The organism is Sabulicella glaciei (genome assembly GCF_026183895.1).
GTDB classification, from domain to species: Bacteria; Pseudomonadota; Alphaproteobacteria; order Acetobacterales; family Acetobacteraceae; genus Roseococcus; species Roseococcus glaciei.
Map to the genome: position 1 here is coordinate 57,672 of NZ_JAPFQI010000016.1, position 41,368 is coordinate 99,039.

The window sequence follows — 41,368 nt, forward strand, 5'->3', positions numbered from 1 at the left end:
TTGACGAAGTTTCGTTTATCGGAATCTAATTGCGTCCCATGAAATCGTATCCGGCCTATGGGCCCGCGCCGCCGCAGGCACGGGCGGTCAAGTGATGGAACATTTCGATGCCAACGGCGGCGGCGCGAGCGATGCTCGGCTGCTTTGCCGTGACTGCCGCCCGAGCCGCCGACGGGCCAGAGTGGTGTCTCAGGTGCCAACAGGATGAGATCCTGCGCGTGCGTGACATGCGCCGAAGAAAACTGCCGCTTCCGACAATCAACCATGGAATGGACCGTGCCATGACCCCACCCGACCGCTTCCGCACGCTTCTTGCCAAGCCTGGCTTCATCGTCATGCCAGCTGTTTGGGATGGGCTGACGGCGAAGCTCACCCTTGAAGCCGGGTTCCAGACGGCGTTCCTGTCCGGATCCTGTGTTGCGGCAAGCCGCCTCGGTGGGCCCGACCTCGACCTGATCTCCTTCGCCGAGATGCTCAACAGCCTGGAGATGGTTCGCGGGGCCGCGCCGGATCTGCTGGTCCTCGCCGATGGCGACCATGGCTACGGCAACGCCATGAACGTGCAGCGCACCGTGCGCGCCTATGGCCGTGCCGGCGCCGCTGCCGTGCTGATCGAGGACAAGATCACGCCGCGTGCCCTGACGTCCGCGGGCAAGCCATGCCTGCCGCGCGAGGAGATGCGGATGAAGGTCCGTGCGGCAGTCGAGGCGGCCAGGGAGAGCGGCATCCTGGTGATGGCGAGGACCGATTGCCGCCCCACCGCCGGCATCGACGAAGCCGTGGCGCGCATCGAGATGTATGTCGAGGAGGGCGCCGACCTCCTGTTCCTCGACAGCCCGAAGGATGAGGAGGAGGTGCGCCGCGCCGTCGCCGCGTCGAAGGGCAAGCCGCATTTCGCCGTGCTGTCCCCGGGCGCCCCGCGCGAGACACCCACCCAGGCGCGCGCGGCAGAACTGGGTCTGAAGATCGGCACCTTCCCGACCGGCACGCTCTCCCCCGCCATGGCGGGCATGAAGGCGGGTTTGGCGGCGCTGGCGGCCGGCCACTCGGAGGCAGGTAGCGCTCTCTCGCCTCAAGAGTTCCGCGCGACACTGGGCTACGGTGCCTACGAAGCTGCCGCGAAGCCCTTTGTCTTGCCAGCTTAAAGTTCACGCCGCGTGCGGCAGCGCCGGGCAACCTACGCTGCCCCCGCGAAGGCGGACCCGCCGTCACTGCCCGCAGGTGGTGGTTCGGCAGGGAGGAGCCGCTTCTTCTGAATTTGCTCCGGGCGCATTCCTCACCCGCGCCCGGTCGCCGGGCCCTTGGCCGAATGATGCAGTTGAAGGGCGCGTCGAGACTTGCAGTGGCCGCACATCAGCAGGCGCGCGCCAACATCCCGTCGTCACCAAACGCGAAAGACGAGACACCCGAGCGGTTTGCCCTCACCAGCCAAGACGGTGGCGGCTGAACACGCGACGTGTCAGGGCACGGAAGCCAAAGTCGGCGGCTATTCCCAGGACCGCGATCCCGAGGATGCCCACGAACATGCCCTCGGTTGAGAGCTGGATGCGGCTGTTCAGGATGAGGTGACCCAGCCCCTCGTTCGACGCGAGCATCTCCGCCACGATCAGCGTCTGGAAGGAGTTCCCCATGCCGATGCGCATCCCGCCGACGATCCAGGGCACCGTCGCGGGAAGCCGCACGTGCCAGAAGGCCCGCCAGGGACCCGCGCCGAACACCCGGGCGGCGCGCATGCGGTCGCGGAGCGGCTCGGCGAAGCCAGCCAGCGTATTCAGCAGCACCATGAAGGTCGTGGTGTAGGTGATGAGCACCCACTTCCCCATCTCCCCGATGCCGAACCAGATCAAGACGGGGGTGAGCCAAGCGATCGGAGGAATGAAGCGGAAGAACTGCACGATGGGCTCGAATGCGCGGCGGACGGGCTCCAGGGCGCCGAACAGGAGGCCCAGGACGGCACCGAGCAGGCTACCCGCCAGGAAGCCGACAAGGATCCGCGAGGCGCTCATCGCGACGTCGAGGACCAGCAGGCCCGACAGCGTGCGTGTCCACGTCTCGCCGAGGATCACGCTGGGGGCCGGCAGGACAGCTGGGATGAAGATCGTCCGCCCAGCGATCTCCCAGGCTGTCAGCAGGGCGATCACGGCGAACGCGCTGCGGAGCAGCGACTGTCGGGAGGCCGTCGTCATGCCGCGGCTGGCCTGAAGCGGCGAAAGAGGAGCGATGTGAGCAGGACCATGAGCACGTCGGCCAAGAGGCCCAGGACGCCAAGCGTGATCATGCCGACGAAGATCGCATCGACCTCCATCCACTGGCGCGAGTTGAAGATCAGAAACCCGAGCCCTTCGCGCGCCGCGACCATCTCGGCGGCGATGATCGTCATGAAGGAGTTCATCATCGCGAGCCGGGCGCCGGCGAGGATGTGGGGCAAGGTGGCAGGCAAGGTCACATGGAGGAACAGGCGCCAGCCCCTGGCGCCAAAGACGCGGGCCGCGCGCAGCTTGTTGGGATGGACGGTCATCACGCCGATCATGGCACTTACGAGCACCACGAAGGTCGTGGTGTAGACGATCAGGACGATTTTCGAGGTCTCGCCGAGCCCAAACCAGATCATCACGGCCGAGATCCACGCGATCGGTCCGATGAAACGGAGTGTGTGGACGAAGGGACCAAGGAAATCGGCGACCGGCCGCGACAAGCCCATCATCAGGCCAAGGACCGTGCCGAGCACGCATCCGACAGCGAAACCCACCCCGATGCGCCAGAGGCTGATGGCGATGTCGCTCTGCAGCTGACCTTCGCCGATCAGCTGCACCGCCTTGTCCCAAGTGGCAAATGGCGTCGGGAAGAGCACCGGCACGTCGTAGGCCCTCGCGGCGGCATCCCAGAGCATGATCAAGCCGATGAAGGGCAGGACACGCAGCGCAAGCCAGGCAAGATGACGGCTGGCGCTGCTCACGCGGCAGCCTCGCGGGTGACAACCTTCCTCACTTCCTCACCGAGGACGCGCTGGATGCGGTCATAGGCCGCCGCGAACTCGACGCTGCCGCGGTTGCGGGGGCGAGGGAGGTCGAGTGCGAACTCGTCTTTCACTGCGCTGCCCGGACCGGCGCGCATCACGCCGATGCGGTCCGCGAGGATGATGGCTTCGGCGATGTCATGGGTGATGAACAGGACGGTCGCACCGGAGCCATTGCAGATCGAGACAAGCTCATCCTGCAGGATCGTCCTTGTCTGCGCGTCCAGCGCGCCGAAGGGCTCGTCCATGAGAAGGACGGGCGCATCGCAGACGAGGGCGCGCGCGATCTGGATGCGCTGCTTCATGCCGCCCGAGAGCTGGTGTGGGAATTTCTGCCCGTGATTCGCGAGGCCGACCCGCGAGAGCCAGGTCGCGGCCCGCCTCCGCCGCTCGGCCGCGCCGACGCCAGTCATGCGCAGCGGGAACTCGACATTCTCCTGCGCCGTCAGCCAGGGATAAAGGCTGTCGTCGCCCTGGAAGATCACGACCCGGTCCATGCCAGGCTCCCCGATGGCATGGCCCTCCATGACGATCGTGCCCGCGCTCGGCCGCTCGAAGCCTGCGAGCAGGTTCAGCGCCGTGGTCTTCCCGCAGCCCGAGGGGCCCAGAAGGACGTAGAACTCGCCCTGTGCGAGTTCTAGTTCGAGGCCCTTCAGGATGGAGACAGCAGAAGACCCGGCAGGGCCGTAGTGGAAGTCGACCCCGGAGAAGCGGATGAAGCCCATGCGGGTCAGAAATCCGTCAGCTGGGGCGCATAGCGCCGTGCGATCTCCGGATAGTAGTAGTCGTCGACCAGCCTGTCCGTGTCCTCGACGTTGAGGAGGCCCCGGCCCTTCGCCCAGGCCGCGACCTGCTTGATCCGCACAGGATGCTCGCGCTTCGTGTCGAGCAGATATGTGTTGCCTGCCATCTGCACGCGCATGTCGTTGAGCGGCGTGCGGAAGGTGCGCGCGGCCAGCTGGGCCGCCTCATCGCGGTTCGCATTCACCCAGGCCATGGCGTCTGCGACCGCACGATAGGTGGCACCCGCGCTGTCGGGGTCCTCCCGCGCCCAATCCTCGCGGAACACCATGGTGTACCAGAGCTGATACAGCCCATCGTCGGACGAGTAGGCATAGACCCGGGCACCGCGCACGATCGTGGGTAAGCGCGTCAGCCATGGCTCCCAGCCGAAGAAGGCGTCTATGTCGCCGCGCTGCAGTGCCGGCACCCACTCAGGGGCCTGGACGGCCAGGACGCGGACATCGTTCGGTCCATTGCCCTCGGTGAGCCCATGGCGCCGGCAGAACAGATGGAACAGGTAATCCGCCGCCGTGCCGCGGATCATGCCCACGCGCTTGCCACGGAAGTCCTGCGGCCCCTGGATGGCTGCACTGACCCCAATCCCAATGTCCTTGTCAGACACGAGTGGCCGTCCGACGCCTAGGATACGAGCACCTGAGGCCCGCGGCCGCAGGGCCGAGAGTTCGCTTCCGAAGGCCACATGGGCGTTGCCGGTGACAACCGCCTCCATCCCGCCGATTGAAGACTCGAAGATGCGGTACTCGGCGTTCAGTCCGTGCCGAGCCGCGATGCCGCGGTCAACTAGGGCAACATAGGGCGCGAAGGGGGCGGACAGGCCGATCCCGAAGACGACCTTGTCGGTACGTCCAGCGCGTCCCTGCCCAGACGCGGGTGTGGCCAGTGCCGCGCCACCCCCAACGAGCAGGGTACGGCGCGCGAGACTCGTGTCGTGCTTCATCGTCCACTCTCTCCCAGCAGCTTGGGGGGCGCTATCGCAAGTAGGCGCCACCGTTGATGTGGTAGGTCTGACCCGTGATCCATTCCGCCCGGTCAGACGCAAGAAAGACAATCAAATTTGCAATGTCGGTGGGATGTCCGATGCGACCCAGGGGGATGGATTTCGCCATGTCGGTCAGCTCCTCCTCGGAGTGACCGTGGCGCGGTTGGGCGGTATCGGTGAGGCCGGGCGCGATGGCGTTCACGCGGATGCCGTGTCGCGCGAGGGCCAGTGCCATGGATCTCGTCGCGCCCACGATACCGGCTTTGGTCGCCGCGTAGTGGACGCCCAGCGGCATGCCACGAAGCGCGGCGGAGCTGAGGTTGATGATCGCGCCGGGTGTCTGCGCCTCGGCCATCGCCTGCGCCGCGGCCTGCGCGCAGAAGACGCTGCCCTTTAGGTTGACGCTGATCACCCGGTCCCATTCGGCTTCCGCCATGTCCAGAAAGGGCACACGGGGAAAGATGCCGGCGTTGTTCACCAGCACGTCGATCCGGCCGAAGGAACGGACGGTCTCGGCCACTAGGCGACGGCAGAAATCGACGGAAGAGACATCGCCACGGAGCAGAACGCTGCGCCGCCCAAGGGCAATGACCTCGTCGGCAACGGAGTGGGCGGCGTCCTCATCGTCAAGCCAGTTGACTACGACGTCGCAGCCGTCGGCGGCGAGGGCGAGCGCTGCGGCACGGCCAATGCCTTGCTGCGCGCCTGTGACCAGCGCCGTCCGCACGGGTCCTGTCATGTGCCCAATCCCCCGAACTTGGAAACTGTGCAGGCAATTGACGGTACCAGCAATGGACTTGTCGCTTCCAGGAGTTGACGAGGCGCGGTGATTTCCCAGACCGGGCTCTCGCCAAGGCTGCGGGCGACCGCTGCTACGCCAGCGTGGACCATGGGTAAGGTCATCGCGCACGGGCTTCAAAAAGTTGGCCGCCCCAATTTCAAGGGCGTTGATGCACGCAGCACTCCGGCGCCTGCCACCATGCAACCAGCGGCGCGAAGAAGGCAGGCCAATAGACCGCAAGGCCTTCGACTGCGCGGGCAGGTGCTGGCTGAGACCTGGCCAGACGCCAGGTACGCTCGCGGCAGAACTCCTGGATGCGACCACAGGCCTCGCGCGGGTATTCGCTCTGAAGCAGGCCCATGTGAGCCATCGAGAAAGGCGCAGATGGCGTCTCGCACGAGCACCAATGACATTCTGAGATGGAACATCCCATTATCTCTATGAGCCGTGCGGGACGGACCGCCGGTATGGGAGACACCCTCACGGGGATGACCATCGGCTACGCCCGCACCTCTACCGTCGAGCAAGAAGCGGGTGGAGTGCACCCCATCAAACCGGACACCCGACTGGGTTGGCTGACTGGTCGGCGATGAACTCACGGGGCGAGCGCATCTGCAAGCCGCCGTGAGGGTGGATGGTGTTGTAGTCGGTGAACCAGGAGGGCAGCTGCCCGAGCACGGTGAGCGCACCCGGACAGGGGTTCACGCGCACGTAGTCGCGCTTGAGCGTCTTCACGAACGCATCGCAGACCCCATTGCTCTCTGGGCTGCGAACCGGCGTGAAACACGCCACCAGCCCGAGAGCCGTGGCGAAATCGATGGTCTCGCCTGCCGTTTAGGGCGAGCCGTTGTCCGCCGAGATGCCGCCGCCGGCTGTGGCGACCCAGGAGATGATCTCCCGATCGTGGGTGTCGATGGCAACGCGACGCGGACCACCTCACCGTTCCAGCACGGGATCTCCAGCCGGTCCGAGGACAAGCGTTGGTTGGAGGCAGGCGCCACGACCGTGCCCTCATGGGTGCGCCCGATGCGGCGTGCCGTGGAGGGCTGCAGGGTGAGGAGCGGAGCAGTATCCGCGAGCGGGTCGTTACTGGCCTCGATGCAGCAAAGCGAAACGGCCAGCCGTTGGGGCACCGGCCGGCGCTGAGGGCGGCGCAGCGCGATCATGCACGCGAGCTGCAGGGGGCAGGCCGGAGCCAGGCTGACGTCGCCAGGATCCTAGGGGTCGGCCGGTCCACCGCGCAGTGGCTGGTGGCCCACGCCGAAGAGGACGACTTCGACAAGAGATTGCTGGCGATGAAGGGGGCAGTCCCAACGGGGGTTCTCGAGGCCTGACGGGCAAGCTCCCTCCGCCTGCTCGTCGGCTATAGGGGGGCATTCGCACTGCCGAATTGCCTCAGAATCGAGGGCGAATGGCTGACATCGGAAGCACACCCCCTCTTGATCCTCTGGATCTCGGAGGGGGAGAAGCAAAAGACATGGGCTGGTCAGCCCGCGCCGCGCGAGGCACCCTCTCATAAGCAGCCTCGTTGTTGCTTTTGCTGCTGGTGACAGGCTGCGCCCCCACAACGGTTCAGGCGGAGAAGTCCGGTATGGCGAGGGCGAGCCTGGATGCCAGCATCGACTATGCGCGGCAGCGCGTGAGCTTCGGGAAGCCGATTGCGGGCCACCAGCTTGTCCAGCAGTTGATCGCCGAAATGGCCATCGAGCTGGAGGCGGCGCGGCTGATGGTCTTCCGCGCGCTGAGCATTCTGGGCTCGGGCTCCCGCTCCAACATCAAGGCGGCGATGGCGAAGGCCTTCGCCACCGAGGCGGCGGTCCGCATCAGTTCAAAGGCGATCCAGGTCCACGGCGCCTTCGGGATCAGTCGGGGGTTTCCTGTGGAACGCCACTTCCGAAGTACCCGCATGCTGACCATCCCGGATGGCACGACGCAGATCAACAACCTCATTATCGGGCGCATCCTGCTCGGCACGAGTGCCTTCTGAGCGCCCTCGAGCGGCCTCCCCCTCGCCGATAAACCTCGGCCATAGGCCGAAGAAGACGCGTGTGAGCAGACCGCGTGCGGTGAGCCTGTGGGCGGCTTATCCGCGCGGCAGGCCGGAGGCCGACCGGCCCGTCAGTCCAGCTTTGCGCCCGAGCGGCGTACCACCTCGGCCCAGCGGGGCAGATCGGCGCGTAGCTGCGCTGCCAGGATCTCCGGCTGGCCGCCCACAGGCTCCGAGCCCTGGGCGGCCAGCCAGCTCCGCAGGTCGTCCGTGGCGAGGGCCGCGTTCACCTCGGCGTTGAGCCGGCCCAGAACGGCGTCGGGCGTGGCCGCGGGAGCCAGCAGACCCTGCCATGACACCACCACCAGATCGGCGAAACCCGCTTCCCGCGCCGTCGGCACGGCAGGCAAGGCCGGCGAGCGCGCCTCCCCGGTGACGAGCAGCGCCCGGAACCGGCCGTCACGCACATGCTCGGTCACCGCAGGCAGGCTGACCCAGAGCGCATCGACCACGCCCGCCAGCAGGTCCGTCGCAGCCGGTGCCGCCCCGCGATAGGGCACATGCTCGAAATCGCGCAGACCCGCCGCGCCGCGGAACATCTCGCCGGTCAGATGGCCGATGCTGCCGTTCCCGGGGGATGCCCAGCTCATCGGGCCACTCCGCGCGGCGGCGAGGAGCGCGGGCAGATCGCGCGGGCCCTCGGCGCGGACCACCAGGGTCTGCGGCGCCGCGATCGTCTGGATCACCGGCACGAAATCCCTCAGGGGGTCGTAGGTGACACGGCCGTAGAGTGCCGGGTTGATCACCAGGGAGTCCCAGCCGACCAGGAGGGTATGGCCGTCCGGCGCGGCACGGGCGACGTGCTCGAAGGCCAGGTTGCCACCCGCGCCGGGCCGGGGCTCCACCATCACCGGCTGGCCCAATGCCGGGGAGATCTTCGCGCCGATGAGCCGGGCCAGCGCGTCCAGGCTGCCGCCGGAGGCAAGCGGAAGCACAAGGCGCACCGGGCGTGTCGGGGCCCAGCTCTGCGCCTGTCCCGATTTCGCGGCTAGGAGGGCAGGGAGGGCCAGCAGCAGGCGGCGCGGGGTCATGCATCCCCCAGTCGTTGGAAGTCGCGCGTGCCCACGCCCTGGATGAGCAGGAAGGTGCAGTCGGCCCCGCCCGCATTGGACAGGCGATGCGGCCGTCCGGGCGGCGTCCGGTGGCTGCCGCCGGGCGCGAGCCGCAGCACCTCCTGGGGCTCACGAAGCTCGACGTTCAATGTGCCCTCGAGAAGCACGCACAGGTCGTCCGTGGCGCCGTGTCGGTGCCAGGGGATCTCCTCCCCTGGCGCGAGGGTGAGGCGGCGGACGGTGATGTCAGTCCCGGTCATCACGGGCTCCACCGATTTCACGTGATAAGGAGCGGCCATGGGTTGAGGTCCCCGCTGTGGTGGCGTCCAGCATGGCAGAGGCCGTGCCGATGTTGTCGCGGGAAAATTGCGAGGCCAGTTGCGGCGCTGCGCCGTGCGGCGGGCTTGGCTCTGGCTTTGGGGGCCGGCCTGTCGCCCTCGGAGAACGAAGCCCCTCGCTGGTGGTGGCTCGAGGGCGGATCACGCATCCAGCTTCGTGTGGTCCATCCAGAGCCGTGCTCGGGGCGCTGGCGCGGGGAGTGGTTTGCGGTTGCGGACCCGTCTTCTTCGCGTTCAAGATCGGCATGAACAAGGCGAAGTGCTCCCCCCATCCTGGTGACTTCTACGCTCGCATGGGGTCTGCGCATCGCGCCCTGTTGCAGGAAATCCCCATTCTCCAGAAGAGCTCAGAGCATGATCGATCCTGACCGCCACCTGCAGATCGGTTCCCTGCTGTTCGAGGGACTCGACCAGATCGACCTCACGGGACCATTCGAGGTGCTGTCGCGTATCCCGAACTCCACCTACCGCATCTTCGGCAAGACTGAGGAGCCAGTCCGCGATGTCCGTGGCTTGCGGCTTTCCCCGGATGCGCAGCTGGCGGATGCACCGCAGTTGGACATCCTCCACGTGCCCGGTGGCTTCGGGCAGGAGGCGCTGATGGAGGATGCGCAGGTCCTTGACTGGCTGCGCGCCCAGGCGGCGGGTGCACTTTGTCTCTTTCCGGTCTGTACGGGGGCCTTGGTCTGCGGTGCCGCTGGCCTGCTGCGCGGTCGGCGTGCCACCACGCATTGGGCCGCGTTCCACCTGCTCCCCTATTTCGGCGCGAACCCGGTGGATGAGCGGGTCGTGGAGGACGGCACCATGATCAGCGCCGCCGGGGTCACCGCCGGCATCGACGGTGCCCTTCGCGTCGCGGCGCGTGTGCGGGGCGACGCGGCGGCCCAGGCGATCCAGCTCTACATGCAGTATGCGCCGGAGCCGCCCTTCTCATCTGGCACGCCGGACACCGCCCCTCGCGAGGTCCTCGCCGCCGCGCGCACGGCGGTTGCCGCTATCACGGAGAAGCGCGAAGCGACAGCCCGGCGGATCGCGGCGCGGCTCGGCGTGAAGACGCCGGCAGTGGCGACGGGTTGACCACCCCGGGCCGTGGAACCGCTGCAAGTGCCGTTGCAGCGATGCAGGTGGCGGCCTTCGCCAGGGCGGCTAAGGTTGCGTGACAGGGAAGTGCCGGCCGGCCTCGGATGGATCGGAGATGCATGCAAGACGTCATCATACTGGCCCTGAACGGGCTCGCCTGGGGACTCATCATTGCGCTGATCGCTCTTGGGCTGTCCGTCATCTTCGGGCTGCTTGACGTCATCAATGTCGCGCATGGCGACTTCTTCATGGTCGGCACGGTGCTGGCCTGGGTCGCCGTCGATGTGACGGGCAGCTTCGCCATCGCGCTGGTCCTGGTGCCACTCTTCGGGTTGTTGCTGGGGGCCGTCACGGAACGCGTCGCCATCCGGCCGGTGCTGTCCACCATCGTCCTCACCGTCGTGTCCACGCACGGCCTTGGCCTCATGCTGCAGGAGGGCGTGCGCGCCACCTTCGGCGCGACGCCACGCCGCCTCCTGGCGCCCGTGGGAGGCACAGTCACGCTGCCGGGTGACCTCCTGTATGACACGTACCGCCTGGTCGCCGCGGCGGCGGCGGCCCTGGCACTGCTGGCCTTCTTCGCCTTCCAGCAGCGGACGCGCTTCGGCACATGGATGCGCGCCGTGCGCCATGACCGGGAAACCGCGATGACGCTCGGCATCCCGGTGGAGCGCGTCCAGCTCCTCACCTTCAGCATCGGGGCCGGCCTGGCCTTGCTGGGCGGTGTCATCGCTGCCCCCATCACGACCGTGGACTTCCGTGCCGGGATCGAGATCCTGCCGACCTGCTTCATGGCGGTCATCATCGGCGGTCTCGGCAACCTGCCCGGCACAGCCGCGGCCGCCATCCTTCTCGCGGTGACCGAGGGCGTGGTCAGCGCGGTGCTCGACCCTTCCGCCGCGCGAATCGTCAGCCTGTGCCTGATGTGCGCCGTCCTGTTCCTGCGCCCGCACGGTCTCTTCGCGGGGGCGCGGGCATGAACGTGCTGTCCGTCAACCGCGCGCTGACGCTGCTCCTGCTGCTCGCGCTCGTAGCCGCCCCGCTGTTTCTCGGCTGGATGGAGGTGGATTTCTGGCTGGCCGTGATGACCGAGATCCTGATCTGGGGGCTTTTCGCATCCTCCGCCAATCTGCTCTTCGGCCAGGTCGGCCTGCTCTCCTTCGGGCAGGCACTGTATTTCGGCTTCGGCATGTATGGCGTGGCGATTGGCATCGACCGCTTCGGCCTTGGCCTGTGGCCCGCGATGGGGCTGGGGGTCGCGGCGTCGCTGGGCATGGCAGCCGTGGCGGGATTGGTCGCGGTGCGGCTCACCTGGCACTACTTCGCGATCATCACGGTGGTGTTCTCCCTGATCTTCTACTTCCTGGCGTTGCGGCTGAAGCCGATCACCGGCGGCGATGACGGCCTGTCCTTCTCGGCCCCGCCCATCCTCGACTGGGGCAGCCTGCGCCTGACCTTGTCGGACGACGCGACGCAGTACTGGTTCGTCCTGCTGATCGTGGTGCTCGCCTTTGCCTTGCAGGCGCGGCTCCGCGCCAGCGCCCTCGGCCGCGCCTTCGCGGCGGTGCGGGAGGGAGAGCGCAAGGCCTCGCTGCTAGGCATCGACGTGCTGCGCGTCCGCTGGATCGCCTTCGTCATCGCCGGCGGCCTCGCCGGGTTGGCCGGGGCGCTCTTCGCGCTGTTCGGCCGCTACGCCTCCGCCACCCACATGTACTACACGGTCTCGGGCGAGGCCGTGGTCTGGACCGTGCTCGGCGGCGCAGGAACGCTCCTGGGGCCGGCGATCGGCGCGGCGCTCCTGATCCTGGTGCGCGAGGAGCTTTCGACCGTTTGGGAGCATTACCCGCTGGCCGTCGGCGCGCTGACCATCGCTGTCGTCGTCTTCGCGCCCAGGGGCATTGCCGGGGGTTGGAACCTCATGCTGGCGCGGGTGCTCGGCCGATGAACGTGCTGGAACTCGAAGGTGTCTCCCGGCAGTTCGGCGGCCTGCGGGCGGTGGATGGCGTGACACTCTCTATCGGCACGGGCATCACAGCCCTGATCGGCCCGAACGGCGCCGGCAAGACCACGCTTTTCAATCTGATGTCGGGCCTGCTCCCTGTCAGCAGCGGCCGCATCCGGTTCCGTGGCCAGGACATCACCGGCCTGCCGGCGCATCGTCGCGCCAAGCTCGGCATGGCGCGCACCCTGCAGATCAAGCAGGTCTTCGCAGGCCTCACAGTGCTAGAGAACACCTGGATCGCGGCTCGCCAGCGTCATCGCCCGCTCGATCCCTTCCGCCGGGCCTCCGATGACCGCGCCACCCGCGCCGCGGCCGAGGCCGCGCTCGAGACGATGGGACTGGAGGCCATGGCGGGTCGCCAGGCCGGCAGCCTGGCCTATGGCGACATCGCGCTGCTTGAGATCGCGATGGCCCTTGCGACGCAGCCCGCCCTGCTGCTGCTGGACGAGCCTGTCTGCGGCATGTCCCCTTCCGAGACCGAGCGCACCGTGGCCCGCATCCGCGCCGTCAGCGCCACCACCGACGTGGTGATCGTGGAGCACGACATGGACGTTGTCTTCGGCCTTGCGGACCGCGTCGTGGTGCTGGCCGAGGGTCGCGTGCTGGCCGATGGGCCACCCGCTGTCATCGCCCGGGAGCCGGCGGTGCGCGAGGCCTATCTGGGCGAGGACGAGGAGGCGGCATGAGCGCGCCCCTGCTCGAAGTCCGTGGCATCTCCGCAAGCATTGGGCGCGTGCCGGTGCTGTCGGATGTCTCGCTCTCCGTGGCCGAGCGCGCCGTCGTGGGGCTGCTGGGCCGGAACGGCGTCGGAAAGACAACCTCGCTGCGCTGCGTGATGGGCACGGTCGCCGCAACCGGGGGCAGCATCTCCTTCGCCGGCGCGGACATCACCCGGCTGGAAGCCCATCGGCGGCCAGGGCTCGGCATCGGATACGTCCCGCAGGGGCGCGGCATCTTCCCCCTGCTGACCGTGCGCGAGAATCTGCGCCTCGGCGTGCGCGGGGTGCCGGATCCCGGCACCGAGGAGGCCTTGCTGAACCGCTTCCCGCGGCTGCAGGAACGGCTGTCGCAGAAGGCCGGCACCATGTCGGGCGGCGAGCAGCAGATGCTCGCCATCGCCCGCGCGCTCATGACCAGGCCGCGCCTGCTGATCCTGGATGAGCCGACGGAGGGGATCATGCCCCGGCTCGTCGGCGAGATCCGCCGCTTCATCGCGGAGATCGCGGCCAGCGGCATTGCGGTGCTGCTGGTCGAGCAGAACCTCAAGGCCGCCCTCGCCCTCGCCGGCCACGTCGTCGTGATGGAGCGCGGCCGCTCCGCCTTTTCCGGTCCGCCGGCGAGCCTCCGTGCCGATCCGGATCTCGTCCACCGCCTGCTTGGCGTCGGCATCCCGTGAAGCCCCCAAAGGAGAACCATCGATGACCCATCGTCGCAGTTTCCTCCAGACCGCGCTCGCCGGTGGCGTCGCCTCGCTCGCCATCACCCGCGACCTTTATGCCCAGGCCTCAGGGCCGATCGTCATCGGCCATCAGATCGAGCTGACGGGCGGCTTCTCCTCCTGGGGCTATTGGCACGACAAGGCGGCCAAGGCAGCGGCGAAGCTGATCAACGAGGGCGGCGGCATCGCCGGGCGCCGCCTCGACCTGATCACCGAGGACACGGAAAGCAATCCCGCCGCAGGGGCCCGCAAGCTGCGCAGCCTAGTGCAGCGCAACCGCGCCTCCTTCATCCAGGGCTCGGTCCATTCCGGTGTCATGCTGGCCTCCATCCCCTTGGCCACGGAGCTGAAGACCATCTACTTCTCAACCGGCGAGGCGACGGAGGCCACGGGCTCCCGCGGCTCCCGCTGGGCCTTCCGCACCGGGTCGGACACGTACTCCCTCGCGGGCGCGGCAGCTCCTTGGGCGTTCAACAACCTCGGCAAGACCTGGACCATGATCTTCCCTGACTATGCCTGGGGACACAGCCACCACCAGGAGCACAAGGCGGTGATCGAACGCCTCGGGGGCAAGGTGCACGACCCCATCGCGGTGCCGCTGGATGCGCGCGACCTGCTGCCCTACCTCACGCGCATCCCGCAGGACACCGAGGTGCTCTTCAGCGTCTTCTTCGGCGCGCAATCCATCGCCTTCTACACCCAGGCGAAATCCATGGGCCTCGCGCGCACCATGAGGATGTACAGCGTGTCCGGCACGATCGAGGCGATCGCGCCCGAGGACATCGACGGTGCCGCCGAAGGCGTCGTGGTGGTCGAGAACTTCCCGCGCGTGCTGGCGGCCAAGGATGACGAGTTCCACCGCGAGCACCTGCGCCTCATGGAGGTGGACGAGGTGCATGCGCGGGAGGCGGGCAGCCGCCGCGTCTATGCCAAGAGCCATGCCTGGCAGGCCTGGGAGAACCTGTTCCTCCTGAAGCGCGCCATCGAGGTCTCCAGCTGGCGCACCAAGCGGGACGACCCTGCGATGGTCGAGGCCCTGGAGGGCATGGAGATGCCGAACAGCTTGGCGCACCCGCAGGGGGCGAAGACGCTGCGCAAGCAGGACCACAGCGGCATGGTGGACACGTATATCAGCCGCGTCACCGACAATGTCCTGGCCCCGGTGCACAAAGTCACGAAGGAGAGCCTGGCCGAGGGCCTGCCCCCGCGCTTCGACTTCAGCACCCAGGCGCTCTGACCATGGCCGAACCCAGCGGCCCGCGCCCTGCTGTCGCCCCGCGGCCTGTGACCGTCGCGGCAATCCACGCCGCGCCGGTCTGGCTCGAAGCCGACGCCACGGCCGACAAGGCCGTCTCCCTGATTGCCGAGGCGGCACGCGCCGGGGCGCAGGCGGCGGTGTTCCCCGAAAGCTTCCTGCCGGGCTTTCCGGCCTGGGCCGGCTTGGCGCCGCCGATCCGGACGCACGAGTTCTTCCGGGCCTTCGCCGCCGCCAGCGTGCGGGTGGATGGCCCCCAGGTCGCGCGCATCCGGCAGGCGGCGCGGCGGCATGGAATGCTGGTCTCGCTCGGCATCTCCGAGTCGACGGATGTCTCGGTCGGCTGCCTGTGGAACAGCAACCTGCTGATCGGCCCGGACGGGGCGTTGCTGAACCACCACCGGAAGCTCGTGCCGACCTACTGGGAGAAGCTGGTCTGGGCCCCGGGCGACGGCGCGGGGCTGCGCGTCAGCCAGACCGCCCTGGGCCGGGTCGGCATGCTCATCTGCGGCGAGAACACCAACCCGCTGGCGCGCTATGCCTTGATGGCGCAGGGCGAGGAACTCCACTTCGCCAGCTTCCCCGCCATCTGGCCGACACGCCCGCCCGGCGAGACCCATGCCTATGACATCGAGGAGGCGATCCGCGTGCGCTGCGCGGCACATGCCTTCGAGGCGAAGTGCTTCGTCGTGGTCGCCTCCAACGTGCTGGACGAAGTGGCGTCCCGCCATCTCGAGACGCTGGGCGCGGAGGCGGAGCATGTCCTTTCCGGCACGCCCCGGGCGGTTTCCCTCGTCATCGGGCCCGATGGACGCCAGATCGGCCAGTCCCAGCGCGAAGAAGGCATCCTGACCGTCACGGTCGACCTCGGCGACTGCGTCGAGCCGAAGCAGTTCCACGACGTGGTCGGCTACTACCAGCGGCCCGACATCTTCCAGCTCCAGGTCAACCGGACGGCCTTGCAGCCGGCCATCTTCAGCCAGGCGGCGCCACGGCCCAGCCCGCCCGACCCGGACTGGCAGGACGTCGCCTGAGGGGAGGCGCGCCGTCTGACTCGGCTGGCAGGGTGCCGCCTGAGACGCCATTCTGTCGCGCGTGGGTATGTAAGACTTCGACTGGGACCATCTGCGGTTCTTTCCTTGGACTGGCGCGGCAGGGGCGCCTGGCGCCTCCGTGTGGCAGCGCCACCGTGCGCCGCCGCGTCGCCGAACTTGGAACGGCAGTTCGAACGCAAGCTGTTCGAACGGACGGTGGCGGCTTCGCGCTGACCGAGGTCGGACAGCGCCTACTGCCGGGCGTCGAGAGCATGCAGTGCCTGGCGGAGGCAGCGGCGGGCCTGCGCCCCGGACGCTTGGCAGGGCAGGTCCGTCTGGCGACCATGGAAGGCATCGCCAGCCAGTACCTTGCCCGGTTGCTTCCCTCCTCGCGGCAGAAGCATTGTGAAGTCGCAACTCGATCCGCTCCTCCGCCACCAAGGAGGTGACCGCGCTCATTCCGGAAGCGCGTGACCAGACGATGGTTGGGCTGGCGCGCCCTGTTGGGTGAGGTGACGGCGCTCTTCGTTGCGGGGATATCGGGCGAGAGGGTGGACGCTGAGGCGCTGCGGAAGCACTCCTTCAGGACACCGGCCAGAGTGCGCGTGGCGGAGGTGCTTCCTCTGACCAATTTGGGCAAGGTGACCGCTTCGGATCGTGGGGACTCCTGCCCGCGCGGGATGACTGCCTCGACGCGGGGCACTCCTCCCGCGCACGAAACGTTTGTCTGGATATCCGGGGTCTGCGCTGGCGCCCTTCCGCCACACGACGGCTGCGCGCCGGCGAGGGCCCTTGCGCAAATTCCCGGGCGGCCCTCCCTTGCCCTCTGTTAGCCTTCCGCCAACGACAAGGAGGCGAGAATGGGATCGAGGATGGCGGGCCGCCATGGCCCGGGGCTGTGCGGCTGCGGCAACCAGGCCCTCGGCTGCTCACCGGTCGAGGCGACCTCCGCCACGGTGGAGGACGGGCTGATCCGTGCCGTCTTTCCGGACTCCGTCCTGCGCCGGCGGGTGCTGCGTGGCGTCGGTGCCGGCACGCTGCTCGCCGCGCTCGGCGACCTGCTGCCTCTCGGCGACCTGCACGCCCTCGCGCAGGAGCGTGGGACGCCCGAAAAACGCACCCTCAAGGCGGGCTTCCTGCCTCTGACCTGTGCCGCCCCGCTGGTGATCGGGCACGAGCGAGGCATCTATGCCAAGCACGGGATCGCGCTGGACCTCGTCAAGGTGCCCGGCATCGCGCTGATCCGCGACCGCATGCTCGCCGGGGAACTCGACATCTCGCAGCAGGTCATGCCGGTCGCGCTGTCCACCACGGCAGGCGTCGGCGGCGCGGTGATCCCGACCAAGGTGCTGACCGTGTTGAACCAGAACGGGAACGCGCTGGTGCTGGCCAGCCGGCACCGGGAGAATCGCGATCCCCGGAGCTGGCGCGGCTTTCGCTTCGCCGTCCCCTTCGAGCAGTCGCACCAGAACCTGCAGCTGCGCGCCTATGTCGCCAATGCTGGCCTGGACCCAGACCGCGACATCGCCATCCGTGTCACGCCACCAAGCGAGTACGTCTCCCAGCTGCGTGTCGGCAGCGTGGATGGGTTCTTTGGCGGCGAGCCGGGGCCGCAACGTGCCGTCTATGAAGGCGTGGGTTTCATCCATGCCCTATCCAAGGAGATCTGGGACGGTCATCCTTGCTGCTCCATCACGGCCACCAGTGCCTGGATCCAGCAGCACCCCAACACGTTCCTGGCGGCGTTCCGTGGCGCGGTGGAGGCCGGCGTCCACTGCGCAGATCCGGCCTCACGCCCCGGCATGGCACCGATCCTGGCGCGGGCCGAGTACGTGAACGCGCCGGAGGTGGTCTTGAATCAGGTCCTGACCGGCCGCTACGCCGATGGGCTGGGGCAGGTGAGGACCGCCGCGGACCGCGTCACCTACAATCCCTTCCCCGACTATGCCATGGCGGTGTGGCTGACGGTGCAGATGCAGCGCTGGAACATGCTGTCCGGCACCACCGATGCGAAGGCGCTGGCGCGCGAGGTCATGCTGGCCACCGACGCGCAGCGTCTCCTGCGCGAGGCTGGCGCTGCGGCTCCTGAGCCTGGCTTTGGCCGGCTGACCGTGCTGGGCCGACCCTTCGACAGCAGCGACCCGGAAGGCGAACTCCGTGCCGCTCGACGCGGGTGAGCAGCCGCCCATGACGCGGCCGCGTCGCAGGATCCATCTGCTTGACCGGCCCGGTGTGGGGGCCATCCTCCTCGGCGTCGTTCTGCTGGCGGCGTGGCATTGGGCGACGACCGGGGGCTCCGTCACCGAGGCGGCCGATCCCGAATATGCGGCCCTGATGGGCGGTGCCGCCGCGCAGGCGGGCGCCGGGCTGCCCTCGCCCCTCGCAGTGCTGGAGAAAGCTGGCGAGCTGGCCTCCCGCGCCTTCGACGGGTCGACGCCAGGCAATCTCGGCATCGGACTTCACCTGCTGGTCTCCCTCGGCCGCGTTGCGTTGGGCTGGGCGATGGCGTTGGCCGTGGGGCTGCCATTGGGCTTCGCGATCGGCTTGTCGCCGCGCCTCAACCTTGCGCTGGACCCCTATTTCCAGATCCTGCGTCCGATCTCCCCTCTCGCCTGGATGCCGCTTGCCCTCTATGCGCTGAAGGACAGCGCGGCAGCGGCCATCTTCATCATCTTCATCTCAGCGCTCTGGCCCATCCTGCTGAACACCGCGGCAGGCGCTGCCGGGCTGCGTGCCGAATGGCGCAACGTCGCGCGCGTCTTCGGCCTGTCGCGGCTGGAGACGGTGTGGCGCGTCGTGCTGCCGGCGACGGTGCCGATGATCCTGGTCGGCGCCCGGCTTTCGATCGGCATCGCCTGGTTCGTCATCGTCGCCGCCGAGATGGTCGGGGCGCAGTCGGGCATCGGCTACTTCATCTGGAACGAATGGAACAACCTGCAGATCGCCGCGATGATCGTAGCCATCTTCCTGATTGGCGGCGTCGGACTGGCGCTGGACCATGCGTTGGCAGCGGCCGGGCGGCGATGGGGCTTCGCCGAATGAGCGCCGCCGTCGAGATCCGTGACCTGTCGGTCCGTTTCGGCGACTACCTGGCGCTGGATCGCGCCTCCCTTTCCGTGCGGCCGGGAGAGGTGGTGGCCCTGATTGGCCATTCGGGATGCGGGAAATCCACCCTGCTGAATGCGGTCGCCGGGCTCCAGGCGGTCGTCGGCGGGAGCGTCGCTTCGGGCGGTCGTCCCGTCATCGGTCCTGGGCCAGACCGGGCCATGGTGTTCCAGAGCCACGCCCTCCTTCCTTGGCTCAGCTGCCGGGACAACGTGCTGCTGGCCCTGCGCCCCCGCTTCCGGGGCGAAGCGCGGGTGCGGCTGCGGGAACGGGCCGACACCGCCCTGGCGAAGGTGGGACTTTCCGCAGCGGCCGAGCGCCGGCCCAACGAGATCTCCGGTGGCATGAAGCAACGCGTTGGCATCGCGCGTGCCCTGGCGATCGAGCCTGAAGTGCTGCTGCTTGACGAGCCGTTTGGCGCGCTGGACGCTCTAACCCGGGGCGGGCTGCAGGACGAGTTGTCCCGCATCGTCGAGGAGAGCGGCACCACGGTGCTCCTCGTCACGCACGATGTGGACGAGGCGCTCCTGCTGGCCGACCGCATCGCGCTGATGAGCACAGGGCCTGGCGCACGGATCGCACACGTGGTGCCGGTGCCGCTGCAGCGGCCGCGCGACCGCCGCACCCTGGCCGAACAGCCGGGCTATGCCTCTTTGAAGCACCAGCTGCTGGACTTCCTCTTCGGCGGCCAGCACGCCGCGGCCTGACGCTCTCAGCCGGTCCGCGCCACGACCTCCACGGCATGGACGGCGTTCCGGGCGCCCTCCATCGGCTGGGTGGCCCCCGCCGCATCCGTGGCGCGGCACAACAGCCGGGCCGCGCCACGGCGGGCGAAACTCCACTCAAGCGACCAGGCCTGCCATGCCCGTCCTCGCCTCCCATCCAGCCGGGCCACCCGCCAAGTCTGACCATCATCGTCGCTGACCTCGACGCGGGTGACCGGCGCGTCGGACCATGCCCAGCCGCGCAGATGGGCGGTGCCGCCCAGGAGATCCCCGGGGGCCGGCGTGGTGAAGACGGCCTCGGGCGCCAGCGCCCAGACTGGCCGGGCCGTCCCGTCGGGCAGGCGGTCGTTGTAGTACGTCGTGGTGAAGGGGCCGTCGGCGCGGCGCTCAGCCAGGGTGAGGCGCCAGAGCCATTTCACCGAGTTGGTGCCGAAGAAGCCCGGCACCACCAGCCGCAAGGGCCCTCCATGCTCGTCCGGAATGGGCGCGCCGTTCAGGCGGGTCGCGAGGAGGACGTCCTCTGCCGCACGCCAGAGAGGAAGGTCCTTGCGGTAGAAGGGCACCGCCTCGCCTGCGAAGGTGCCGCCATCAGCGCCGTCGGACCAGAGAAACGAGGCCTCGGGCGCGACAAGGGCCGCCGAAAGCACCTCCGCCAGCCGCACGCCCTCCCAGATGACACAGGCGGCGCGGCGTGTCGGCACGTTCGGCTCGAGCGGGCTGCCGGCGCACTGATGCACCGCCTCCACTCGCGTCTGTGGCATCGCCATCAGGTCGTCGAGCGAAAGTCGCAGCTTCCGCCCCACCATGCCGTCGACCCGCAGGATCCATCCCGCCTCCATAGGCCGCGCGACGCCCAGATGGGCCAGCATGAAAAGCTGGTCGGTCGGCGTCACCGTGGCCGTCATCTGGTGCGGCTGCAGGGGAATGCGGCGCGTCAGCCCGGGAGGATCCAGCGTAACGCGCGGCGCTGCTTCAGGCATCTCGGTCATGCTGGAAGGCTGCGCCAATCAGGAGCCGCAGATGAAGACGGCATCAGCGCGAGGGGCCGTGCAGCCACGCGCGACGTCACTCCTCCGCACCCTCCAGCAGGAAACGGTGGTCGGAAGCCAGCGTCTCCTCCAGGAAGCGCACCGTCTCGCGCAGCCTCGGCACCCAGGCCAAGTCCTCGTGCACGGCAAGGTAGACCGGCCGTTCCGTCCGGACATGCGGCTTGAGCACGGGCACGAGGCGCGGATCGGTCTCACCTGCGAAGGAGGGCAGCAGCACCAGCCCGGCCCCGTTCGCTGCCGCGGTCGCCTGCGCATACATGGACGAGGAACGGAAGCACACCTGCGGTGAGGATACGACATCCAGCAGCCAGTGCACCTCAGGGATCTGCACCAAGTCCTCAACGTAGTCCACGAAACGGTGGTGCGCGAGGTCCTCAGGCGCCTCAGGCGTGCCATGTGCCGCAAGGTAAGCGGGGGACGCATACAGGAACAGCGCGAAACCGCCAATCCGCCGGATCTCGAGCTTGGGCCCACGCATCGGCACGAAGGAAAGACTGATATCCGCCTCACGCTTCGTGAGATTGAACAGGGCCGGCGAGGTGACCAGCTCGACCGTTAGCCCAGGGTGGCGCTCCACAAGCCGCGGCAGACGCCGCGCCAGGTACTGCGCCGCGATGCCCTCCATGCTCGCCACCCGCACCCGGCCCGAGACGCCGGCTCCTGGGGCTGCGCAATGGTCGGCTATGGCAAGGACCTGTGCCTCCATTGCCTCGGCATGCGGCATGAGGGTCCGGCCGGCCTCCGTAAGCGCGAAGCCGTCAGCGGTGCGGTCGAACAGCTTGAGGTCCAGCGCTTTCTCCAGCTCCGCCACGCGCCGGCTCACTGTCGTGTGATCCACGCGGAGGCGGCGCGCCGCTGGGGCAAGCCGACCTTGTCTCGCCAGCTCCAGGAAGAAGAGCAAGGTGCTCCAGTCGAGCTGTCTCGGCATCACCCCGGCATCCATCGATGAAATGCTGGATGGTCGCAGGACGCCGGGAGGGCAGGCAAGCGTCCTGTCATGGTGTTTCCTCCCAGAATGCAAACTCCCCGGCGATCCTTATGGGAACGCCGGGCTTTTTTGCGTCAACGAGGACGATCATACTTCAGGCGCCGCACCAGTGCCCTCGGCTTGACTGCTCCTCATCGCCTGCCCCGCCTCCTACAAAGAGGCTTCGTGACATGGCCAAGTTCACATCGGCCGAGCTTTCAAGGTCATCAGCAAGGAACGTCGCATGTTTTATGAACCCCGCCTTGGGCACGGCCTCCCCTACGACCCGTTCAAGGCAATCATCGCCCCACGGCCGATCGGCTGGATCTCTACGCTTGATCGCGAGGGGCGAGCAAATCTGGCGCCGTACAGCTTCTTCAACGCTGTACATTCGCGTCCACCGATGCTCGCTTTCACAAGCGAGACCATGAAAAACAGCGCCGGGAACGCGATCGCCACCGGAGAGTTTGTTTTCAATTTATGCAGCCGCGCGCTTTTCGATGCGATGAATGTCTCGTCCGATACGTTGCCGGCTGGGGCGAGCGAGTTCGAGGCAGCGGGGCTTGAGGCGGCGCCATCTCAGGTCGTCGCGGCGCCACGCGTTGCCGCGTCGCCCGCATCGATGGAATGCAAGGTCGTGGCCTCGATGCAGCTACGCGACCTGGAGGGCACTATGCTGTCGGGCTGGCTCATCATTGGGCAGGTGGTGGGCGTGCATATTGACGACGCCTTTCTCCGCGATGGCCGGTTCGACACGGTCGCCGCCCAACCTCTCGCGCGTTGCGGCTATCGTGACTACGCCGCCGTCACGGATCTGTTCGAGGCGCTACGGCCGACCGATGGCGGCGATTACCGACCAGGGCAGGGAGATAAATGACGACGGGTGGCCTCTGCTCCAGGATTGAAGCGAAACGATGCGCTGCCTGCGTGGGCATATCGCGCAGCAGTCAACCAGCCCGTCGACTTTCGGGTTTGAACGAGTGCATTCCACCATTGTACTCGACCACGCTCGCCTAACTTGGTCCGGAGGCAAGGTTGTAAAGCATCAGGAGAAGAGAATCGTGCTCATCGGTGTCCCTAAAGAGGTCAAGGTCCACGAGTACCGGGTTGGCTTGATCCCCGCGTCGGTCCGAGAGCTGATCGCAAACGGGCATAGGGTCATGGTCGAGGCCGGGGCCGGCGCCGCGATAGGTTTCACCGACCACATGTATGAAAAGGCGGGAGCGCAGGTCATTGCTGACGTCGCGCGTATCTTCGCCGAGTCGGAGATGATCGTTAAGGTGAAGGAACCGCAGCCTGCCGAATGGGAGCGGCTTCGTGAGGGACAGGTTCTCTTCACTTACCTTCATCTCGCTCCGGATCGTGAACAGACCATGGGCCTCATCTCGTCCGGAGCGACCGCGATTGCTTATGAAACGGTGACGAACCAGCAGGGCGGGCTGCCCCTGCTGGCGCCAATGAGCGAAGTCGCGGGCCGGATGGCAGTCCAGGTTGGCGCGCGCTGCCTCGAGAAGGAGGCGGGTGGCGCAGGGGTTCTGCTTTCGGGTGTGCCCGGGGTGCAGCCGGGTCGCGTGGCCGTCATCGGCGGCGGGGTTGTCGGATCGAATGCAGCACGAATTGCGCAGGGCATGCGTGCACAGGTCACAGTCCTCGACCGCAACCTCCGTGCGCTGGAGGCGCTCGACATCGAGTTCAAAGGCACCGTCGAGACGATCTTCGCGACGAGCGACGCCGTGGAAAGGGCAGTTATCGACGCCGACCTCGTGATCGGTGCCGTTCTCGTGCCGGGTGCCGCTGCCCCCAAGCTTGTCTCGCGCGCGACCGTTGCCAGGATGCGGCAAGGCAGCGTGCTTGTTGACGTTGCGATTGACCAGGGAGGATGCTTTGAGACGTCCCGTCCGACCACGCACGCAGACCCGACCTACGTGGTCGACGGCGTCGTCCATTACTGCGTGACCAATATGCCGGGTGCGGTGGCACGAACCTCTGCGGTGGCCCTGAACAACGCGACCCTGCCATTCGTCGCCGAGATCGCCGCAAAGGGCTGGAGGCTTGCCGCTGCGGAGAACCGGCATATCGCGGCGGGCGTCAACGTGCATGCAGGCGAGGTTACGCACCGAGCAGTGGCCGAAGCTCTGGGTCTGCCACTGGCGGCGCTGAACTGACGATGGGGGGAAGACCTCAGCGCTCGGCAGTTCGAATGCGGCGAGGGACGAAGTTCGTGCTCCCGACTGGAACACCCTTGGAGCAACTACCTACCAAGATGGACTCCTGCCCCGCTGCGGCCGCCAGCACGATCCGCGCCCGGCGCGCCAGGGCCGGACCGGTCCGATGGGCGCGGGCCAACGATTGCAGCTCCCGCCGCTCCGTTGCCGTCAGATCGATCGCCACCGCTGACTTGCCCATCGCCGCATCCCCACGATCACCATCAGAATCGTAGGAGACTCGCGATCACGACATTAGACCATTTTGCGTTTAGACGAACTCAGTGTCCGAGGGCAGGTGTCGGCAGGCCCCCTGACGGCGCCGCTTCTGGTCAAACGGGCGCCAGTTCTGAACGCGTGCAACTCGAAAATGCTCTATCGCCTGAGCGTTCCGCAACACCTTTTCAATATGATCTGCCCCGTGCGGTCCTTTTCATCTGAGACGGCGCCGCCATGTCCGTGCGTGAAATGGCCCTTTTCCGGCGTTGGTTCCCGATTGCCGCCCTCGCGGGCTTGTCTTGCCCCTCAGTGGCCGGAACCGAAGAGAAAGTGGCATGGTAGGCGCTGCGGGGTGACGGTGGTATCGCGCTTTTCCGGCATGCCACCGCGCCCGGCGGTGGCGACCCGCCCGGGATGTGCCTCGGTGACTGCGCGACGCAGCGCAACCTCAGCACTGCGGGACGCAATCAGGCCCGGCGCATCGGAGAGGCATTCCGCAGCGCAGGGGTAAGCGTAGGCGCTGTGCTTGCCTCAAAGTGGTGCCGCACCCTGGAGACCGCTGAGCTTGCCTTTCCCGGCCGCGTCGTGGCTGAGCCTGCCTTCAACTCCTTCTTCGCGGAGGCTGGTGCAGGTCCCGCGCGGACCTCAGCGGCTCGCGAGATCCTTTTGGCCTGGACCGGCCCCGGCGCTCTGTTTGTCAGCACGCACCAGGTGAACATCACTGCCCTGACTGGCATCGTGCCGTTTTCCGCCGAAGGTGTGGTGCTGCGGAAAGTAGGGGAGACGTTGATGGTGGCGGGCCGAATCCGACCGTGAACAGGTGCACTGGTGCAATGCGCTCGCCTTGCCAGTGTGTTGGTCCTTTTCACTCCAGGTCCGCGTTTCGCCTCAACGCGTCACACCGTCATGCAAGCGAGCCCGGACGGCAGCCGGTGACATCGTTTGCCGGTGCGTGCGATCGCCGGCTGGTGTTAGTGCTGCGCAAACCATTCGCACCAAGCGTCCGGTCTGGCTCGCGGTGCATGGAGACGTCGCCGCCCAGCCGAGGAGCCGTGTTTTCGCGCACTTCATCGAGGAGGCGGTTCGGGCGGATGCGGAGTTTCTGCAGTCCCATGTAGAGCCGCCCTGAGGCTCGAGTAGTGCCCGGTCGGTGCACAGAGACTTCGCCGGTCCTCAGGACTACATCTTCCTCCGCTCCCTGACAGTCCGTCTGCGCGGTGCCGTGCTGTCCTCGCGCCGCAGAAGGAAGGATACCACCATCTCGCCCGCCAGCGCCTCGTAGGCGACCAGCCGGTCGGGCTCGAATAGGTCGCCCGCGAAGGCGGCAGAGAGGGTCCAGCGGTTGGCGCAGGGGAAATAGCCCAGGCCCGACAGCGCGACGTAGAGGGCACGCACATCCACATCGGACCGGAACAGTCCCTGGCGTCTCCCTTCCTCCAGCAACCGCTCCATGGTGGCAAAGAGAGGCGAATACAGCAGCGGCACCTTCGTTGCTGCGCGCAGATGGCGCCCTCGATGCAGGTTCTCCTCGTTCATCAGCGCGGTGATCTCAGGGTGCTCCCGAAAGAGGCGAAAAGTCTCCGTGGTCAACCGCCGCATCCCCTCAATAGGTCCGAGCGCCATGAGCGCCACCTCGTCCTGGCCCGAGCGCAGGAGACGGTAGACGTGTTCCAGCGCCGCCGCCCACAGTTCGTCCTTGGAGCCGAAGTGATGGAAGACGAGACCCTTGGCCACCCCCGCGGCCTTGGCGATCGCGGCCATACGGGCGCCGGCGAGGCCCTTGGTCGTGAACTCGCTGATAGCGGCGCGCAGAATGGCGGCGCGTGCCGCTGCGCCGGGCGAAGATTCCTGTTGACGCTGGCTCATGGCTTCGAACACGCTGCAACACCTTTGACCGACCGGTCAATCAAGCAGGTGGGGGCTGATGCGGGCAAGGATTGGCGTGGATGTGGGGGGCACCTTCACCGATGTCGTGCTGTCTCTGCCCGGTGGCCGAGTTCTCGTGAACAAGACCAGCACCACGCCCCGCGACCCCGGCGAGGGGGTAGCGGCCGGCATCGCGGCCGTCCTACGCGAGGCAGGGTTGGAGGGCGCGGCGGTGGAGGAAGTGGTGCATGGCACCACGGTCGCCTCCAACACCATCCTTCAGAAGGTTGGCGCGCGCACAGGGCTGCTGACCACGCGAGGCTTTCGCGACGTGCTGGAGATCGGCCGCATCCGCACACCGGGAATGTTCGACCTCTCATGGAGCAAGCCGGAACCCCTGGTGCCGCGCCGTTGGCGCCGAGAGGCGTCCGAGCGCATCGGCGCCGACGGCGCGGTGGTGGAGCCCCTGGACGAGGGCGAGGTGCGCGAGGCCGCCGCCTTTTTCCTGGAGGAGGGCGTGGAGGCGGTCGCCATCTGTTTCATCAATTCCTACAGCAACGAGGCGCATGAGCGCCGCGCCGCGGCGATCCTGCGCGAGGCCGCGCCGAGCCTGCTTGTCACCGCCTCCTGCGAGGTGCTGCCCGAGATCAAGGAGTATGAGCGCACCTCCACCGCCGTGGTGAACGCCTACATCCTACCCGCCATGCGCGGCTACCTGTCGCGGCTGGAGGCTCGGCTGCGCGAGCTGGGCCTTTCCGCCCCGGTGCAGGTGATGGCGTCGAATGGCGGGATGGTGGGGCTGGAGGCGGCACGCGACCGCCCGGTCTTCGCCGTCGGTTCCGGACCGGCCGGCGGGGTCGCGGGGGCGGCGCGGCTGGGCCCGCCGCTGGGCGCCGCGGACCTGATCGTCTTCGACATGGGCGGCACGACGGCCAAGGCGGCGATCGTGGAGGATGGGCTGCCGTCGCTCGTCACCGAGTACGAGTTCCGCGACGGCATCTCCACCCCGTCGCGCTTCACCAAGGGCGCCGGCTACATGCTGAAGGTCCCTGCGGTGGATATCGCCGAGGTCGGCTCAGGCGGCGGCTCCATCGCGCGGGTGGATGCGGGTGGGCTGCTGGTGGTGGGGCCAGAAAGCGCGGGCGGCGATCCGGGGCCGGCCTGCTACGGGCGCGGCAATGACCGGCCCACCGTCACCGACGCCAACATGGTGCTGGGCTTCCTCAACCCGCGCTCGCTGGCTGGCGGCTCTCTGCCCGTCGATCCGGAGCTTTCGCAGCGCGCCGTGATGCGGCACGTCGCCGCCCCGCTTGGCCTGTCGGCGGAGGAGGCGGCGCAGGGCATCCGCCAGGTTGCCAACGTGAACATGGCCCGCGCAATCCGCGCCGTGACGGTGGAGCGCGGCAAGGACCCGCGCGACTTGGCGCTGCTCGCCATCGGCGGCGGCGGGCCATTGCACGCGGTGGAGGTGGCGCGGCTGCTGGGCATCCGGCGCGTGCTGGTCGCGCCCGCGGCCGGCGTGTTCTCCGCCGCCGGAATGCTCGCGGCCGAGGCGGCGCACGAATTCGTCGAGCCGCTGCTCCGTCCGCTGGACGACGCTTGGCCCTCGTTGGAGGCGGCGCGCGCACGTCTCGCCACCGCAGGTCGTACCGCACTCCGCGCCGAGGGCTATGCGGGGGAGGGGGTAGAGCTGCGCTTCGCGGCCGACCTTCGCTACCTGGGCCAGTCCGGCGGGCTGACCGTGCCGTTGGAGGAGGGCGAGGCCGCGCTGCGCGTCGCCTTCGAGCGGCTCTATCGCGAGACTTTCGGCTACGCGGCCGAGGAGGAGCCGGTGGAGCTGGTGAACCTCCGGCTCTCCGCCATCGGGCGCGGCACGGCGCGGCTGGATTTCGGCGCCCTCTCCTTGGATGCCCAGGCCCTGGCCGGGGAGGCGGGTACGCGGCCCGTCCACTTCACGCGCGGCGCCCCGGCCGTGCCAACGCGGCTGCTGCCGCGCGCGGCGCTGGAGGAGGGCGCGGTGGAGGGGCCCGCCATCCTCGAAAGCTACGACACCACCGTCGTCATCCCCCCTGGGTGCACCGCCCGTCCCGGCGGCGCCGGCTGCGTGCTGATCGAGCTGGAGCCCACCGATGCCTGAGGCGCCGATCCCCGACCCCATTACCTTCGCGGTGGTGAAGAACGCGATGGACAGCATCGTGGACGAGGTCGCCTACACCGTCATCCGCACCGCGCGATCGGAGATCGTGAAGGACGTGATGGACTACAGCGCCGCCATCTGCGACGCGAAGGGCGAGATGGTCGCGCAGGCCAAGACCATTGCGCAGCATCTGGGCGCCATTCCGGAGGCGATGGCGGCGGTGCAGGCGCGCTGGGGCGGAAGGCTGCAACCGGGCGACGCGGTGATCATGAACGACCCCTATTCGGGCGGCATGCACCTGCCGGACATCTTCATGTTCTTTCCCGTCTTCGCGGAAGGCGAGGTGCTGGCCTGGGTGGTGGTGATCTGCCACCACACGGACGTGGGCGGACGCGTGCCCGGCTCCAACGCCGCCGACAGCACCGAGATCTTCCAGGAGGGGCTGCGCATCCCGCCGTTGCGCCTCTACCGCGAAGGCGAAATGGACGAGGCGCTGGAAGCGCTGATCGGCCTGAACGTGCGCGTGCCCGACCGCGTGCTGGGCGACCTGCGCGCGCAGTATGCGGCCTGCGGCGTCGGTGCGCGGGAGATCGCCTCGCTTGTCCGCCGCTATGGCGCCGCAGGGCTTCGGGGCCATTTCGTGGCCCTGCTCGACTACGCCGAGCGCATGGCCCGCGCCGAGATCAAGACTTGGCCGCGCGGCACCTATCGCTTCACCGACCACATCGACAGCGACGGCCTCTCCGAGGAGGCGGTGCGGCTTTCGGTCGCGGTCACGGTGCGCGACGACGGGACGCTGCGCGTGGACTGGGAGGGCTCCTCGCCGCAGGTGCGCGCGGCGATCAACTCCACGCTGTCCTTCACCAAGAGCAACAGCTTCCTGTCAGTGCGCTGCGCCCTGCGCGGCGACATCCCGAACAATGCCGGCGTGTTCCGCTGCGTCGAGGTGACGGCGCCGGAGGGCAGCGTGCTGAACCCGGTCTCGCCCGCCCCCGTCGCGGCCCGGGCGCTCACCGGCTACCGCGTGATGGACACGATGTTTGGCGCGCTGGCACAGATCGTGCCCGAGGTGATCCCGGCGGCTGGGGAGGGGGGCAACACGGTGGTCGTGCTGGGTGGCCGGCACCCTGATAATCGTCCCTTCATCATCGTGGACATGATCAGTGGCTGCTGGGGCGGCCGCCCCGACAAGGATGGGGTGGAGGCGATCACCAACCCCTCGCAGAACCTGTCCAACACGCCGGTAGAGGTGCTGGAGCGCCAGCACCCCGTGCGCGTGGAGGAATACGCGCTGGTCGCCGACAGCGGAGGGCCGGGGCGCTTCCGCGGCGGAATGGGACTCGCGCGATCCTACCGCCTCCTGGCGGAGGAGGCGGTGATGCAGCTTCGCGCCGACCGCGTCCGCTTCGGGCCCTACGGGCTCGATGGCGGCCAGCAAGGCGGGCGTGCGGGCAACTGGCTGGATGGCGCCCCGGTGCCTGGCAAAGTGACGGGCACGATGCGCCGCGGGCAGCTTCTGCGCCACCATCAAGCAGGCGGCGGCGGCCATGGCGACCCGCGCGCGCGCGACCCCGAGGCGGTGGCGCGCGACGTGTGGAACGGCAAGGTGAGCGCGGAGGCCGCGCGGCGGGACTATGCCGTCGTGGTGGACGGGCGGACCGGCATCCTGGACCGTGCGGAAACCGCGCGGCTGCGTGAAAGGGAGAGGGCATAAGCATGACCACGATCAACCGCCGCGCGGCGCTGGCCGCCGCAGGCGGCCTGGCCCTGCCGGGCCTCGCGCGCGCGCAGGGCGAGCGCCTGTCGCTGCGCCTCGACTTCTCGCCCTGGGGCGTGCAGGCCGCCATCCACCTGGCCGAGGCGCGGGGCTGGTTCCGCGAGGCGGGGCTGACGGTGGACATCCAGGATGGCCGCGGCTCCGGCAACACGCTGCAGCTGGTGAATGCCGGGCAGGTCGATGTCGGGCAGATCCAGCTCGGACTGCTGGCGCAGGCGCGCGAGCAGGGGGCGACGGTGCGCGGCTTCGCCGGCTTCTCCCGCCGCACCGATCTGTGCGTGCTGGTGGACCGCGACAGCCCAGTGCAGCGCGCGGCGGACCTGCGCGGACGCTCGCTGGTGGTCTTCGCCGCCAGCCCCTGGGCGCCCTTCATCGACGCCTATCTGCGCTCGGGCGGGCTGGACCGGTCCTCGGTGAACGTGATGTTCGTGGATCCCTCCGCGCTCTGGGGTACCTACACGGCGAAGCGAGCCGACGGGCTGATGTCCACGGTCTCCTCCGCCATTCCCGTGGCGGAGCGGCCGCGTCCCTCCCGCGCCCTGCTGGCCGAGGATGCCGGGATCTTCTTCCCCTCTTATGGACTCATGGCGACGGAGGCGACGATCCGCGCGCGCGGCCCGGCGCTGCGCAAGCTGGTCGAGACCCAGCAGCGCGCCTGGACGCACCTGCGCTCCAACCCCGATGACGGGGTGGAGGCGATGATCCGCAACCGCCCCGACGCGCGGCTGGACCGCGCGGTGACGCGGGAGCAGATCCGCCTGACGCTGGAGTTCTTCGACACCCCCGCGACCCGCGGCCGTCCGATCGGCTGGCAGGCGGAGGAGGACTGGGTGGCGGCGCTGCGGTCGCTCGAGGCCGCCGGTGCTATCAAGCCGGGCTGGAACGCGGCGAGCTACTTCACCAACGAGGTGGTGGGCTGAGCGCCGCCGCGCTCATCGCCGTCGAGAAGGGCGGCAAGACCTTCGCCGGTGCCGTGACCGCGCTGGCCCACGTGTCGCTCGAGGTGCGCGAAGGGGAGTTCCTTTCGCTCCTCGGCCCGTCGGGCTGCGGCAAGAGCACGCTGCTGCGCGCCATTGCGGGGCTGGACCCTTTGACCGAAGGGCGGGTCCTGCTGCACGGGGCGCCGGTGGTCGCTCCGCCGCCCGGCTTCGGCATGGTGTTCCAGCGCGACGTGCTGCTGGACTGGCGTAACGTGATAGACAATGTTCTGCTTGCCGCCGAGTTCGAGGGGCGGCCGCACCGCGAGATGCAGCCGCGCGCCATGGCGTTGCTGGACCGCTTCGGCCTTGCCGCTTTTGCCCATCGTTATCCATGGGAGCTGTCAGGCGGCATGAGACAGCGGGCAGGGATCTGCCGCGCTCTGCTGTGCGAGCCGGAAGTGATCCTGATGGACGAGCCCTTCGGAGCGCTGGATGCGATGACGCGCGACGACCTGAACGGCGAACTGGCGCGCATCCAGCAGGAGGGAAAGCGCACGGTGGTGTTTGTCACGCATTCCATTCCGGAGGCGGTGTTCCTCAGCGACCGCGTGGCGGTGATGTCCGCCGGACCCGGCCGCGTGGTGAAGATCGTCGAGATCGGGCTTCCACGCCCCCGGCCGCTTTCCCTGCGCGAGGCGCCGGAGTTCGGACGGGAGGTGGCGCGATTGCGGGCCATCTTCGCGCAGCTCGGGGTGCAGAAGGCATGAGTGCGGGAGCCCCATCCGGGCCGGTTGGGGCGCTCGGTACGGCCGGTGTCCTCGTGGCGCTGCTGCTCCTCTGGGAACTGGCGGTCTGGGCCTTCGCGTCATCGCCGCTGCTGCTGCCCGCTCCGTCCGCTGTCGTGGCCGATTTCCTGGAGACGCCCGGCTATTATGGCCGGCACGCGCTCTACACATTGTGGACCACGGTCGCCGGTTTCGGCCTCTCCGTGGTACTTGGCGTCTTTCTTGCGGTGCTGGTCGTGTCCTCGCGCTTGGCCGAACGGCTGATCATGACGGTGCTGGTGGTGATGAACTCGCTGCCCAAGGTGGCACTGGCGCCGCTGTTTGTGATCTGGATGGGGACGGGCGCAGAGCCGAAGATCGCCATCGCCGTGATGCTCGCTATCTTCTCCATCGTTGCCGACATGGTGCTGGGGCTACGCTCCGTAGATCCGGAGGCAGTCGCGCTGGCGCGGGTGCACCGAGCGTCCGCTTGGCGCATCTTGTGGAAAGTCCGGTTTCCCAACGCATTGCCTGCCTTGTTCGTGGGCATGAAGGTGGCCATCTCCTTTGCATTGGTTGGCGCCATCGTGGGCGAGTTTGTTGGCGGCTCAGCTGGGCTGGGCCACGTCATTCTGGTGGCGCAAGGTCAGTTCGACACGGTCCGCGTGTTTGCCGCCCTGGCGGTTCTGGGCGTGATGGGAACGACCTTGTTTTATGTAGTGGAAGCCGCCGAGCGCATCATGCTGCCCTGGCACGTGTCGCAGCGCGTCGATGGCCGGTGACACGCTGAGAGCTGCTGAGGTCGATTAGGCATCCGTTCGGCAAGCGGCTCGTCGAAGTAGTAGATTTGAAAGCTGCTTTTGGGCGTCTGCACTCAGTGGCGGGCGTTGGCTCCGAAACGTGCCAAGCTTAACTCACCGATCGGGAGCCCCGTCTCCCGCCCCCCCATCATGGCGGCGACAGCGCGTCCCATCACTGGTCCCGCCGTCATGCCGAAATTCGAATTGCCGAAGCCGAGGAAGGCATTCTCCACTCCTGGCATTCGGTCCAAGACCGGGAGCCCATCGGGCAGGCTTGGCCGGATGCCATGCCAGCGCGTGACTTCAGCCGTGCGGATCCCTGAAAACATCCGCTTGGCCTGTTCCAGGAGAAGATCCGCACGCTTCCAGTTCGGCGGCGCATCATGCCCCGCTGACCCTAGACCGGAAAACTGGTCCGGCCATTGTGAGAGTTTTCCGGCAGGTTGGTCCTGCCCCGAACTCTGGTCCGGGGTCTACGCAAGTCCTCGGGCTGCCGATGAAGCCCGAAAACTCTCCCTTCGGGCGGACCAGTTTCGGGGCAACGGTCAAAGAGTGAAGATGAGCGCAGCAGGCTTGGGTGGTTCAAGGGGCCGCCCCTGGCGTCGCAGCTCAAGAAACTGCCGATCCACCTCCCCGGTTTGCTGGGAGATGCATCAGGCAACGAGGTCGCACTGGAGTCTGCCTTGTCCCGTGGTGGCGCGACACCGACTTAAGCGCTTGCTGCGGTCACGACCCTGTGTCGCGATGATCTTGGCCGCCCTGGGTCTTTCCTGGCCGCCGCTCGGCCCAGCCGGTCACGTTTCGTGAGCGCGTCTTGCGGTCCCGCGCCGGGGCACCTTGCCAGCCGGTGGAGCCAAGTCGACGGGCGGATGATGCACGCCCTGGTTTCCACGGAGCGCGTGCCGGCAGGACTCTTGCCAGTCGTGCTGGTACATGGCCTGGGCATGTCGAGCCGGTACATGGCCCCGCTTGCGCGGTGCCTCGCACGCGATGCCTTTGTCCTCGCGCCCGATCTGCCTGGCTTCGGGCTGAGTGATGATCCTCCGCGCGCGCTGACGGTGCCCGGGATGGCTGACGCGCTGGCGGCTTGGATGGATGAGGCCGGGCTTAGTCGGGCGGCGCTGGTGGCGAACTCGCTCGGCTGCGAGGTCGTGGTGGAACTCGCCATGCAACGACCGGACCTCGTCGCGCGGGCAGTGCTCCAGGGGCCCACGCCAGACAGGGAGCATGCCTCAGCTATACGGCAACTGGCGATGTTCTTCTTGACGAGCCTGTTTGAGAACCCAGGCATCATATGGGTCGCCCTCACGGATTATCTCCGCGCCGGTGTGCGGCGCTACGTCCAGACCTTTCGCCACATGCACGGCTACAGCCTGTCGGCCAAGCTGCCGTATGTCGCCGCGCCGGCGCTGATCGTCCGGGGTGCACGCGACTACCTCGTCCCACAGGGCTGGGTGGAGCGCATGGTGCGGCTGATGCCCAATGCCAGCCTCGTCGTCATGCCTTCCGTAGCACATGGCATGAACTATTCTCATCCAGCCGAACTGCGGGCTGCCATCCTGCCCTTCCTTCTCGGAAGTGGCCCCCCGGCCGACCACTCGGTCTAGCCGCCCGTATCGGTTTCCACGCTGCCGCGCCGCTGGAGCGCGCGCGCGATGAGCCAGAACAACAGTGCCCACCCAGCACCGACAGTCCAGCCAGCCAGCACGTCCGTCGGCCAGTGCACACCGAGATAGACGCGGCTCACCCCGACCAGCAGCGCCAACAGGACGGCGGCAGAAAGAACAAATGCCTTCACGCTTCTATCAGGCTCCACGCGGGCGAGCAGGGCGCCCAGGGTGAGGTAGACCACCGCGGCCATCATTGAATGCCCACTCGGGAAGCTGGCGGACGAGACGTAGGAGCCGTGTGGCACCAGATCAGGGCGAGCCCGCTCGAAGGCACCCTTCAGCGCCATGCTTACCAAGATGCCGCTGCTGACCGCCGCCAAAAGCAGCCACGCCGCATGCCAGAGGCGCCGCAATGCCATGAAGGCCGCGACCAGGAACGTGAGCAGCGTCAGCACGGCGACGCCGCCAAGGGCTGTGACATCGCGCCCCATCTCCGCCAGCCATGGCGGGCCAAGAGGGTTGGCCGGGTTCGTTGGGGAGCGCAGAGCCAGAAGCAAGGCACGGTCAATTGCCGCCGTCTCCCCTGCCAGAACTGCATCGGCGAGTTCGACAAAGCCCCAGACAGTCACGGCCGGCAGCAAAAGGAGCAGAACAATCCGAAGTTCCAGTTTTTCGCCGGCCGAGGCAAGCGGGTAGCTCAGCGGCTTTGACCGGGGAGAGCGTGGCGCTGGCCTTCCACTTGTCATTCGCGCATTCCACCTCCGTCATCCATCCAGCGGGAACCCTGCAGAGAGAGAGGCGCCTCAGCGTCCCATGCGCCGAACGGCCAAGCGCGAAACACGTTACGCCACGGTGCGCAAGGACGGCGCTGTGAGGGCCTCTGCCGCAATGTCCATCAAAGAGGTGCGGGAAGCCTCGCTCCTCTGGTTCTTTATCGGAGGGACGTCTGCAAGCGGCTTTCTGGAGCTTTGCTCCGTTTGTCTTACGGTGCCTACTTCCCGCCGCTCGGTGAAAGGGCAGTGAAACTCTGTGCCACTGCATGCGCACGTCGGGGGGAAACAGAGCAGGGAAGCTCCAAAACGAATACTGAAGGCAGCGAGGCTGAACCGGCGAACACGTGGACCAACCGGACTTTCGGCCTCAACGAAACCACATTCCTGAGCATGTGTTCTTAGGGTACTACCGGACTACTGCTTTCCGCATGTTTGTCCTCTCAAGAGTGGTCAGGCCCCATCCCATCGCTTTCGGGCGGTGGGGTGGGGCCTTCACCACAAGAGGCCTCGCGCGTGGGCCACCCGTTCAGGAGGAGCGGCGCCCCTGAAGCTTCAGCTTCTTCCTCTCTATTCGGGCCGACACTCGGCTCTGATTGCCGAGGACGCGTGGCCTGGGGTTGGTGCCGATCTCAACGGAGCGGCCCAAACCATCAGCTTCCAGCAGCGTCAAATGGTCCTCTCCACCGGCAGGCCTTGGTGTTTGTGGTAGGTGAGGGCGTGGCGAACTCCATGCCGGAGACACGCTGGAAGACGTTCTTGACCTTGCCGTCATAAGCCCCGAAGACGTGTGTGCCTTCAGGCAGACCACGCGCCTCGTGGAGGCGGCGGTCGGCCCTGACCTGCAAAAGACGGTTAGGGAGGCTCTCAACCATGCTTCAAACCTGCCGCGCTTCTTGCCTGGCGTCGCTGCTCCCCGAGAAGTGACGCCCGTCTTCGGGCCGCAGCGTGGCCTCGAGAGAAGCCTCGCCCTCAGAATATGTGGATACCGCCTCACGGAGCCCGAGGGCACAGCACTGCCCTGGCGCACAAATACCTTCGCCTTTCCCATGGGTTTGCCCCGACGGTTGCCTCCGTATCGCCACGGAGTTTCGTGGGGTTTTGCGTTTCCCATCTCCCGCGCCTCGACGAGGGCGCAGTGCACGCGACGTAGGCGTGGCCCTCGCCCCAGCGAAGGGAGGCTGAGGAATGACCGAATCCACCACGACCCGACGCCAGCCGCGAGCGCGCTGCGCCGCGCTGACCTTGGCCGTCCTGCTTGGCGGCTCCCTCGCGGCCGGCAGCGCAGCGGCGCAGGATCGGGGGCCGCGCAACGAGCGCCACGACTGGGGCTTCGCCTCGCCCAACTCCGGGGGCCACGGCTCGCCCGGGTATGATCGAGGAAGCGATGGCGGTGCCCAGGGGCAGGACCGCGACCTCGACAGCATGGCGCGCGATGCCTTCGACCGCGGCTACCGCGCGGGACGTGAGCAGGAGCGACGGAACTTCCAGTCGGGACCGGGGTGGAACAACGCGGCCCAGCGTCAGGCCTATCAGCTGCTCGAGCACGCCGCGGCCGACCTTCGTCGCGCGCTCATGCTGATGCATCGCGACCCATCCCTGCCACGAAACAATACGGCCCTGGTGGAAGCGACGCAGGCCCTGATCCAGCTGCAGAACGCGATGACCTGGCTCCCAAGCCAGCGGAGCGAGAACCTCCGCCCGGATGGCGGCGGGTTCGGCCCTGGGGATCAGGTCGGGCCGGCCCGTGCGCAAGGCGGCTGGCGCGGCTGAGCGGACAGCAAGCCATCCATGATCCGACCAATCCGAGGGCGGCGCCTTTGCCGCCCGCGGGGCAATTAGAAGAGACAAGACATGAAGAAGTTCATCCTGCCGATCATCGCCATTGGCACACTCGCCGGTGTCGCCGCATCCCCGATCCCTGCACTGGCGCAGGGCGACGACGGGTCCTCCCGCCGGGGCTACTCCGAGTATGACCGCGGCTTCCGCGACGGCCAGGATCGCGAGCGTCGCTCGCGTGAGGCTTACGAGCGCGGCTATCGCCAGGGTCAGATGGAGGAGCGCCGCGAGCGTCAGCGCCTCGGCATGGGTATGGGCCCGCGAGGCTGGAGCGGCGAGCGCGAGTTCGAGCGCGAGGGACGCTTCGGTGGCATGTTCGGCGAGCGCGACTTCGGTGATTGATCAACCCATCACCGCGGCAATCGGGGCCATCCACCGGCGCTCTGTGGCCCTGATAGCGAACTGCGGTCCCAAGCTGACGTTATGGCGCGTCCCGCAGGGTCGTGCTGGAGCCCCCTGCCCGACACACGCGGGCAGAAGGCTCCACGTGAAGGGCCGCGCCATCGTGCGTCGGCTCACCACCCCGGGGCAGGGCCACGTGCCCGCCGGGCTTCAGAGAGGAAACCGACAATGACAATGAAACGCTTGGCCATCCCAGCCTTATCCATCGTCCTTCTCGGCAGCGCGGCGGCGCTGCCGGCCGTGGCGCAGTCGCAGGACCAGAGCTACCGCGGATCCTCCGGCTGGAACGACCGTGATTCCGACCGCTTTGGCCGGAATTACTATGATCGCGGCTACCAGCAGGGCCGCGACGACGAGCGGCGCTGGAACCAGCAGCGCAGCGACGGCGATCGCCGCGGCATGAGCAGCCAGTCGAGCACCGGATCCTACCCGTCTGGCCCTTCCTATGGCGACAGCCAGAGTGGCCAGCGCAACTGGGGCTCCCAGCCCTACAGCTCCAGCCAGTCGTGGCAGTGGCCGACCGGGCAGCAATCGGGTCCGCCGCAGTCGGGCCAGTCGCAGGCGGTTCAGCAATACGGCCAGCCACAGATGGGCTACCATCACGGCCCCATGCACCATGGCCCTTCGGGCATGGGCCAGGGCAGGTCCTCGGGCACCGATCCGGGCGTGCTCATCCTGCTGATCGAGCGCGACCGCCAGCAGCAGGCCATGCGCGAGGTCCGGCAGTCGGTGCAGGAGGCGCGCAACGCACTTCAGCAGGGCGACCAGTCGCGGGCGCGCTCGGCGCTGGATGAGGCGGACCGGACGCTGCGTGAGGCGAATGCGGTGCGCAACCAGCAGGAGGTCGAGCGTCTGCTGAACCAAGCGGACCAGGCGCTCCAGCGCGGGGACCGCCAAGCCGCTCAGCAGGCATTGCAGCAGGCCCGGCAGGCCATGCGAGAGGACAGCGGAGACCAGACCTCGCGCAGTCAGGGCAGCACAGGGAGCAGCCAGCCTAGTCAAGCGGCCGGGACCCAGTCGGGTCCGTCGCCGGGGGCGACCACGGGCGGATCCTCCTCGCAAGGTGGCACCTCGAACCCAGGCCAAGGTTCCACCTCGGGCTCGACCTCGGGCACAGGCTCGACCTCGGGCACAGGCTCGACGTCCGGCACGGGCTCGACGCGCTGAATACCTAAGGGGCAGACCGGCTAGCCGGCCTGCCCATCGCCGGGCAGCAGGTTCTCCACCTCGCCTGCGTCACAGGCACCGCGGCCACACCCTGGGCAGCCTTTCACCGGGGTTTGCGCGAGGCAGCCGCGTTGCAGTCCTGACCGTTACACTCCGGCACGCTCTCTCAAACAAAGGAATGGCCAGGATGCCGAAGAAGCACCCGAACACGGTCCGCTGGGGCGGCCCAGGCGCAAGCCACGAGGATGCCACCAAGCCCATTCCCGAGCCTCCTCCCGCGCATCCGGAGGATGCCGTGAGCACCAACCCGAGCGTCAGCATGCGCTCAGGCGGCGGAGGCGAGCGGGACGCGAAGCACAGCCATGTGGACCCGATGCGGTCGTCGAAGTCGCACGCGACGGATGGTGCGAGCCCAAGCGAGACGGACCGCGCCTTTCGCGAGAACCGCTCGCGCAATGACCAGGCCGAGGATGCCCGCGCGGCGGAGGAAGACGACGAGCGCGATGAGGAGGCAGACGATGCGGCGAGCGACGATGGGGCCGAGGGGGTCGGCCTGCCGGTCCTGCTCAACACGGATTCCTCGGTCCAGGGTCACGAGCAACTCAGCGCAATGGTCGAGCGGATCGTACGTGCACGTCTGCGGCACCTCGCGCCTCACCTGACGCGCGTGGAGGCTTATGTGACGGACGGCAAGCGGGGCGGGCAGGGCTCTGCCGACCTGCGGTGCGCCCTGGAGGCGCGGCCCGAGAACGCGAAACCGGTGGGCGCCGATCACTCCGCCGCAACCATCGAGGAGGCGGTGCGGGGCGCGGCTGGAAAGCTCGCCAGGGTCCTTCGGAGCCAGTTTGGCAAGCGCCATTCGGTGAAGGGCGGGGACACCATCCGGCGCGTGGATTGACGCGGGATGCGCGGCCTCGGGCTCTCGCCTTGTGCCAAGAAGATTAAAGCGCTTGCGCTGGCCCTCGTGCCGGCGCCTGCCCTGGCGCAGGGTGAGGGTATGCGTCCCGGCGCGGGCTCGCCCTTCTCGGTGCGCGACGCCTGTCCCCAGTCCCATCGCGATTTCCAGCTCGAAGCGCGCCTCGGTTGGACCTGGAATCGGGACGGGAGCGACACTTTCTCGCCTCGCCCTGCCATGAGGTACGGCTTGACCGAAGGCCTGGAACTCCGGCTCGGCGGCACCCAGGACTTCGAAAGGTCTGGGCGGGATACCGGCGTCACCGCTGGCGGCTTCCGCTGGCAAGCCATGGGGCAGGAGGGCTGGCGGCCGGCTTTTGCCCTTCTCGGTGAAGTCTCAGTTCCTTGCCAGGGCCCTGACTCCGTCCAGACCGAGATCAGTGCCATCACGAGCCACGTCACGGGCCGTAGGCCGGGCCATTGGGGTCTGCACTTCAATGCGGGCTGGCCGGTCCGGGCCTGCAGCCCTCGCCCGAGGTGGATCGCCCGCGAGGAGCGCGGCGCGGCAGCGAGGCCGCGGTGAGCGCAGCGCGGCTCCGTCAATGGTGGGCGGACCTGCTGTCGCGCTTCTGGCTGCGGCCAGGACTGATGTGCCTTGTCGCCGTCGTGCTGTCGGAGACGCTGGTCCGGCTTGAAGGGCGAATCGAGCTGCCATCCGCCGTCGCGGACTGGGTGTATGCGGGCGGGGTCGGCGGCGCGCGGGACGTGCTGCAGACCATTGCCGCCGCGAGCATCGCCGTGGCGGGCACCACCTTCTCCATCACGGTCGCCGCGCTGACCTTGGCGACAAGCCAGATGGGACCCCGCCTGCTTCGGAACTTCACGCGAGACGCGGGCAACCAATACGCGCTGGGCCTGCTGGTGGCGACCTTCGTCTATGCCCTCGTCGCGCTGCGCTCGGTCCACGAGAACGACAACAGCAGCTTCGTGCCGCAGCTGGCCCTGACGGGGGCGCTGGCCCTGGCCTTCGCCAGCGTGGGTGCCCTGATCTGGTTCCTCCACCACATGGCAACCTCCATCAACGTGGACCGCGTGATCGCGCTGGTGCAGGTCGACCTCGTCGCCGCCCTCAGGGGCCTGCCGGAGCGGGACGCGGAATCGAGCAACGCGGAGGCCGAGCCTGCCTTGCCCGAGGCCGGCTCGGCCCCCCTCGAGCTGTCTGGCAGCGGCTACATACGCGTGCTGGACGACGAGGCGCTGGCCGACTGGGCCGAGGAGCACGATGCCGTGCTGCTTCTCTCCGTTCGGCCGGGCGGATACGTGCTTCCTGGCAGCGTGGTGGGCTGGGTCTCCCCGGCGGGCTTGCAGGAGGAGGCCCAGGAAGCGTTGGCTTCTGCCTCGTCGCTCGGCCCCACCCGCGACGTGGAGCAGGATCTGGAGTTCGCCGTGCGGCAACTGGTCGAGGTGGGGCTGCGCGCCCTGTCACCCAGCACCAACGACCCCTTCACGGCAATCAGCGTCCTGGATCACCTCGGCGCGGGGCTGGGCGAGACGGCGCGTCGCACCCTCCCCTCCGGCGTGACCTGCCGGAACGGGGTCGTCCGGCTGCGACGGCCCTCCACCGACTATGAGGGGCTGGTGGACGCCATGTTTCACATGCTCCGCCAGTCGGGCGCCGGTGAGCCTTCCGTCATGATCCGGCTCCTCGAGGTGCTGGCCGAGGTGGCGCGGCTGGAGCCAGACCCCGAGCGCCGCAGGGTCCTGCGCCGCCATGTGGAACTCGCGCACGACGCGGCCCGTGAGGCGACGAGCGATCCAAGCGCCCGCACCGCCCTCGCCAGACGCTACGACACGGCCCTCACTGCACTTGCCAGCAAAGATCCCAGGGGACCGGGTCCGATCAAAGGTCTGCGTCTCGTGACCTGAGTCCTGAGCTTCCTCGTTGCGGGGGCGCTCCATACGGAAGCCGAGGCAAGGCCAGAAGGAGGCGCCGCTTGGATTTCTCGTCGATCGGAGAAGTGGCATCCGCGCTCGCGCGCGGCTACCTGCCGCATCTGCGGGACCTGTCCATCGCCTATGTGCTCGCTCTTGTCATCGGCTGGAATCGCGAGCGTGAGGCCCGAAGCGCTGGGCTACGGACCTTTCCCCTGGTCGCCATCGCAAGCTGTGGCTTCGTGCAGGCGACCGAGATGTCGCTCGGCGAAGACCCTGAAGCCGTCGCGCGTGTCGTCTCGGGCATCGTCACCGGCATCGGCTTCATCGGGGCAGGAGCCATCATGAAGGGCGGCGACGAGGTGCGCGGAACCGCCACGGCGGCGAGCATCTGG

At 68.0% G+C, this 41,368-nt stretch carries 38 protein-coding genes and 2 pseudogenes; 27 read left to right on the forward strand and 13 right to left on the reverse strand.

All coding sequences use genetic code 11. The features are described 5' to 3' along the window. Positions 1–281: 281 nt before the first annotated feature. Positions 282–1,145, forward strand: coding sequence for an isocitrate lyase/PEP mutase family protein (locus OF850_RS17285; RefSeq protein ID WP_301591581.1), 864 nt, complete (start codon positions 282–284; stop codon positions 1,143–1,145). Positions 1,146–1,421: 276 nt separating this feature from the next. Here the strand turns inward: OF850_RS17285 and OF850_RS17290 are convergent, their stop codons facing one another. From OF850_RS17290 to OF850_RS17315, 6 genes and pseudogenes are all read right to left on the reverse strand, one after another. Further along, a complete protein-coding gene (locus OF850_RS17290) occupies positions 1,422–2,186 on the reverse strand; it encodes an ABC transporter permease (protein ID WP_301591583.1) in 765 nt (254 codons plus the stop codon). Next, on the reverse strand, positions 2,183–2,956 hold the full coding sequence (locus tag OF850_RS17295; RefSeq protein ID WP_301591584.1) for an ABC transporter permease: 774 nt from the start codon (positions 2,954–2,956) through the stop codon (positions 2,183–2,185). Before OF850_RS17295 ends, OF850_RS17290 begins: the two co-directional genes overlap by 4 nt. After that, positions 2,953–3,741 (reverse strand): ABC transporter ATP-binding protein, encoded by a 789-nt coding sequence (locus tag OF850_RS17300; RefSeq protein ID WP_301591586.1) that lies wholly within the window; start codon positions 3,739–3,741, stop codon positions 2,953–2,955. Before OF850_RS17300 ends, OF850_RS17295 begins: the two co-directional genes overlap by 4 nt. A gap of 5 nt (positions 3,742–3,746) precedes the next feature. Then, the gene (locus OF850_RS17305; RefSeq protein ID WP_301591588.1) at positions 3,747–4,757 is read right to left on the reverse strand and encodes an ABC transporter substrate-binding protein; all 1,011 of its coding nucleotides are present in this window, start codon (positions 4,755–4,757) and stop codon (positions 3,747–3,749) included. Between the two features lie 31 nt (positions 4,758–4,788). Further along, the gene (locus OF850_RS17310; protein ID WP_301591590.1) at positions 4,789–5,538 is read right to left on the reverse strand and encodes an SDR family NAD(P)-dependent oxidoreductase; all 750 of its coding nucleotides are present in this window, start codon (positions 5,536–5,538) and stop codon (positions 4,789–4,791) included. 591 nt (positions 5,539–6,129) lie between these two features. After that, positions 6,130–6,638, reverse strand: a pseudogene (locus OF850_RS17315) (integrase core domain-containing protein); the annotation flags it as partial. A gap of 488 nt (positions 6,639–7,126) precedes the next feature. Here OF850_RS17315 and OF850_RS17320 point away from each other — a divergent pair. Then, the gene (locus OF850_RS17320; protein WP_301591627.1) at positions 7,127–7,567 is read left to right on the forward strand and encodes an acyl-CoA dehydrogenase family protein; all 441 of its coding nucleotides are present in this window, start codon (positions 7,127–7,129) and stop codon (positions 7,565–7,567) included. A gap of 131 nt (positions 7,568–7,698) precedes the next feature. Here OF850_RS17320 and OF850_RS17325 read toward each other — a convergent pair whose 3' ends face one another. Both OF850_RS17325 and OF850_RS17330 read right to left on the reverse strand, forming a co-directional pair. Further along, entirely contained in the window at positions 7,699–8,658 is a 960-nt protein-coding gene (locus OF850_RS17325; RefSeq protein ID WP_301591591.1) for a Bug family tripartite tricarboxylate transporter substrate binding protein, read from the reverse strand. Continuing rightward, complete coding sequence (locus OF850_RS17330) at positions 8,655–8,939, reverse strand: cupin domain-containing protein (RefSeq protein ID WP_301591592.1); 285 nt, start codon at positions 8,937–8,939, stop codon at positions 8,655–8,657. Before OF850_RS17330 ends, OF850_RS17325 begins: the two co-directional genes overlap by 4 nt. Positions 8,940–9,371: 432 nt before the next feature. Here OF850_RS17330 and OF850_RS17335 point away from each other — a divergent pair, with 432 nt between their 5' ends. The 10 genes from OF850_RS17335 to OF850_RS17380 all read left to right on the forward strand — a co-directional run bounded on the left by OF850_RS17335 (position 9,372) and on the right by OF850_RS17380 (position 19,638). Then, positions 9,372–10,094 carry a DJ-1/PfpI family protein gene (locus OF850_RS17335; RefSeq protein WP_301591593.1) on the forward strand — a complete coding sequence of 241 codons (723 nt, stop codon included), beginning with the start codon at positions 9,372–9,374 and terminating at the stop codon, positions 10,092–10,094. Between the two features lie 122 nt (positions 10,095–10,216). Next, positions 10,217–11,077 (forward strand): branched-chain amino acid ABC transporter permease, encoded by an 861-nt coding sequence (locus OF850_RS17340; protein WP_301591594.1) that lies wholly within the window; start codon positions 10,217–10,219, stop codon positions 11,075–11,077. Then, positions 11,074–12,042 carry a branched-chain amino acid ABC transporter permease gene (locus OF850_RS17345; RefSeq protein WP_301591595.1) on the forward strand — a complete coding sequence of 323 codons (969 nt, stop codon included), beginning with the start codon at positions 11,074–11,076 and terminating at the stop codon, positions 12,040–12,042. Before OF850_RS17340 ends, OF850_RS17345 begins: the two co-directional genes overlap by 4 nt. Next, positions 12,039–12,785, forward strand: coding sequence for an ABC transporter ATP-binding protein (locus OF850_RS17350; RefSeq protein ID WP_301591596.1), 747 nt, complete (start codon positions 12,039–12,041; stop codon positions 12,783–12,785). Before OF850_RS17345 ends, OF850_RS17350 begins: the two co-directional genes overlap by 4 nt. Next, positions 12,782–13,495: an ABC transporter ATP-binding protein gene (locus OF850_RS17355; RefSeq protein ID WP_301591597.1), complete on the forward strand. Its 714-nt coding sequence runs from the start codon at positions 12,782–12,784 to the stop codon at positions 13,493–13,495. The genes OF850_RS17350 and OF850_RS17355 overlap by 4 nt, the downstream gene beginning before the upstream one ends. Before the next feature lie 22 nt (positions 13,496–13,517). Further along, positions 13,518–14,774 carry an ABC transporter substrate-binding protein gene (locus OF850_RS17360; RefSeq protein WP_301591598.1) on the forward strand — a complete coding sequence of 419 codons (1,257 nt, stop codon included), beginning with the start codon at positions 13,518–13,520 and terminating at the stop codon, positions 14,772–14,774. Positions 14,775–14,776: 2 nt separating this feature from the next. Then, a complete protein-coding gene (locus OF850_RS17365; protein WP_301591599.1) occupies positions 14,777–15,826 on the forward strand; it encodes a carbon-nitrogen hydrolase family protein in 1,050 nt (349 codons plus the stop codon). An 872-nt stretch (positions 15,827–16,698) separates the two neighbouring features. Beyond that, entirely contained in the window at positions 16,699–18,003 is a 1,305-nt protein-coding gene (locus tag OF850_RS17370) for a CmpA/NrtA family ABC transporter substrate-binding protein (RefSeq protein ID WP_301591600.1), read from the forward strand. Positions 18,004–18,013: 10 nt separating this feature from the next. Beyond that, entirely contained in the window at positions 18,014–18,868 is an 855-nt protein-coding gene (locus OF850_RS17375; protein ID WP_301591601.1) for an ABC transporter permease, read from the forward strand. Next, positions 18,865–19,638, forward strand: a complete 774-nt coding sequence (locus OF850_RS17380) for an ABC transporter ATP-binding protein (RefSeq protein WP_301591602.1) — start codon at positions 18,865–18,867, stop codon at positions 19,636–19,638. The genes OF850_RS17375 and OF850_RS17380 overlap by 4 nt, the downstream gene beginning before the upstream one ends. Positions 19,639–19,643: 5 nt before the next feature. On the opposite strand, the gene OF850_RS17385 is transcribed toward OF850_RS17380, so the two are convergent. Beyond that, positions 19,644–20,636, reverse strand: a complete 993-nt coding sequence (locus OF850_RS17385) for a molybdopterin-dependent oxidoreductase (protein ID WP_301591604.1) — start codon at positions 20,634–20,636, stop codon at positions 19,644–19,646. Between the two features lie 85 nt (positions 20,637–20,721). Beyond that, the gene (locus OF850_RS17390) at positions 20,722–21,633 is read right to left on the reverse strand and encodes a LysR family transcriptional regulator (protein WP_301591606.1); all 912 of its coding nucleotides are present in this window, start codon (positions 21,631–21,633) and stop codon (positions 20,722–20,724) included. 283 nt (positions 21,634–21,916) lie between these two features. On the opposite strand from OF850_RS17390, the gene OF850_RS17395 reads away from it, so the two are divergent. The 3 genes from OF850_RS17395 (at position 21,917) to OF850_RS17405 (ending at position 24,911) form a co-directional block, all read left to right on the forward strand. Continuing rightward, positions 21,917–22,549 (forward strand): flavin reductase family protein, encoded by a 633-nt coding sequence (locus OF850_RS17395; RefSeq protein ID WP_301591607.1) that lies wholly within the window; start codon positions 21,917–21,919, stop codon positions 22,547–22,549. A 184-nt stretch (positions 22,550–22,733) separates the two neighbouring features. Further along, positions 22,734–23,837: an alanine dehydrogenase gene (gene ald, locus OF850_RS17400; RefSeq protein WP_301591608.1), complete on the forward strand. Its 1,104-nt coding sequence runs from the start codon at positions 22,734–22,736 to the stop codon at positions 23,835–23,837. 672 nt (positions 23,838–24,509) lie between these two features. Then, on the forward strand, positions 24,510–24,911 hold the full coding sequence (locus OF850_RS17405; RefSeq protein ID WP_301591609.1) for a histidine phosphatase family protein: 402 nt from the start codon (positions 24,510–24,512) through the stop codon (positions 24,909–24,911). A 363-nt stretch (positions 24,912–25,274) separates the two neighbouring features. Here the strand turns inward: OF850_RS17405 and OF850_RS17410 are convergent, their stop codons facing one another. Beyond that, positions 25,275–25,961, reverse strand: coding sequence for a TetR family transcriptional regulator (locus tag OF850_RS17410; RefSeq protein ID WP_301591610.1), 687 nt, complete (start codon positions 25,959–25,961; stop codon positions 25,275–25,277). A gap of 58 nt (positions 25,962–26,019) precedes the next feature. Here OF850_RS17410 and OF850_RS17415 point away from each other — a divergent pair, with 58 nt between their 5' ends. From OF850_RS17415 to OF850_RS17435, 5 genes are read left to right on the forward strand one after another with little or no spacing between them, the layout of a single operon-like run. Continuing rightward, positions 26,020–28,098 (forward strand): hydantoinase/oxoprolinase family protein, encoded by a 2,079-nt coding sequence (locus OF850_RS17415; RefSeq protein WP_301591611.1) that lies wholly within the window; start codon positions 26,020–26,022, stop codon positions 28,096–28,098. Next, positions 28,091–29,812 (forward strand): hydantoinase B/oxoprolinase family protein, encoded by a 1,722-nt coding sequence (locus OF850_RS17420; protein WP_301591612.1) that lies wholly within the window; start codon positions 28,091–28,093, stop codon positions 29,810–29,812. Before OF850_RS17415 ends, OF850_RS17420 begins: the two co-directional genes overlap by 8 nt. Positions 29,813–29,814: 2 nt before the next feature. Then, the gene (locus OF850_RS17425; protein ID WP_301591613.1) at positions 29,815–30,795 is read left to right on the forward strand and encodes an ABC transporter substrate-binding protein; all 981 of its coding nucleotides are present in this window, start codon (positions 29,815–29,817) and stop codon (positions 30,793–30,795) included. A 53-nt stretch (positions 30,796–30,848) separates the two neighbouring features. Then, on the forward strand, positions 30,849–31,562 hold the full coding sequence (locus OF850_RS17430) for an ABC transporter ATP-binding protein (RefSeq protein WP_301591615.1): 714 nt from the start codon (positions 30,849–30,851) through the stop codon (positions 31,560–31,562). Positions 31,563–31,615: 53 nt separating this feature from the next. Beyond that, a complete protein-coding gene (locus tag OF850_RS17435) occupies positions 31,616–32,341 on the forward strand; it encodes an ABC transporter permease (RefSeq protein ID WP_301591616.1) in 726 nt (241 codons plus the stop codon). Between the two features lie 92 nt (positions 32,342–32,433). Here the strand turns inward: OF850_RS17435 and OF850_RS23745 are convergent. Then, positions 32,434–32,739: pseudogene (locus OF850_RS23745) on the reverse strand (NAD(P)/FAD-dependent oxidoreductase); the annotation flags it as partial. Positions 32,740–33,228: 489 nt separating this feature from the next. Here OF850_RS23745 and OF850_RS17440 point away from each other — a divergent pair. Continuing rightward, positions 33,229–33,966 (forward strand): alpha/beta fold hydrolase, encoded by a 738-nt coding sequence (locus tag OF850_RS17440; protein WP_301591617.1) that lies wholly within the window; start codon positions 33,229–33,231, stop codon positions 33,964–33,966. Here OF850_RS17440 and OF850_RS17445 read toward each other — a convergent pair. Next, positions 33,963–34,715 (reverse strand): phosphatase PAP2 family protein, encoded by a 753-nt coding sequence (locus OF850_RS17445; RefSeq protein ID WP_301591619.1) that lies wholly within the window; start codon positions 34,713–34,715, stop codon positions 33,963–33,965. The two genes, OF850_RS17440 and OF850_RS17445, sit on opposite strands and share 4 nt — an antisense overlap. A 1,212-nt stretch (positions 34,716–35,927) precedes the next feature. Here OF850_RS17445 and OF850_RS17450 point away from each other — a divergent pair. The 6 genes from OF850_RS17450 to OF850_RS17475 all read left to right on the forward strand — a co-directional run. Further along, a complete protein-coding gene (locus tag OF850_RS17450; RefSeq protein ID WP_301591620.1) occupies positions 35,928–36,512 on the forward strand; it encodes a hypothetical protein in 585 nt (194 codons plus the stop codon). An 81-nt stretch (positions 36,513–36,593) separates the two neighbouring features. Further along, positions 36,594–36,920 (forward strand): hypothetical protein, encoded by a 327-nt coding sequence (locus OF850_RS17455; RefSeq protein WP_301591621.1) that lies wholly within the window; start codon positions 36,594–36,596, stop codon positions 36,918–36,920. A 228-nt stretch (positions 36,921–37,148) separates the two neighbouring features. Further along, positions 37,149–38,147: a YfdX family protein gene (locus OF850_RS17460; RefSeq protein ID WP_301591622.1), complete on the forward strand. Its 999-nt coding sequence runs from the start codon at positions 37,149–37,151 to the stop codon at positions 38,145–38,147. A 187-nt stretch (positions 38,148–38,334) separates the two neighbouring features. Further along, a complete protein-coding gene (locus OF850_RS17465; RefSeq protein WP_301591623.1) occupies positions 38,335–39,045 on the forward strand; it encodes a hypothetical protein in 711 nt (236 codons plus the stop codon). Positions 39,046–39,620: 575 nt separating this feature from the next. Further along, positions 39,621–40,967, forward strand: coding sequence for a DUF2254 domain-containing protein (locus OF850_RS17470; RefSeq protein WP_301591625.1), 1,347 nt, complete (start codon positions 39,621–39,623; stop codon positions 40,965–40,967). A 68-nt stretch (positions 40,968–41,035) separates the two neighbouring features. After that, on the forward strand, positions 41,036–41,368 hold a 333-nt coding region (locus OF850_RS17475), incomplete at its 3' end, for an MgtC/SapB family protein (protein WP_301591626.1).

What these genes read in the sequence shown, in the direction of transcription:
- OF850_RS17305 (WP_301591588.1), bottom strand. Translation starts at nt 4,757, where the DNA reads ATGAAGCACGACACGAGTCTCGCGCGCCGTACCCTGCTCGTTGGGGGT.
- OF850_RS17390 (WP_301591606.1), bottom strand. Translation starts at nt 21,633, where the DNA reads ATGCCGAGACAGCTCGACTGGAGCACCTTGCTCTTCTTCCTGGAGCTG.
- OF850_RS17310 (WP_301591590.1), bottom strand. Translation starts at nt 5,538, where the DNA reads ATGACAGGACCCGTGCGGACGGCGCTGGTCACAGGCGCGCAGCAAGGC.
- OF850_RS17385 (WP_301591604.1), bottom strand. Translation starts at nt 20,636, where the DNA reads ATGCCTGAAGCAGCGCCGCGCGTTACGCTGGATCCTCCCGGGCTGACG.
- OF850_RS17455 (WP_301591621.1), top strand. Translation starts at nt 36,594, where the DNA reads ATGAAGAAGTTCATCCTGCCGATCATCGCCATTGGCACACTCGCCGGT.
- OF850_RS17335 (WP_301591593.1), top strand. Translation starts at nt 9,372, where the DNA reads ATGATCGATCCTGACCGCCACCTGCAGATCGGTTCCCTGCTGTTCGAG.
- OF850_RS17370 (WP_301591600.1), top strand. Translation starts at nt 16,699, where the DNA reads ATGGCGGGCCGCCATGGCCCGGGGCTGTGCGGCTGCGGCAACCAGGCC.
- OF850_RS17420 (WP_301591612.1), top strand. Translation starts at nt 28,091, where the DNA reads ATGCCTGAGGCGCCGATCCCCGACCCCATTACCTTCGCGGTGGTGAAG.
- OF850_RS17355 (WP_301591597.1), top strand. Translation starts at nt 12,782, where the DNA reads ATGAGCGCGCCCCTGCTCGAAGTCCGTGGCATCTCCGCAAGCATTGGG.
- OF850_RS17325 (WP_301591591.1), bottom strand. Translation starts at nt 8,658, where the DNA reads ATGACCCCGCGCCGCCTGCTGCTGGCCCTCCCTGCCCTCCTAGCCGCG.
- OF850_RS17450 (WP_301591620.1), top strand. Translation starts at nt 35,928, where the DNA reads ATGACCGAATCCACCACGACCCGACGCCAGCCGCGAGCGCGCTGCGCC.
- OF850_RS17440 (WP_301591617.1), top strand. Translation starts at nt 33,229, where the DNA reads ATGATGCACGCCCTGGTTTCCACGGAGCGCGTGCCGGCAGGACTCTTG.
- OF850_RS17290 (WP_301591583.1), bottom strand. Translation starts at nt 2,186, where the DNA reads ATGACGACGGCCTCCCGACAGTCGCTGCTCCGCAGCGCGTTCGCCGTG.
- OF850_RS17375 (WP_301591601.1), top strand. Translation starts at nt 18,014, where the DNA reads ATGACGCGGCCGCGTCGCAGGATCCATCTGCTTGACCGGCCCGGTGTG.
- OF850_RS17380 (WP_301591602.1), top strand. Translation starts at nt 18,865, where the DNA reads ATGAGCGCCGCCGTCGAGATCCGTGACCTGTCGGTCCGTTTCGGCGAC.
- OF850_RS17340 (WP_301591594.1), top strand. Translation starts at nt 10,217, where the DNA reads ATGCAAGACGTCATCATACTGGCCCTGAACGGGCTCGCCTGGGGACTC.
- OF850_RS17300 (WP_301591586.1), bottom strand. Translation starts at nt 3,741, where the DNA reads ATGGGCTTCATCCGCTTCTCCGGGGTCGACTTCCACTACGGCCCTGCC.
- OF850_RS17350 (WP_301591596.1), top strand. Translation starts at nt 12,039, where the DNA reads ATGAACGTGCTGGAACTCGAAGGTGTCTCCCGGCAGTTCGGCGGCCTG.
- OF850_RS17445 (WP_301591619.1), bottom strand. Translation starts at nt 34,715, where the DNA reads ATGACAAGTGGAAGGCCAGCGCCACGCTCTCCCCGGTCAAAGCCGCTG.
- OF850_RS17425 (WP_301591613.1), top strand. Translation starts at nt 29,815, where the DNA reads ATGACCACGATCAACCGCCGCGCGGCGCTGGCCGCCGCAGGCGGCCTG.
- OF850_RS17360 (WP_301591598.1), top strand. Translation starts at nt 13,518, where the DNA reads ATGACCCATCGTCGCAGTTTCCTCCAGACCGCGCTCGCCGGTGGCGTC.
- OF850_RS17330 (WP_301591592.1), bottom strand. Translation starts at nt 8,939, where the DNA reads ATGACCGGGACTGACATCACCGTCCGCCGCCTCACCCTCGCGCCAGGG.
- OF850_RS17405 (WP_301591609.1), top strand. Translation starts at nt 24,510, where the DNA reads ATGTGCCTCGGTGACTGCGCGACGCAGCGCAACCTCAGCACTGCGGGA.
- OF850_RS17410 (WP_301591610.1), bottom strand. Translation starts at nt 25,961, where the DNA reads ATGAGCCAGCGTCAACAGGAATCTTCGCCCGGCGCAGCGGCACGCGCC.
- OF850_RS17460 (WP_301591622.1), top strand. Translation starts at nt 37,149, where the DNA reads ATGACAATGAAACGCTTGGCCATCCCAGCCTTATCCATCGTCCTTCTC.
- OF850_RS17465 (WP_301591623.1), top strand. Translation starts at nt 38,335, where the DNA reads ATGCCGAAGAAGCACCCGAACACGGTCCGCTGGGGCGGCCCAGGCGCA.
- OF850_RS17365 (WP_301591599.1), top strand. Translation starts at nt 14,777, where the DNA reads ATGGCCGAACCCAGCGGCCCGCGCCCTGCTGTCGCCCCGCGGCCTGTG.
- OF850_RS17395 (WP_301591607.1), top strand. Translation starts at nt 21,917, where the DNA reads ATGTTTTATGAACCCCGCCTTGGGCACGGCCTCCCCTACGACCCGTTC.
- OF850_RS17285 (WP_301591581.1), top strand. Translation starts at nt 282, where the DNA reads ATGACCCCACCCGACCGCTTCCGCACGCTTCTTGCCAAGCCTGGCTTC.
- OF850_RS17415 (WP_301591611.1), top strand. Translation starts at nt 26,020, where the DNA reads ATGCGGGCAAGGATTGGCGTGGATGTGGGGGGCACCTTCACCGATGTC.
- OF850_RS17345 (WP_301591595.1), top strand. Translation starts at nt 11,074, where the DNA reads ATGAACGTGCTGTCCGTCAACCGCGCGCTGACGCTGCTCCTGCTGCTC.